Raw genomic sequence first — 55,942 nt, 5'->3', positions numbered from 1 at the left:
ATAGAGGTTCGAATCGACCTCGTAGAGATCCGCATAGACTTCGGCCTGCGGGAATGCCTCGGCAAAGCCCGGCAGGTTCTCCCAGTGGATCGCGCAGCGCTTGCCGTTCAGCAGCCCGGCCTGGGCCAGAACGTGCGCTCCGGTGCAGAGGCTCCCAACGGCAATGCCGCGGTTATAGGTTTCGCGCAGCCAGGCGTTGACCGATTTGTTGTTGAATTCCTCCACGTAGACGCCCGAGCAGACCAGAACCATGTTCGGACGGCTTTCACCGGAGAGGCTGCGACGTTCGTCGGCGAGCGAGGAGTTTACTTCAATGCCGATGCCGCTCGAGGAATAGACTTTTTCGCCGTCGGCGGAACAGAGCCGCCAGGTATAGGCCGAGTAGCCGAGCATCCGATTGGCAATTCGGAGTGTCTCCACCGCTGCAGCAAAAGGCAGCATGGTGAAATGGGGAACAAGAAAAAAGACGAGAGAGCGCTTTGCCGCCGGGTTTTTGGTCATCACATTCATGCCGTCATTCCCCTTGTTCGTGGCCGTGCATTGCGGCCCGCTTTTCTTCAAAAGCGACATTGGCACGGGGAAAGGCGGCGGAGAAGGGCTTTCGACGACAGGCTGATAACATTTTTGCGACATAGGCGGGTCGCAGGCTTAATTGCCGGAGGCAGCAGGCTCAAAGCGTGCCTCAGCCTGCATGGCCCGCTTCGCCGTTCATGCGTGCGGGCCATGGGGCGGGAGGGTTATCGGCTATGCGGTGCGGCATTGGTCGTCGGCCATCCGATGTCCTTGCGGATTTCTGCGGGCAGACCTTCCAGCATTCTTTCGGTCTGGCGACGACGCCATTGATCGCGAAGCCTCACAACCGCGTCCAGGACGGGGCGGATGGGCGAGGCGAAAGATGACGGCCGGAAACGGGAGCGATCGCTCTCCTGATAGGTGATCATAGTCATGTCGGTTCTCCTTGGGTGTCTCATGGGACAACGCTCAGTCGGGACAATGAACGCCATCAATCCATCAATCAATCGGATGCAAGTTATGCGTCTCATGAAATTCTGTTTGGTATCGACGCTCGCTTCCGATGTTTTTGAGTATGCCGCCCGTTTGACATTCAATCAAACGAAATGATATGGTGCTTAAGTTCAGAATTATTGATAGAGGCTGACATGACTGTTCCATTCCGCCCGCCGCTTCCGCTGCTCGATAATGACGTATTGCGCACGTTCGTGGCGATTGCCGAAACCGGCAATTTCTCGACCGCGGCCGATGCAGTTCTGCGTACGCCGTCTGCGGTCTCGATGCAGATCAAGAAACTGGAAGAGCAGTTGAAGACGACGCTTTTCCTGCGCGATGCCCGCTCGGTGTCGCTGACGCAACACGGCGAGATGCTGCTTTCCTATGCGCGGCGCATGCTCGCGCTCTCCAATGAGGCAGTGTCGCGTTTCGTCATGCCGGAACTCTCCGGCGTGGTCCGTCTCGGCGCGCCGGACGATATCGCCGAGCGCCTTCTGCCGAAGGTGCTCAAGGACTTCGGCGAGAGCTTTCCGGGCATCATGGTCGATGTCACGGTCGATATGAGCCTGGCGCTCAAGAAGCGCATGGATGAGCAGCGGCTGGATCTGGCGTTAATCAACTGTGCCACCCGGCCTTTCTCGACGGCCGGCGAGATGATTCACACGGAACGACTGGTCTGGGCCGGCGCCAAATGCGGCACGGCCTATCTGCGCGATCCGCTGCCGATCTCCGTCTGGGAAGACGGATGCGTGTGGAGACATGATGCCATTTCTCAGCTTGAGAAACACAAGCGGAGCTATCGCATCGCCTATGCCAGCGCCCATACGATGGCGCAGCGCGCCGCCGTGCTGTCCGATCTGGCGATCGCGCCGTTCCCGCGCTCCTACGTCACCGACGACATGCAGATACTCGGGGCGAAGGAGGGTCTGCCGGACCTGATCAACTTCGATATCCGGCTGTTGACGGCACCGCAGCTTTCGGTGCCCGGCAAGGCCGTGGCCGAAAGCATCCGCGAGGCTTTCGGCTCCCTGGTCGCCGCCGCTGCCTGATCCTACTCGCGGCTGCGGCGACGTCTGCGGCCGCCTTCTCCCGATGGCTCGGCCAGCGCCTTGCGCTCCGGCAGGGTGATGACCGCCGCCAGGTGAGGGAAGGCATCGACCTTGTTCGGCAAGGCCATGGCATAGACGAAATGCTCCTGGAATTTCGGTTCCAGAGCCGTCTCGATCTTCTCGATCCGGCTGACGGTTTCCTCGATCTCGCGGCGATAGCTGCGGTTCAGCAGGCACATCCGCGCGCCAGTCCCCGCGGCATTGCCCACCGACTTGACGCGGGCCAGGTCGCAATCCGGGATGAGACCCAGCACCATCGCATATTTCGGATCGATGAACGTGCCGAAGGCGCCGGCAAGCCCGATGCGGTCGACATGGTCGACGCCCTGCTTGTCCATCAGCAGCTTGACGCCGGCATAGAGCGCCGCCTTGGCGAGCTGAATGGCACGCACGTCGTTCTGGGTCACGGTGATGCGCTGCTCGCCGTCATGCACGAGATAGGAGAAGGTCCGGCCGTTCTGGAGGATGCGCGGGCTGCGCTCCGCCATCGTGCCGTCCACCACGCCGTCTTCAGAGATCAGTCCGGCCAGATACATTTCGGCAATCACTTCGATGATCGCCGAGCCGCAGATGCCGGTGATGCCGGTCGCAGCGGCAGCGTCGGCGAAACCATGCTCGTCCGACCAGGGCTCGATGCCGATCACCCGAAAGCGCGGCTCGAGGGTTGCGGCATCGATGCGGATCCGCTCGATGGCTCCGGGTGCTGCCCGCTGGCCCGACGAGATTTCGGCACCTTCGAAGGCAGGACCGGTCGGAGAGGAGGCCGCGACGACGCGGGTCGAATTTCCGAGCACGATTTCCGCATTGGTGCCGATATCGACCAGCAGCATCATCTCCTCCTGCCGGTGCGGACCTTCCGACAGGGTTGCCGCCGCGGCATCGGCGCCGACATGGCCGGCGATGCAGGGCAGGAGATAAGTACGGGTGCCCTCGTTCATCGGCAGGCCGATCTCGGAGGATTTAACCTGAACCGCCCCGGAAACGGCAAGCGCGAAGGGGGCTCCGCCAAGCTCCGTCGGATCGATGCCGAGGAACAGATGGTGCATGATCGGATTGCCGACGAAGACGCTGTCGAGAATGTCGGTCCGCGACACGCCGCCGTCGGCGCAGACCCTGTCGATGAGGCCGTTCAACGCCTCGCGCACGGCCAGTGTCATCGCCTCGCGGCCGGCCGGGTTCATCATCACATAGGAGACGCGGCTCATCAGATCCTCGCCGAAGCGGATCTGCGGGTTCGATGTGCCCGCCGACGCCACGGTGCGACCCGACAGCAGCGACGACAGATGCATGGCGATCGTCGTCGAACCGATGTCGCATGCAATCCCGTAGGCCTCGTTCTTCAGGCCTGGATAGAGCGCGACCAGCCGCGCCCGGTCGTCGTCCCGGTCCTTGTGAATTGCCGCCGTGACCTTCCACTCGCCCTTGCGCAGGATCTGCTGCACTTTCGGAATCAAATGGAAATCGACATCGAGATCGTCGAAATGCCAGTCGCTGGCAAGCGCCGCCTTCAGGCGGTCGAGATCGCCGAGCGGTTTTTCCATGTCGGGCTCTTCCACCTCGACATAACACATGCGGATCGCCGGATTGCGGTCGAAGACGCGCTCGTCGGCGGCCTTGCGGACCACCTGCGCATTGATCACCGTATCCTGCGGCACGTCGACGACGAGATCGCCGAGGATCTGGGTCGAGCAGGAGAGGCGGCGCCCCTCGGGAAGCCCCCGCACGCGGTCGTAGCGCTCTTCCTTCGGGCCTGGCGGCGACAGATGGTCGTTTGCCGAGGTAATGCCGTGCTTGGCGAAATGTCCCTCCTGGACCGAGACCTGGCAGCGCCCGCAGGTCGCCCGCCCGCCGCAGACGCTCTCCACGTAGACGCCGAGCTGGCGCGCGGCATCGAGCACCGGCGTGCCGACCGGAAACCGGCCGCGCTTGCCCGACGGCATGAAGAGGACGAGGGGATCTCTCTTGGAAATATCCGCCATGATACCTGTACTTACTCCGTCCGCGCTCCGGCGCCGGCCCGTGCGGCCCGGCCGCCACGTCGGCCGCTGGCAGCCGAAGGTGCAGCCGTCGCAGCAGTTCCACCGCCTTCGACCGGCTTATAGTCGCGATAGGTCATGATCCAGTTACCGCAATTCTGATCCGTGCCGTTCAGCACGTTGGCGGCGCGCACCGCTTCCATTTCCTGCGGCCGGCAGGGATTCATGATCGCCGAGGTCATGCCGGCGCCGATCACCATCGGGATGAAGCCGGCATTGATGCCATGGCGGTGCGGCAGGCCGAAGGAGATGTTGGAGAGCCCGCAGGTCGTATTGACCTTCAGCTCTTCGCGCAGGCGGCGCAGCAGCGCGAACACCTGCAGGCCCGCGGTTCCGAGCGCGCCGATCGGCATGACCAGAGGATCGACGACGATGTCGTGCGGCTTGATGCCGTAGTCGGCGGCGCGTTCGACGATCTTCTTGGCGACCGCGAAACGGACGTCCGGATCCATCGAAATGCCGGTCTCGTCGTTGGAGATCGCCACCACCGGTACGTCGTATTTCTTGCAGAGCGGCAAGATCGCCTCGAGCTTCTCCTCCTCGCCAGTCACCGAATTGACCAGCGGCCGGCCCTTGGCGACTTTCAGCGCTGCCTCGATTGCGGCTGTCACCGAACTGTCGATCGACAGCGGCACGTCGACGAGGCCCTGGACGATCTCCAGGGTCTGGACGAGCAGGCCGGGCTCGGTCTCGTTTGGATTGACCGAGGTGACCCCGGCATTGACGTCGAGCATCGTGGCACCCGCCGCCACCTGTTCCAACGCATCCCTGATGACGGTGTCGAAATTGCCCTCGATCATCTCGGCCGCGAGCTTCTTGCGGCCCGTCGGGTTAATGCGTTCGCCGATCACGCAGAAGGGCTGGTCGAAGCCGATCACGATCTCCCGGGTTGCGGATGCGACGATGGTGCGGGTCATTTCTTCCTCCAGGCGCGCGATGCGGCGCAGAAACGATGTGATTGTCTGAACGTCAGGCGGTTTCGCGACCGCCGGTCTTCACCAGCGCGACGAGTTTTTCCCTGTCATAGGCTGCTTCGAGCTCGGCTGCCGCCCGGTCGGCTTCTGCTTCCAGATCGTCGGACACGGGTATCGGATCGGCCTTGCGCCATTCCGCGAGATAGTCGTCGGTGCCGGCAGCGCCGCTGCGCATCGCGCACATGTCGATCGCCTCGGTGAAGCGCAGCGACAATTCCCGCTTGGCGGTCTGGCGGCCCTTCTTGATGATCACCTGCGCCGGAATATCCCGCCAGAAGACGACGATGCGGTCGGCCATGAATTCCTCCGTGTTGAGGCGCAGCATGCACGGGTGCGAGCCACAAGACTGCGCTTGCGACGACGTCGCACCCGGCAAAATACGACGCGGCGATGGGATTGCCTTGCCGGATGCCGGGCCGGATGACGGTTACCAGATCTTCCGGGTCAGCCCGTGATAGAGCCAGGTCCAGATCGGCGGCGGGAAACGCAGGGCGGACGGGCCTTGCGGCTGGTACGGCTTCAGCGTGCCGTCGATCGCATCCTGAAGCGCGCGGACGCTGATATCGACGGAAGAGGCGGTCAGCAGCAGCGGATAGGTAGCGAGCGAATCCGAGCGCGCTGGGGCCACGCGATTCTCGTAGAGAGTCCCTCCGGTGTCGATCCCTTTGTCGACCAGATGCACGGTTGCGCCAAAGTTCTTCTCGTCGCCTTCGACGCGCGACCAGTAGCCGCCCATCTGGCCGCGATACATCGGGTTGATGCCGGCGTGGAAGTTGATGACCGGGCAGGGGACAGCGGCAAGCGTCGCAGGCGACAGGATGCGGCAGGATATGGTGAAGATAGCGGCAGGCTTCAGGCTTGTCACCGCTGCGTGACAGGCCGGATCGTTGAGGGAGGTCACGTGCGTCACGGGGATTGCCGGGTTGGTCTCGGCGGAATGGCCGTAGTCGCGGATGATCTCCTCGGAGCGCCTTGCCGCCACGCTTTTGGTGAGCCGCGACGCGATCATCGTGGCCAGTTGGCCGAGCGCGGCGAGCCAACCGAACCGCCGGGCGCGGCGTTTCAGCAGCGTGCCCTTCGATTCCGGCTGTTCCTCGACGACATGCAGGTCGGGAAAACGTTTTGCCAATGCGTTGATCATCACCTGCGGGTTCACCCCGCCCGATGTCATCACCACGATCCGAGAATTCCCGTCCTGCATCGATCCCTCCGCAAAAGCTGAGGGCCGCACTTTTCCGCCGAAGGCCCGAAGAAACGGTTAAACCGAGCGTAACGCCTGCGTGAGGTCGCCGTAGCCGGTGAAGCGGTATTCGTATTCCAGGCCGAGATAATCGGCGGCCCCCCGCGCCTTCTCCTGAAGGACCTTGTCCTCCTCCTGGCTCAGATAGATGAGCTTTCGGTAATTGCCGAAATAGATGTCCTTCAGCTGCGGGTGGCGGTCGAGGCCGAGCGGTTCGATGACGAAGGCCTCGAACTGGCGGGCAAGGAAGTCGGTCAGGAAGAATGAGAATAGGTCTTCGTCCGCTTTTGCGGCAAAGGCGTCGTTTCCGGCGAAGAAGGAATAACAGTGCGGGCCCTCTATGCGGGCGATGCCCTCGCGTTCACAGAGCCGGTCGATGTCGCCGCCGGTTCCGCAATCGGCGTAGGCGAAGAAGATTTTTTCGAAGCCTGCGTCCCGCGCCTCGGCGACAGCTTTTTCCAGCCCCGGAACGATCTTCTGCGGATAGGCGTGCCAGATCGCCGGCAGACAGTTGAGGTCGATGTGACCAAGACCTTGCTGCCTGGAAACAGCGAGGATTTCCCTGGCGATCGCTCCGCAAGCGATCACGTGAACTTTTTCGCGAGTTGAACGTTCCTCTGCCGGAAATTCCATTTCCGCCACGATTTCATCTCTCTCCATTGGAGTATTCTAACATGACGGCCAAGACAGTCACGATGATCGCCGCTCTTCTCGCGACGATGGTTTCCCTCACTTCCTGCGGCAATACCATTCGCGGCATGGGCCAGGATACCGCCAATACCGTCAATGCCACTCAGGATGCGGGGCGCCGGGTCGATCGCGCTGCTTCCCGCTAAGGCGTCGCCGTCAGCAAGCCGTTCGGCGCCTCAGGCGCCGGCGGCAAGGCTGTTGTGCTTGCGGCGGATATACTCCTTTGCCGTTTCGACAGCGACCGCCGCATCGCGGCAATAGGCATCGGCGCCAACCGCCTTGCCGAATTCCTCGTTGAGCGGTGCGCCGCCGACCAGCACGATATAGTCGTCGCGCATGCCCTTTTCCTTCAGCGTATCGATGACGACCTTCATATAGGGCATGGTCGTGGTCAACAGTGCAGACATTCCCAGAATATCCGGCTGTTCCCGTTCGATCGCATCCAGATAGTTCTCGACCGGGTTGTTGATGCCAAGATCGACCACGTCGAAGCCCGCTCCCTCCATCATCATGCCGACGAGGTTCTTGCCGATGTCGTGGATATCGCCCTTGACGGTGCCGATCACCATCTTGCCGAGTTTCGGAGCGCCGGTCTCGACCAGAAGCGGCCTCAGGATGAACATGCCGGCCTTCATGGCATTCGCCGATAGCAGCACTTCCGGCACGAACAGGATGCCATCGCGGAAGTCGATGCCGACGATGCGCATGCCCTCGACCAGGGCCTTCGTGAGGACGTCATAGGGCGTCCAGCCGCGAGCCAGCAGGATGTTGGTCGCCTCCTCGATTTCCTCCTTCAAGCCGTCGTAAAGATCGTCGTGCATCTGCTGCACGAGTTCTTCGTCGGAGAGTTCCGCCAGGATGATTTCGTCGTCGGACATTCAATGATTCCCTTCGTTCGAGGGGCCGGGTCGAAGGCCGGCAAATCAGACGGTTACCGTCCCGACTATCTGTACCTTTAATTTGCTTGGCAATTTCTTTCGTATGCGACAGCGGCGCGTCGGAAAAACGACGGAAGATCGCCGCGCGATGTCTGTCCTGTACAAACCTGTGACGCAGAAAGGCGGGGCTGCGCTTGCGCTTGAGCCTAGCATGGCGCATCAAAAAAGCTTGAGGCGCTTTTCAAAGCGGAGGCGAGGAACATCATGGACGATTTGACCCCAGAGACGGAACCGGCAAGCAGCGGGGCCAGGCGCGGCCGCGGCGAGCGGGGAGCGGCAGGCCGCCGCGCGGCCCGCGCAGGCAACGGTCCCGGTGTCTCCTTGCCCTATATCACCCGCAAAATCGGCGTCTACGAGGTGCTGGACGAGGAGGGCCTGGCTCTCATCGAGCGCAATGCGGATCTGATCCTCGAAGAGATCGGCATCGAATTCCGCGAGGACGAGGAGGCGCTCGAGCTCTGGGCGAAGGCGGGTGCCGACGTCAGGGGCCACCGGGTGCATTTCCCCAAGGGCCTCTGCCGCGAACTCCTGAAGACCGCACCGAGCGAATTCACCTGGCACGCGCGCAACCCGGAGCGCAATGTCCAGATCGGCGGCAAGGCGACAGTGTTTGCGCCGGTCTACGGACCTCCCTTCGTGCGCGACCTCGACGGCAAGCGCCGTTACGCGACGATCGAGGATTTCCGCAATTTCGTGAAGCTCGCCTATATGGCGCCGTCGATGCATTCGTCAGGCGGCACGGTCTGCGAGCCGGTCGATGTGCCGGTCAACAAGCGGCATCTCGATATGATCTACAGCCATATCAAGTATTCCGACAAGCCGTTCATGGGATCGGTCACCGCGCCGGAACGTGCCGAGGACACCGTCGCCATGGCGAAACTGGTGTTCGGCGACGAATTCGTCGAGAACAATTGCGTCACGCTGAACCTTATCAACGCGAACTCTCCGATGGTGTTCGACGGGACCATGCTCGGTGCGCTGAAGGTCTATGCGCGGCACAACCAGGCCTCCGTCGTGTCGCCGTTCATTCTCTCCGGCGCCATGAGCCCGGTGACGGTAACCGGCACGCTGACGCAGATCCTTGCCGAAGTGCTGGCGGGTGCTGCGCTGACGCAGCTGATCCGCAAGGGCTCGCCGGTGCTGTTCGGTACGTTCGCGGCGTCGATCTCGATGCAGTCCGGCGCTCCGACCTTCGGCACGCCGGAACCGTCACTGGTCTCTTACGGCGCGGCCCAGCTCGCCCGCCGCCTCGGCCTGCCGTTCCGTACCGGCGGTTCGCTGTGCGGCTCCAAAGTGCCGGATGCCCAGGCCGCGCACGAATCGGCAAACACGCTCAATACGACGCTGCTTGCCGGCACGAATTTCGTCTTGCATGCCGCCGGCTGGCTGGAAGGCGGCCTGGTGTCGTCCTACGAGAAATTCATGATCGACCAGGACCAGCTCGGCATGATGCAGAAGATGGCGCAGGGTGTCGATCTGTCCGAAGAAGGCCAGGCCCTCGACGCTATCCGCGAAGTCGGTCCCGGCAGCCATTATCTCGGCTGCGCCCACACCCAGGCCCATTTCCAGACGGCCTTCTATCGTTCGGCGCTGATGGACAACAATTCCTTCGAACAGTGGGAGATCGAGGGCGAGAAGCGGATCGAGCAGCGCGCCAACGCGCTCTGCCGCTCCTGGCTCGACAGCTATGAAGCGCCGCCGCTCGACCCCGCGATCGACGAGGCGCTGCTCGCGTTCATCAAGGATCGCAAGGATTCGATGCCCGACGCCTTCACCTGAAGAGAGCCCGATGCCGCCAGGGAGCAAGGCGGCGCCAGACTGGTCGCCGATTTCGTCCAGGAAGGGGTTTGGCGCCCCCACTACAAATACCAGGGGCCTCGGTGAGGCCGCCTTCACCAGTTGTCGACGAGATTGCCGCGGGGCTCGAACTCCACGGCATTTTGGTCCGCGGCGTGGTGAATTTCGGAGCGGGCGAGGGGCCGTTGCTAGGTGACGGCTCCGCTGCAAGGTCCGTCGTGCTGCTTGGCAATGTCGGCGGTTCGATCTGGCCGGCGTTCACGGAATGGCGAAAAGGCCATGACGGTCCCGATCCCCTCGACACGTGGTCGAAGTCGTTGATCCGGCCGCTCGCCGAGCAGCTCGGAGCCGCTGCCTATTTTCCCTCGGACCCGCCCTGGCAGCCGTTCCAGCAATGGGCGATGAAGGCCGAAGGTCTGAAGTCGTCGCCGCTCGGCATCCTCATCCATCCGGAGTTCGGGCTCTGGCACGGCTATCGCGGCGCTCTCGGCTTTCCCTTTGCGATAGGGAAACCGCCTGATGAGGCCAAGCACCCCTGCGAGAGCTGCGCCGAAAAGCCCTGCCTGTCGGCCTGTCCCGTCGATGCGGTCGACCCGTCGGGCTTCGACACTCCCCGATGCCGCGCGTATCTTGCAAGCGATGCGGGCAAGGCGACGTGCATGGTCTCCGGCTGTGTTGCCCGCAATGTCTGTCCGGTCGGGGTGCAGCATCGCTACCCGCCGGGGCAGCTCCGGTTCCATATGGAAGCGCTGATGCGGTGAGCTCAAAATTTTTCTCGGGTATCCCAAGGAATTTCCCGAGTGAAACGTCTAAGCTCTTGGGCGACGGAAAAGCGGGCGGATAAGTGAGCGCGGAAATCCTCGATAAGGCATGCCAGGGCGACCGCAATGCGTTTTCTGCGCTCGTCGAGACGCATTACGATTTCATTCATGCCGTCGCCTGGCGCTGGTGCGGCTCGCAAAGCGATGCGGAAGACATCGCCCAGGATGTCTGCATCCGCTTGGGCAAGGCGATCCGCAGCTTCAAGGGGCAGTCGGCGTTCCGCACCTGGCTCTACACGCTGACACTGAATGCCGTGCGCGACCATCAGCGCCAGTCCTCCCGCCGGCGACGGGATCATGACCGGCTTGCAAACGACCCGATCTTCTTTTCGCATCTGGAGCCGGAGGAAGACGATCGCGGCAACTGGCTGTGGGCGGCGGTGCGCCGGCTGCCGGAAAAACAGCGGGATGCGGTCCTGCTGGTTCATGGCGAAGGGCTCTCCCATGCGGCCGCGGCGGGCATTCTCGAGTGCAGTGAAAATACGGTCTCCTGGCATCTGCACGAGGCGCGTAAACGATTGAAGGACCTTCTGAAGAAGGAGGCGGTTTGACCATGACGGACGAATTCGACCAGCTCGGCAATTTAGCCCCCGCGCCCCGCGCTTCCGATGCGGCACGCACCCGCGCGCTTGCCGCCGCCATGCAGGCGTTCGACGAGACGGAAGAAAATACCGCGCGCAGCAAAGGAAGTTCCTGGTGGCGGCGTCAAAGCTCCGTTCTCAACCGGATCTGGAGCGCCCGCATGTTCACCCAACACCGTTATCTCGCCGGCTCGGCGCTTGCGACGATGCTGATCATTCCCACAGCAGCCCTGCTGACATTCGAACTGACGCGCGGAAACCTGCCGAACTCAGGCCAGGTCACCCTGCCGCAAGTCCTGGACGCGCCGAAGCCCACGGCGGAAAGAGTTCCGGTGCCGACGGTCGCGAAGCCGCCTGAACCGCGCCAGCCGGAAGCGGGGCGGGGGAATGACGCTGCGCAAACGGCTCAACCCTCCAGGCAAAGCGATTTTGTCGAGTCGGACATTGCCCGGCTGCTGAACAAGCAGGAGGCCAGCGGTGGTGCGGCCAAACGAAGCGTGGCGCCCGCTCCCATGGCACCGCCGCCGGTCCTGGCCGAGCGTGCGGTACCTTTGGCCGCCGCTCCCCGTTATGCGCCAACCGAGCGCGAAATCCTGCCGCCGCTCGAAGAAAGCCGCGACCGTTTTGCCAATGCCGACACCAATCCGGTGAAAAGCGTTGCAACCGATCCGGTCTCGACCTTCTCGGTCGACGTCGATACCGCGTCCTATGCCTTCGTCCGACGCTCGCTGCTGGAGGGACATCTGCCCGATCCCGGCAGCGTGCGTGTCGAGGAGATGATCAATTATTTCCCCTATGACTGGCCACGGCCGCAGACGGCAGACGAACCGTTCCGTACCACCGTCACCGTCACGCCGACGCCGTGGAATAGCGGCACGCGGCTGATGCATGTGGGGATCAAGGGCTTCGAGACCGCGTCCGCCGCGCAGCCTGCCGCCAATCTCGTTTTCCTGATCGACGTCTCAGGCTCGATGAACGCGCCGGACAAGCTGCCGCTCCTGAAAAGCGCCTTCCGCCTGCTGGTCGGCAAGCTGAAGCCGGAGGACAAGGTCTCGATCGTCACCTATGCAGGCAATGCCGGGACGGTGCTCGAGCCGACGTCCGCCCGCGAACGGGACAAGATTCTCGCCGCAATCGACAATCTTCGGCCCGGCGGCTCGACGGCCGGCGCCGAAGGTATCGATGCGGCCTACCGCCTGGCCCGTCAGGCTTTCATCCAGGGCGGCGTCAACCGCGTGATGCTTGCGACCGACGGCGATTTCAACGTGGGCGTATCGAGCGACGAAGAGCTCAAGCGGATCATCGAGCAGCGCCGCAAGGACGGCATCTTCCTGTCGGTTCTTGGCTTCGGAAAGGGCAATCTCAACGACAGCCTGATGCAGACGCTCGCTCAGAACGGCAATGGCACGGCCGCCTATATCGATACGCTCGCCGAGGCGCAGAAGGCGCTTGTCGACGAGGCCGGCTCGACGCTTTTCCCGATCGCCAAGGACGTCAAGATCCAGGTGGAGTTCAATCCGCAGCAGATTTCCGAATATCGGCTGGTCGGTTACGAGACCCGGGCCCTGAAGCGCGAGGATTTCAACAACGACCGCGTGGATGCCGGCGATATCGGCTCCGGCCATGCGGTGACGGCGATTTACGAGGTGACGCCCAAAGGCAGTGCCTCGGCGCTCAACGACCCGCTTCGTTACGGCCCTGCCGCGGCGTCGGCGCCAATCCCGGTCTCCAATGAAATGGCCTTCGTCAAAATCCGCTACAAGCAGCCGGATGGCGACGCCAGCAAGCTGATCACCACTGTTGTCACGGAGATGAATGCGGTGCGCGACTTCTCGGCGGCGCCTCAGGACGTGCGTTTCGCCACGGCCGTCGCCGCCTTCGGTCAGAAACTGCGCGGCACCGATGCGCTCGATGCCTATCCCTACCGCTTGATCCTCGACATGGCGCGCAACGCCCGCGGCGAGGACGCGTTCGGGTATCGCGGCGGGTTCCTCGACCTGGTGCGGCTGGCCGAGACCCTGGACCGTCGTTAGGGTAATCAGACCTTGGGATAGGCCCGCTCCAGGCCGCCGGAGCGGGCCAGCCCATCGCGAAATGCCGAATAGGCCGGATGCTGGCTGGACTTCGCCGCTTCCATCAGCCGGATCTGCAGCCGGGCAGGGGCGGCATTGCCGATCCATTCGCCGCATTTCTGCAGCTTCAACGAATTGAGGAATTTCGCCTCCGATGCGTTATGCAGGTAGAGGTGCAACCCATCGAGCATCAGATCGTCGGACGTCGGATTGTCCATCAGCAGCGCGAGCCAGGACTGATTTTCGGCGGAGAAAGCCGAAAGGCTCTCCGCTACCGTTTCCCGACTGCCGATCGGGGATATGTTTGCCATGTCTGTGTCCTTCAGCCTCACGCGTCAGCCGCGGCGGCGACGTCTTTCCCGGGCGGAATCTCCGCCCGATTCACTGGCGGTCTTATTGCGCAGCGGGCCGATCTTGTCGACGATTTCCTCGATCGTCGGTCTCGGCCGGGGTGTATAGCTGTCGAGCGCGGCGCGCATTGCGGCCAGATGTTCGCAGGACGTGCCGCAGCATCCGCCGATGATTTTTGCTCCGGCATCGCGTGCGAGCCTTGCATATTCGGCCATCAGCGGCGGCGTACCGGAATAGAAAATCTCCGAACCGCGAAATTCCGGAATGCCGCAATTGCCCTTGACGATGGTGACGGCATCGGGATCGGCCGCCGTCATGTCGAGCAGGCTCGACAGGATATCGGATGCGCCGACACCGCAATTGGCGCCGACCGCGACCGGGCCTTCACCGATGTCCTTAGCCACGCCGTGGATCTGCTTGGGATCGAGGCCCATCATCGTCCTGCCGGCCGTGTCGAAGGAACCGGTATAGGTATAGGGAAGCCCGACCTTGACGGCCGCTTCGGCCGCCGCGCGGATTTCCTCCGGCGAGGACATGGTCTCGATCCAGGCGACATCGGCGCCCCCGGCCTTCAGGCCCTCGATCTGTTCCGCGAAGGCCGCGACCGCGTCCTCATAGGTCATGGCGCCGAGCGGCACCAGCAGTTCGCCGGTCGGCCCGACCGAACCCGCGACGATCACCTTGCGGCCGGCCCTGTCTGCCACCTTGCGGGCAATCTCGGCGGCAAGCCGGTTGAGTTCGTGCACCCGGCCTTCCGCCTTGTGCAGCTTCAGCCGTTGGCGCGTGCCGCCGAAGGAATTGGTGAGGATGATGTCTGCGCCTGCGTCGACGAAATCCTGATGCAGCTTCTCGATCTTTTCAGGCGCGGCCTCGTTCCACAGTTCCGGCGCTTCGCCGGCTTCCAGGCCCATGGCGAAGAGATTGGTGCCGGTCGCGCCATCGGCCAGCAGCACGCCCTTTTCGGCCAGAAGTTCGGTCAGTGCGTTGGCGGTCGGCATGGCGGCGCTCCTTGCGATGGAAATATCATATAAAGAAACCTTTATATGATTGCAACTCGCAGCCGCATGCCTCTTCGCGACGCCGGCGGCTTCACCAGCGGCGGTTCAAGCAATCGCGTCAGAGCGACGCCTTGATCTTGTCGGCGACGTCGGGAGCGACCCACTTGGTCCAGATGTCCGGACTGCTTTCCAGAAAATGTTTGGCGGCAGCTTCGTTGGTGCTCTTGTTCGCTTCCTGCCAGGCGAGCACGCTGTTGACCGTCGTATTGGTCCATTTGCGCCTCTTGATATAGTCCATCGCCACCTCGGCCTTCTGGGCGAATTGTCTGGTGACCAGGGTGAAGGCCTGGGACGTCGGATAGGAGTTGACCTTCGGGTTCGGGCAGTTGGGCACTGCGGTGCAGGCGTCCCAATCGGCCTTGTCGTGCGGGACGTTGAAGGAGAGCTTCACCATCTCGTATTTGCCGAGGAAAGCCGTCGGAGCCCAGTAGTATCCGAGCCACCCGGTCTTTTTCTCGAAGGCGTTGCTGATCGAACCGTCGAGGCCGGCGGCAGTGCCGGTATCGATCAGATCGAATTTCTTTTCCTCGGCCCCAAGCGCCCTGAACAGGTTGGCGGTGGAAACCTGGCAACTCCAGCCGGACGGGCAGTTATAGACGGCACCCCTTCCGGGCTTCTGCGACCCAGGGAAAAGGTCCGGATGGGTCAGTGCCTGCTGCACGGTCTTGATATCGGGATGCGCGTCGGCCAGGAATTTCGGGATCCACCAGCCTTCGACGGCTCCGTCGGAAAGGATCTCCGCGCCGACGATCATGCGGCCCTCGGCAACGGCCTTGTCGAGTGTAGTGCGCACCGAGTTGATCCAGAATTCCGGCGCGAGGTCCGGCTGGCCTCTTTCGTTCATGGACGTGAAGGTCGGAAGCGTGTCGCCCGGGACGAGCTGGACCGTGCAGCCGAAACCTTGTTCCAGGATTATCTTGTCGAGATTGCCCGCAATGCCGGCCGAAGCCCAGTTCATTTCGGCGATCGAGACAGTACCGCAGTCCGCCGAGGCTGACCCTGTGAAAGCATAAAGACCGGCGGCAAAGACCGTGGAAGCGAGGATTTTTTTCATTCAGCGACCTCCCGGTCTTTCCTTTCACTGTTCACTTCAATCGAGCGCGAGGTGGTGCACACCGCTGGATTCAGTCCAAGCAGGCTGTCGAGAGTATAGGTCTCGTTCGCATCTGCCACAGCTTTTCACGGATACTGTGCATTTATTATGTCAGTTCAAATGACGGTACGTCTTCCTCCTCAGAAATCAACATGCACATACCCACGCGATCCTGCGGCTGGGCCTTTTCCGGCAGCCGCCGCCGCTCACGGCGTCATTCCTTCGCAAAGAACAGAAAAATCGAGAAAATCGCGCGGCTTATGGAGTTCACTAACCATCCGGTAAGAATGTGGCGTTATTGCTTTTCATGCGGGCGGTTAGCTCGCGCTTGGCGCCGGATCAGGTAGTGCGTACCGGTCGCCCTTGCCGTCCGATGGCAGGCCCCGTTTTGTTGGCCCGCGGACACTTCACTTCTTCGTTGTCAAATTCGTGATGGGTCAATACGGGGCCACGGCCTCCTTTGCCCGACGTGCGGATTTGTGGCCGAAAATCGGCTGGCCGGACCCGGCCAGCCGTGGCGGCCTGTGTCGATGAAGCTGATCGACGGCAAGCGGTGTTGGTTGACACCCGGCGTATATGGCTGCACCATTCGACGGCAATGGAAATCCAGAGACATCATCACCAACAGGGCCGGACGCCTCTTGTCTACGAATCGTCCGGTCCCCTCTGGTTCAGGCCACTTTCTCCATGACACGCAATGGCCACGTTACCCTTGTCCTCGGCGGCGCCCGCTCGGGCAAATCCGGTTTTTCGGAAAGGCTTGCCAAGGAGAGCGGCCTGGAACGGCACTACATCGCCACCGGCCGTGCCTATGACGAAGAGATGCACGAGCGCATCGCCCGACATCGCGCGGATCGCGGAGGCGGCTGGACCACACATGAAGTGCCTCTCGATCTGGTGGAGCGACTAACCGAGATCGATGCGCCGGGGAGGGTCATCCTTGTCGATTGCCTGACGCTCTGGCTCACCAACCTGATGATGGACGAGCGCGATATCGACACTGCCGCCGCCACACTCGTGGGCCGGTTCGAAAGCCTCTCAACGAAACTGATCGTCGTCTCCAACGAGGTTGGCCTCGGCATCGTGCCGGACAACAAGATGGCGCGGGAGTTCAGGGATCATGCCGGAAGGCTGCATCAGCGGATCGCGGCATCTGCCGACGAGGTTTTCTTCGTGGCCGCCGGTCTGCCGCTCAGGATGAAGGGCTAGAAGCCCAACCAGACGCGGACGGGATGGGTCGGATCGGCAAGCAGCTTCAGGGCGAGCGCCAGGCAGGAGATGACGAGCAGCGGCTTGATCAGTTTGGCGCCGTTCTTCATGGCCATCCGCGAGCCGACCTGGGCGCCGAGGAACTGGCCGACGCCCATGATCAGGCCGATCTTCCAGAGCACGGACCCGGTTGCCGCAAAGACCAGGAACGATCCGAAATTGGAGCCGAGATTGATGAGCTTGGTATGGGCGGTCGCCTTCAGCATGCCAAAGCCGGCGAGCAGCACGAAACCCAGCATGTAGAATGAGCCGGCGCCGGGCCCGAATATGCCGTCATAAAGGCCGATCAACGGGACGATCGTTACTCCGAACACGAAGGGCGTCACCCGGCGGTGACTGTCGATATCGTTGAGATTGGGCTTGATGGCGAAGAACAGCGCGATGGCGATCAGCAGGAAGGGGATTGCCGCGGCAAGCCAGCCTGCCGGCACCAGAGACGCAAGCGCGGCGCCCACGGCCCCGCCGATCATCGACATCGCCGCCATCGGCAGCTGGCTTTTCAAGTTCACATGGCCACGGCGCGCATAGGCGATCGTCGCGGATGCCGATCCGAACTGCGACTGCAGCTTGTTCGTAGCAAGCGATTCGAGCGGCGGAATGCCGGCGATCAGCATCACCGGAATGGTGATGAGCCCGCCGCCGCCGGCGATCGAATCGACGAAACCGGCAAAAATGCCGGCAAGAAACAGCAGGAAGAGGAATTGGAATGCTAGGTCGGTCAAGGGGAGGAGACTCTGTCGGCGGAAGCGCATCCGGACGGGTGCGGCGCGCTTCTCGCATCGAACCGTCACGACTGCAACCGCCTCCAGCGGAACCCCAGCCATGTTGCTTCCGGGATTGCGCATCATCGGTTTGGCGTTATTGTGCGCGGCTTTCGAAGAGCCGAACGAGGAAAAGCTTATGCACAAGGTCATTTTCGATACGGATCCTGGCGTCGACGACGCGATGGCACTGCTCTTTCTGCACCGCCACCCGGAAATCGATCTTCTCGGCGTGACGACCGTTTTCGGCAATGTTCCGCTCGATCTCACCACCCGCAATGCCCAGTTCCTGCATCGGGAATGGGGAATTTCAGCCCCCATTGCCAAAGGCGCCGATAAAACCATCGATCCGCTGCGCAGTGACGATCGCGCGGCTTCCGTCGTGCACGGTCTAGACGGTCTCGGCAATATCGGCCTGCCTGAAACGATCGACTGGCCGCTCGATCCCCGTCCTGCCTATCAGTTTATCATCGATACCGTGCGCGAAAATCCGGGCGAGGTGACGCTGATTGCCGTCGGCCGCATGACCAATCTGGCGCTGGCGCTGCAGGCCGATCCGGATTTCGCCGGTCTCGTCAAGGAAGTCGTCGTCATGGGCGGCGCCTTCGATGTGAACGGCAACGTCACGCCGGCAGCGGAAGCCAATATCCATGGCGATCCCGAAGCCGCCGACATCATCTTTACCACGCCGTGGAAGGTCACCATCGTCGGTCTGGACGTCACGATGAAGACGATCATGACGGGGGAATATCTTGCCGACATGGCCAAGTCGGGCGAAAAGTCGGTGCAGCTGCTGTCCGACCTGTCGCAATATTACATCGAATTCTACAAGAGCCGGGTCGGCATTTCCGGCATGGCGGTGCATGACAGCACGGCCTGCGTCTATCTGGTAAGGCCGGATCTCTTCATCCTCCGCAGTGGGCCGGTGCGAGTCGTCTGTGGCGGCATTGCTGACGGCGAAACGATCCAGGCCCCCGACAGCAGCCGCAAGTTCGTCGGCACGGCCTGGGACGGCCAGCCGAGCCAGTGGGTGTGCACAGATGTCCGATCGGGCGAGGTTCTGGAGGTAATCCGGGCCGCGCTGGTCGATAGCCGGGCCTCCGGCGCCTAGCCGATTGCTGTTTAGGCAACAGTTCCGGTGCAAATTTTCATGCGGGAAGACGAAGCCATTGGCATTTGTGATCGATTTCCCTATGTGGAACCTTGATTTTGATATTCTGCGAAGGACATGGGCGTGACTGCTACATTCGACAAAGTTGCCGACATCATTGCTGAGACCAGCGAAATCGATCGCGAGACCATCACGCCGGAAAGCCACACGATCGATGACCTGGGCATCGACAGCCTGGATTTCCTGGATATCGTGTTCGCCATCGACAAGGAATTCGGGATCAAGATTCCGCTGGAACAGTGGACCCAGGAAGTGAACGAAGGCAAGGTTTCGACCGAAGAGTACTTCGTCCTGAAGAACCTGTGTGCCAAGATCGACGAGCTGAAGGCGGCGAAGGGCTGATCGTACCGATCATCCCGGGCCGGCAATCTCATGCTGCTCGAATATTTCCAGATGATCGACCGCGTCGTGGCGGTCGATCTCACGGCTAAAGTGCTGAAGGCGCAGTCCGTCGTGCCGTCCAAAAGCCCTGTCTTCGAGGGCCATTTTCCCGGAATGCCGCTGGTGCCGGGCGTGCTGCTGATCGAGACCATGGCGCAGGCCTCCGGTTTCCTGGTGCTTGCTGCCACCGATTTCGCCGCCATGCCGTTTCTGATGTCGGTCGACGGCGCCAAGATGCGCACTTTCGTCGAGCCAGACGCGGTTCTCGACATCGAGGCGTTTCTGGAGCATGAGGGATCGGGGTATGCGGTGACCAAAGCGAAGATCACCAGCGCCGGCAAGAAGGTCTGCGACGCCCAGCTCAAGCTGCGCACCATGCCTTTCAGCGAAATCCCGCTGGCGCCGATCGTCCGCAAGCGCGCCGAAGAAGTCGGCCTGATGGACGCGATCGCCGCAAGCGCGTAATAGCCCACCCATCGAACCCGGTGTGCAAAGAGGACATTATGAAGTCTGACAATGATGTCGTGATCACTGGTATCGGGATCGTCACCAGCCAGGGCGTTGGCAAGGAGCCGCATATCGCGCTTCTGTCGGCGGCCGAAACCGGTGCGCCGAATGTCGAGACCGATCGTTTCGCGCCGTATCCGGTGCATCCGATGCCGGAGATCGACTGGTCGGCGCAGATCGCCAAGCGCGGCGACCAGCGCCAGATGGAGAACTGGCAGCGGCTCGGTGTTTTTTCGGCCGGTCTTGCGCTCGACGATTCCGGTCTCAAGACGGATGCCGATGCATGCGCCTCCATGGACATGATCGTTGCCGCAGGCGGCGGCGAGCGCGACATCAAGGTCGATTCGCTGATCGTCGACGAGGCGCTGAAGCGCAACGACCGTGAAATGCTCTTGAACGAGAAGCTGACGACCGAGCTTCGTCCGACCCTGTTTCTGGCCCAGCTTTCCAACCTAGTCGCCGGCAATATCTCGATCGTCCACAAGGTCACCGGTTCGTCGCGCACCTTCATGGGCGAAGAAGCGGCCGGCATCTCCGCCGTCGAGACCGCCTTCCACCGCATCAAGGCCGGCCAATCGACCCACAGCCTGGTCGGCGGCGCCTTCATCGCCGAACGGGCCGACATCATCCTTCTGGTCGAAGGCATCCAGGCGCATGCAACGGGCGGCTGGCATCCGCTCTGGTCGCGCTCGGCCGACAATGGCGGCGGCATGATCATGGGTACGGTCGGGGCCTTCCTGGTGCTCGAATCGCGCGCCCATGCGCAAGCCCGCGGCGCGCATATCTACGCCGTCATCGACGCGATCGAGGGCGATCGCGGCAATCGCGACGAGGGCAGGCTCGAAAAGCGCCTCAGCCGTCTTGCCGGCCATGCCTCTGGCATTTCGAAGGCCGATACGATCGTGTTTTCCGGCGCGAGCGGCGTCGTCGATCTCGCGGCGCGGGAAAAGGCGGTGCTGGAGACGGAATTCCCCGGAGCGGCGATCCGCGGCTTTGGCGGTGTCACCGGCCACGGCATGGAAGCGCAGTTCCCGCTCGGTCTCGCACTCGCGGCACTGACCTTGGATGGCGCGGCGAAAGTTCCCACATTCGATGCCCGGAACGAAAAGCCGATGGCGGCGCCCGCGAAACATGCGGTGGTGACGACAGTCGGTTATACGCGCGGCGAGGGCCTTGCAGTCCTCTCGGCCGCGTAAAGGAGATTTTGATGAGCGACAACCGCTTCAAGGATCATCTCGGCCGCCCGATCATCGCGATCACCGGCATGGGCGTCATCACCTCGCTCGGCCAGGGTCTTGCCGACAACTGGGCGGCGCTGACGTCAGGCACCTCGGGCATCCACAAGGTGACCCGCTTCCCGACGGAGGGCCTGTCCACCCGGATCAGCGGCACGGTGGATTTCATCGCTGTCCCGGCCGAAAATTCCGTCGAACGCTCCTTTGCCTTCGCCCGCGAGACAACCACCGAAGCGCTTGCCCAGTCGGGTCTTTCCGGCGATTTCGACGGACCGCTCTTTCTTGCGGCACCGCCAGTCGAGCCGGAATGGAGCGACCGTTTCGCGCTGGCCGATCGCGCTCCGCCATCGAAGACCGAAGGCGACGCCTATGACCGTTTCCTCGCCGCCATGCGCGAGCGTCCAGATCCGGTGTTCCTCGAAGCCGTACAGTTCGGCTCGATCTCCGAACGCCTTGCCGACAAGTTCGGCACCCGCGGACTGCCCGTGACCCTCTCGACGGCCTGTGCCTCCGGCGTCACGGCCATCCAGCTCGGCGTCGAAGCGATCCGCCAGGGCCGCACCGACCGCTCGCTGGTGGTTGCGACCGACGGTTCTGTCAGCGCCGAGGCGCTGATCCGCTTCTCGCTGCTTTCAGCACTCTCCACCCAGAACGACCCGCCGGAAAAGGCTTCCAAGCCGTTCAGCAAGGATCGCGACGGGTTCGTCATCGCCGAAGGCGCGGCGACCCTGGTGCTCGAATCGCTCGAATCGGCAATCGCCCGCGGCGCCAAGGTGCTCGGCATCATGAAGGGCTGCGGCGAAAAGGCCGACCATTTCCACCGCACCCGTTCCTCGCCGGACGGCGGCCCGGCGATTGCGACGATCCGCGCGGCGCTGGCGGATGCCGGCATGGACGAAAGCGGCATCGGCTACATCAACGCGCACGGCACCTCGACGCCGGAAAACGACAAGATGGAATATGGTGCCATGCTCGCCGTCTTCGGCGATCGGCTGAAGGAAATCCCGGTTTCCTCCAACAAGTCGATGATCGGCCATACGCTGACGGCGGCCGGAGCTGTCGAAGCCGTCTTCTCCATCCAGACGATGCTGACCGGAACCCTGCCGCCGACCATCAACTATACCAACCCCGATCCGACCATCGTGCTCGACGTCGTGCCGAACAAAAAGCGGGACGGGCAGCCCACGGCGGTGCTTTCCAACTCATTCGGCTTCGGTGGACAGAACGCCAGCCTTGTCATGACGCTGGAACCGGCTTAGAGACCGTCGCCAATCACGTTTGACGAATTGGGACGCCTCCGGGCGAAGGAAGACCTATTATGCGCGCTCTGCAACTGATCGATGACCGGAAGCTCGAAGCGGTGGACATTCCCGAGCCGGAGGCCCCAGGCCCAGGCGAGGTAACGCTGCGGGTCAAGGCCGTCGCCCTCAACCATATCGACGTCTGGGGCTGGCGCGGCATGGCATTCGCCAAGCGCAAGATGCCGCTGACGATCGGAGCGGAAGCCTCCGGCGTCGTCGAGGCGATCGGGCCGGGCGTATCGAGCGTCCTTCCGGGCCAGCTCGTATCGATCTACGGCGCGCGTACCTGCGGCCTCTGCAAGCCCTGCCGTGAGAAGCGCGACAATCTTTGCGAACACGTCTCCGGCGTGCACGGCTTCCATCTGGACGGTTTTGCACAGGAGAAGGCCAACCTTCCGGCTCGCCTGCTGGTTCCGGCACCTCCGGGCGTCGATGCGGTTGCCGCAGCCCTCGCACCGGTCACCTTCGGGACCGTCGAGCACATGCTGTTCGACAATGCCAAGCTGCAGCCGGGCGAGACCATCCTCGTCCATGCCGGCGGCTCCGGCATCGGCACGGCGGCGATCCAGCTCGCCAAGAAGATCGGCTGCACGGTTATCACCACCGTCGGCTCCGACGACAAGATCGAGCGGGCCAAGGCGCTTGGGGCCGATCACGTCATCAACTACCGCACCGACCGGTTTGAAGGCGTCGTGCGCAAGCTCACCAAGAAGAAGGGCGTCGACGTCGTCTTCGAACATGTCGGCAAGGACACCTGGGCCGGTTCGATGCTTTGCATGAAGCGCGGCGGCCGCCTCGTCACCTGCGGCTCCACGTCGGGCGTCTCGACCGACATGAACCTGATGATGCTGTTCCAGCAGCAGTTGAAGCTGTTCGGCTCGTTCGGCTGCCGCATGGAGAACATGGCGAATGCCATGCAGAAGATGGCTCAGGGCATCGTTCATCCTGTGATCGACACCGAAGTCACCTTCGCCGAGATCGACAAGGCGCTCGAGCGGATGGAAACCCGCCAGGTGTTCGGCAAGATCGTCCTCCGGATGGACTGAGGCGTCCCCCGTGAAGATGTTCCTGACCCGGATCGCTCTGGCGCTCCTGCACTTCCAGCAATGGCTGGTGGCGCAGAGCGCGTTCGGGCTCCTGAATTTCCTGAAGATCTTTCCGGCGGATCCGGGCATCCGGTTCGCCGACAGGATGGCGCGTCGCATCGGGCCGAAGCTCGGTCGCCACAAGCTGATGCTCGTCAACCTGCGCAACGCCTATCCGGAAAAGACCGATGAGGAGCTGCAAGAGATAGCCATCGCGAGCTGGGGTCATATGGGCCGGCTCGCCGCCGAATACGTTTTCCTCGACCGGCTGTTCGATTTCGATCCCGAACAGGAGAAACCGGGCAGGGTGGAAGTCTCCGGCATTCCGATCTTCGCGGACCTGCGCGACAATCCGCGGCCGTTCATCGTCTTCACCGCACACACGGGCAATTTCGAACTGTTGCCGGTCGCCGGCAATGCGTTCGGGCTCGAAGTGACGGTTCTCTTCCGGCCGCCGAACAATCCTTATATCGCCGACAAGGTCTTCGCCTTCCGCAGCGCCCGCATGGGCCAGCTCGTGCCTTCGCATGCCGGCTCGTCCTTTGCGCTGGCGCGCAAGCTCGAAACGGGTGGTGGTGTCGGCGTTCTGGTGGATCAGAAATTCCGCAAGGGCCTCAAGACCAGCTTTTTCGGACAGCCCGTCCAGACGAGCCCATTGCTCGCTAAGCTGGTCCGGCAGTTCGACGCCGAAGTTTATCCGGCTCGCTGCATCCGCCTGCCGGGCAATCGATTCCGGCTCGAGATCGAACCGAAGATAGAATTGCCGCGGGACGCCAACGGCAAACTCGATCTCCAGGCGACCGGCCAGCTGCTCAACGACAAGGTGGAAAGCTGGGTCCGCGAATATCCGGAACAGTGGCTCTGGTACCACGACCGGTGGCATATCAAGCGCTATCTGTAAGCAGATTTCGAGACTTTTCGGACCGCGTTACTGCAATTTCTGTTTTATATGACCGGCTAGAAATCGCGTCTGCTTTTGAGGGATAAATTAATCTGATTCGCATTGAATAACGGAGGCGTCGATCTTGGGGAAGAATCGGCGATAATCTCCGGCACGAGGGGGAGGGCATTTTGGAAGCTTTGATCGATCTGTTCTGGTCAAAATATGCCGATCTGCGGCGGGCCGTCGAACGCAACGACGATGATGCAACCGCCTCGCTCGATCGTGACCTCGATCCGCTTCTGCTCACTGTCTTTTCGAGCCAGAGCAAGGATCCGGCCAGCATCCAGGCGCAATTCCGCTTCGCACTCGATCTCCTGAACGAGGAGGCCGACGACCGCGGCTGCGTCCGTCGCAACGGACATCTGCTGCAGATGCTTGTGGAACGCTACGTCGTTCCTGAGACCGGTCTGTCGGCCAATCGCCGTCCGGAACCGGAATCGCTCGATCATGGTGTGATCGCCGATGCGACGGCAGACGGTTTTCTCGACGACGCCCTGCTCAACCGGATTTCCGACCGCATCGTGGTGATCGCGCCGGGCTATCGGATCTTCTATTCCAACGAGACCAACGCGCGTCGTCTCGATCTGGCGCGCGACGCGCTGATCGGCCGGCATTTCGCGGAATTCGTCGGCCTTCATCGTTTCAAGAACGATTTCAAGCCGAACCTCGATCGCTGCTTTGCCGGCGAGAGCATATCATTGACTTACGCCGATCAGGCCAACGGCCAGACGGTCGTCGTCCGTTGCCGCATGTCTCCCTGCGTTTCCGGCTCGTCGCAGTTGATCGGCGCGCTTCTGGTCATGCAGGAAACTGCCGACCGACGCCGGCGCCCCGCGGCCTGACCCTTATTTGTCGGACCAGATGGCCAGCTCGTAACCCTCCGGATCGGCAAAATGGAAACGCCGTCCGCCCGGGAATGAGAAGATCGGCTTGACGATCCGACCGCCGGCTTTTTCGACCCGCTCAAGGGCGTTTTCCAGGTCATCCGCGAAGAGAATGATGAGCGGGCCGCCTCTGGCGGTTACATCCGCCGATTTCGCAAATCCTCCCGTCAGCCTTCCGTCCTGAAACTCGCAATAGTCCGGTCCGTAGTCCGTGAAAGTCCAGCCGAAGGCCGAGCCGTAAAAAGCCTTGGCGGCCTCGACGTCCTTCACGTTGAACTCGATATAGTCGATCTTGCGATCCGCTCCCCTGGTTCCCATCGGACCTTCCTATTTCTTTTCTTCCAGCAGGTTTTTCAGCGCTCTGAGATCCTTCCGCACATGGGCGGCATCTGCCTCGAAAGCCGCATCGTCGAGGCCCGGGCGCTGGAACAGCGTGAACATGACTTCCGCACCATCGCCGTTCGGCACGACGCGCAGCGGGTTCTCGACGACAAGGCCGTCTCCCATCGTCACCGTGTGGTCGAGGATGCCGAATGGATTGTCGGGAGAGAACCGCACGCGCACCAGACCGACCGGCCCGCCGTCGCCGATCCAGTCTTCACCGTCCGGGGTAAGCCCGGATGCAAGGCCGGATGCCCAGAGCGGCATGTTTTCCGGGCGGCTCGCGAAGGCATAGACGTGCTGCCAAGGTCTCTCGATGCCGATATGGATGATACGGGCGGGCAGGGTGGACATGGTGACCTCCTCGATTTTCCCTCGGTCTAACAGAAGAGAAGCAGCGGTTCTTGAACAAAGCGGACAATCAGCCGCAAAACTGCCTGCGGATCTCCTTGGGCGTCAAAGTCGTCAGTTCCTTCGCGTCGGGCGTCATATGCAGGGCGGGAAAGGCGGCGGTGCGGTGGGGGCCGATCACCAACAGTTGACCGCCGGCCCGGATCAGGTCCGCGCAGCCGTCCGGCATGACCGCAATCTGTCCCTCGAATTCCTGCGGCAGGCGATGCGACCAGACACGGGAAAACAGCCTCGAAAACGGCCCGTGCGCCGGCCGCTCTCGGTAAGTGCCGGCGCGCATTGCCAGGATCGGCGTATCTTTGGCCGTATTCATAACTCCTTGTGACATCCGATTTTGGCAGCCGCAAGACGCCGTCCGCCTCCGAGAAAACATGTCGCTGCGTCGCCGCTATGGAGACAGAGTGTCATGGAAATTTAATCGTTTAGCGTCGCCATCGCCTTGCCGTTTCCCTATATGAATGCGACAACACCCTCGAATCTCAATATGGAGGCACTTCCGTGGAACAGGCAGAAATCGGCCTTATCGGGCTCGGCGTCATGGGCTCTAACCTCTCGCTCAACATTGCCGAAAAAGGCAACAAGATTGCCGTCTTCAACCGCTCTCCGGAAGCGACCCGCAAGTTCTACGCCGAGGCCGGCGAATTGCAGGGCCAGCTTGTTCCCTGCGAGACGCTGGAAGAATTCGTCGCCTCCATCCGCCCGCCGCGGCCAATCATCATCATGATCAAGGCCGGTGATCCGGTCGACCAGCAGATGGAGCTTCTGAAGCCTTACCTTTCGGCCGGCGACATCATGATCGACGCCGGCAACGCGAATTTCCGCGACACGATGCGCCGCTTCGACAATCTGAAGGACAGCGGCCTGACCTTCATCGGCATGGGCGTTTCCGGCGGTGAAGAAGGTGCGCGCCACGGTCCGTCGATCATGGTCGGCGGTACCGAGGAGAGCTGGAAGCGCGTCGAGAAGGTGCTGACCTCGATCTCGGCAAAATTCAACGACGAGCCATGCGTCGCCTGGCTCGGCGAAAACGGCGCCGGCCATTTCGTCAAGACCATCCACAACGGCATCGAATATGCCGACATGCAGATGATCGCCGAAATCTACGGCATCCTGCGCGATGGCCTCGGCATGAGCGCGTCCGAGATCGGCGACGTGTTCGGCAAGTGGAACGAGGGCCGCCTGAACTCCTATCTGATCGAGATCAGCCAGACGGTCCTTAAGGCCGCCGATCCGATCACCGGTAAGCCGATGGTCGATCTGATCGTCGATGCCGCCGGCCAGAAGGGCACCGGCAAGTGGTCGGTCATCGAGGCCCAGAACATGGGTGTCGCCGCAACCGCCATCGAAGCCGCCGTCGCCGGACGCGTCCTGTCGTCCCAGAGAACCGAACGCCTGGCTGCCGAAAAGATCTTCGGCCTGCCGAAGGTCGCTGAGGCGCCGAAGGACAAGGCTGCCTTCATCGCCGATCTCGAAAGCGCGCTGCTCGCCGCCAAGATCGCCGCCTATGCGCAGGGCTTTGCGGTCATGTCGGCAGCATCCTCCGAATATAGCTGGAACCTGCCGATGCCGACCATCGCCAAGATCTGGCGCGCCGGCTGCATCATCCGCTCGGCCTTCCTCGATGAGATCACGTCTGCCTTCACCAAGGACCCGCATGTGGCGAACCTGATCGTCACGCCGGCCTTCGCCCAGATGGTCAAGGATACCGACGCCCCATTGCGTCGCGTCGTATCCTACGCCGCTCTCTCCGGCCTGCCGGTTCCAGCTCTTTCCTCGGCGCTTTCCTATTTCGACGCCTATCGTCGTGGGCGCGGCACGGCTAACCTCATCCAGGCACAGCGCGACTTCTTCGGCGCCCATGGCTTCGACCGCCTCGACGGCGTCGACAAGCACCATGGCCCGTGGGGCAGCGGCCTCAGCGAATTCGCCTGATCCTTGATCCAGACGACAAAAAACGCCCGCCGATCCGGCGGGCGTTCTTGTTTCAGTCCTTCGGCGCCATCTTCGACCAGACGGGCTTTGCGACGCTCTGCAGCAGTTCCGGGCCAACGCCATCGATGCGCGCCATCAGGGCCTTGGCGAGCTCACGCCCAGCCTGGCGGATGTCCTCGCTGACCGTGTAGATCTCCGGGCGGATCCAGTTGAGGAAATCAGCCGACTGCTTCGAGACCACGTCGATGTCGTGCCCGAGTTTCTTGCCCGCCGCCTCGACGCCGGCCACCAGCGCGATCGTCGCCGAACCGCTGATCGAGACGATGCCATCAGGTGGCTCGGCGACGCGCATCATCCGTTCGGCATAGGCGCGGATCTCGTCGAGCGGCGTTTCGCTGGTCACGCGACCCATAGGCACTTCGGTTGCACCGAAATCGGCAAGCCCGCGTTCGAAACCCACGCGGCTGTGGACGTAGAACGAGAAGCGGCTTCCCGGCGAGAGAAACGCGATCCTCCGGCGGCCTTTTTCTACCAGCTTCTGAACGGCCTGGTAGGCATAGGCCTCGTTGTCGTAGTCGTGATAGGGATGGACGATCCCCATGTCGCTGCGGCCATGGGTGACGAAGGGCAGGTTCCGCTCCGTCATCAGCCGTACCCGCGCGTCATCCGGCTCTATGCGCGAGATGATCACCCCGTCCGCCGAGCCGGTGTCGAGGATATAGCGCACCGGCACCATCGGGTCCTTCTGGAAGGAATGCGGCGTCACCACGAGGTGATATTGCGTACCACCCAGCACTTCCGAAATCCCGTGCACCATCTGGCTGGTGAAGCCCATCAGCTCTTCGTCGATGCTCAGCACCAGGGCGATGACATTGGTCTTGCCGGTTCTCAGGCGCACACCGGCGCGGTTCGGCTGATAGCCGAGCTGGTTGGCGACGAGGCGGACGCGTTCCTTGGTGTCTGCCCCGATATCCGGCGCATCCTTCAGCGCCCGCGAGACGGTGGTGATGCCGAGGCCCGTCATATAGGCGATCGTTTTCAAGGTAGGGCGTTCGCGGACCACCGTCTGCGTTCCGCCCGTCCGCTGTTTTCCGCTGTCATCCATGATTAGCCGTCGCTGCCCCCGAGTCAGGTGGCCACTATAAAGGGCCGAAGCTTGCCCGGAAACGTCGCGACACCTCCCTGTCCTCCGATACGAAATCAATAACTGAAACGATACAGGTAAAATGTCGAGAGGAATTTTGTCGAGTGGAAAATTCCTGTTCCCCTGAGTTGCACAACGCAGATGCGAAATGATTTTTGCGACTGCGAAAGCCAGACTTCCTGATATTGGGCGATAGTGGCCGGAAACATGGCGGATGAACTGCATATTGCGGTGAGAGAGTGAGCCGACGTTTTTTCACGAAATCCCCTCATGGTTGTATTTTCTCAGCGGCCGAATTTTTTCGGACAAAACCGGTTGCGTCATATCGGCGATTGCCTTACGTTTTTACGGCAACGTTTCAGTGAGGGAGGAGACTCATGAATATTCGTTCTATGGCGGCTGTTCTTGCCGCAACCGTGATGCTGCCGTTAGGCGCGGCTCACGCCACAGATCTCGAAGTCACCCATTGGTGGACATCCGGAGGCGAGGCCGCCGCAGTCGCGGAGCTCGCCAAGGCTTTCAACGCAACCGGCAACAAGTGGGTTGACGGCGCGATTGCAGGTTCCGGCGGCACCGCCCGTCCGATCATGATCAGCCGCATCACCGGCGGTGATCCGATGGCGGCCACCCAGTTCAACCATGGCCGCCAGGCCGAGGAGCTGGTCCAGGCAGGCCTGATGCGCGATTTCACCGATCTCGCCAAGAAAGAAGGCTGGGACAAGATCGTTCGCCCCGCGGGCCTGCTGAAATCCTGCACTTTCGAGGGCAAGATCTATTGCGTGCCGCTCAACATCCATTCCTGGCAATGGCTGTGGCTCTCGAACGACGCCTTCAAGAAGGCGGGCGTTGCGGTTCCGAAGAACTGGGACGAGTATGTCGCAGCGGCTCCGGCGCTTGAAAAGGCCGGCATCGTGCCGCTCGCCGTCGGCGGACAGGCCTGGCAGTCGACCGGTCTGTTCGCCGTGCTGACTGTCGCGATCGGCGGCAAGGACATCTACCAGAAGGTCTACGGCGACAAGGATGCAAAGGTCGCGGCCGGTCCGGAAATGGCCAAGGTCTTCAAGGCGGCCGACGATGCCCGCAAGATGGCGAAGGGCACCAATGTACAGGACTGGAACCAGGCCACCAACATGGTGATCACCGGCAAGGCCGGCGGCCAGATCATGGGTGACTGGGCGCAGGGCGAATTCCAGCTGGCCGGCAAGAAGGCCGGTGTCGATTATACCTGCCTGCCCGGCCTCGGTGTGAACGAGGTCATCTCGACGGCCGGCGACGCCTTCTACTTCCCGGTCCTCAAGGATGCGGCGAAGACGAAGGCACAGGAAGCACTCGCCTCGGCGCTTCTCGACGCTAAGACGCAGGTGGCCTTCAACCTCAAGAAGGGCTCGCTGCCGGTGCGTGGCGACGTCGATCTTGCGGCCGCCAACGACTGCATGAAGAAGGGTCTCGAGATCCTCGCCAAGGGCAATGTCGTCACCAGTACTGACCAGCTCATCACGCAGGATACGCAGAAGCAGCTCGAAGACCTGATGTCGCAGTTCTTCGCCAATACGTCGATCACTGCCGAGGAAGCCCAGAAGCGCTTCGTCGCTATTTTCTCCAAGGCCGGTTGATCCGACAGACGGCAATCCAACGGCCGGCTCCGCGTCCGAAAGGGGCGGGGCCGGTGGTGGCTTGCTTCCTGCAGCCTTTGCTATCCAGAGGAGTTGACCATGGCGGCGCACACTCAGCCCGGCCGACCCAACCAGTTATTCCGCAATCTCAATTCGAAGATTGCCTCGATCCCGATGATGCTGACGGCCGTGGTGATCTTCCTCGGCGGCACGATCTGGACCGTCGTTTATTCCTTCACCAATTCCAAGCTCCTGCCGCGCCTGTCCTTCGTGGGGCTGGAGCAGTATGAGCGGCTCTGGGATACGCCGCGATGGATCGTCTCGATCCAGAACCTGGCGACCTACGGATGCCTGTCGCTGATCTTCAGCCTGACGATCGGTTTCCTGCTGGCGGCGCTGATGGACCAGAAGATCCGTTTCGAAAACACGTTCCGGACGATCTTCCTCTATCCGTTCGCGCTATCCTTCATCGTCACCGGCCTTGTCTGGCAATGGATCCTGAACCCCGAATTCGGCGTGCAGTCGGTCGTCCGTTCGCTCGGCTGGACGAGCTTCACCTTCGATCCGCTCTACAATTCCGATATCGTCATCTACGGCATCCTGATCGCCGCACTTTGGCAGGGGACGGGGCTCGTCATGTGCCTGATGCTCGCCGGGCTTCGCGGCATCGACGAGGACATCTGGAAGGCGGCGCGCGTCGACGGCATCCCGATGTGGAAGACCTATCTCTTCATCATCATCCCGATGATGCGGCCGGTCTTCGTCACCACGCTCGTCATCATCGCCAGCGGCATCGTCAGGATCTACGACCTTGTCGTGGCGCAGACGAGCGGCGGCCCCGGCATCGCCTCCGACGTGCCCGCCAAATACGTCTACGACTACATGTTCTTCGCCCAGAACCTCGGCCAGGGCTTTGCGGCATCCACGATGATGCTGCTCGCCGTCGCCATCATCATCGTGCCCTGGGCCTATCTCGAATTCGGAGGACGCAAGCGTGGATAAATCGCTCACGATGCCCGTCTCTGGGCCTGCAATTTCCGGTCCGGCCGGTTCCCGGCTGGAAACCGGGCCGCAGGGAAAACGCCCTCGCAAGGTGCTTTCGTCGCGCAATATCATCGTCTACGGCGCGCTCGGCCTTGCGGCAATTTATTACCTTATTCCTCTCTATGTGATGGTCGTCACCTCGCTAAAGGGCATGCCGGAAATCCGTCTCGGCAACATCTTTTCGCCGCCGATGGAGATCACCTTCGAGCCTTGGGTGAAGGCCTGGGCGGAGGCCTGCACGGGCTTGAACTGCGACGGCCTTTCGCGGGGCTTCTGGAATTCGGTTCGGATCACCGTGCCGTCGGTGATCGTGTCGATCGCGATCGCCTCGGTGAACGGTTACGCGCTCGCCAATTGGCGGTTCAAGGGCTCGGAGATCTTCTTCACGATCCTGATCGTCGGCGCGTTCATCCCCTATCAGGTGATGATCTATCCGATCGTCATCGTGCTGCGCGAACTGGGCCTCTACGGCTCGCTCTACGGCCTCATCCTGGTGCATTCGATCTTCGGCATGCCGATCCAGACGCTGCTGTTCCGCAACTATTTCGTCTCGCTGCCGGAGGAACTGTTCAAGGCGGCCCGCATCGACGGGGCGGGGTTCTGGCAGATCTATTTCAGGATCATGCTGCCCATGTCGCTGCCGATATTCGTCGTCTCGATGATCTTGCAGACCACCGGTATCTGGAACGACTTCCTGTTCGGCGTGGTCTTCACCCGACCAGATACCTATCCGATGACCGTCCAGCTCAACAACATCGTCAACTCCGTCCAGGGCGTGAAGGAATACAACGTCAACATGGCGGCGACGCTGTTGACGGGTGCGGTTCCGCTGATCGTCTATTTCGTTTCCGGCCGGCTTTTCGTCCGCGGCATCGCGGCCGGCGCAGTCAAAGGGTAAGCCTGATGCTCAACAACGTTTCCGCGCGCACTCAGAGCAGCGTTTCCATCCGCGACCTGTCGCTGTCCTTCGGCTCAGTGAAGGTGCTCGAAAACCTCAACCTCGACATCCATGACGGCGAATTCCTGGTCCTGCTCGGCTCGTCCGGCTGCGGCAAGTCCACGTTGCTGAACTGCATTGCCGGACTTCTCGAGCCGACCGAAGGCCAGATCTTCATCAAGGACAAGAACGTCACCTGGGAAGAGCCCAAGGACCGCGGCATCGGCATGGTGTTCCAGTCCTACGCGCTCTATCCGCAGATGACGGTCGAGAAGAACCTCTCCTTCGGCCTGCGCGTCGCCAAGATTCCGAAGGCCGAGATCGACCGCCGCGTGGCGCGCGCCTCCGGCATCCTGCAGATCGAGCCGCTTCTCAAGCGCAAGCCATCGGAGCTCTCCGGCGGCCAGCGCCAACGCGTCGCGATCGGCCGCGCTTTGGTGCGCGACGTGGATGTCTTCCTGTTCGACGAGCCGTTGTCGAACCTCGACGCGAAACTACGCTCGGAACTGCGCGTCGAGATCAAGCGGCTGCACCAGGCGCTCAAGAACACGATGATCTACGTCACCCACGACCAGATCGAGGCGCTGACGCTTGCCGATCGCATCGCCATCATGAAAAGCGGCGTCATCCAGCAGCTCGACGATCCGGTGACGATCTACAACAAGCCGAAGAACCGTTTCGTGGCGGCCTTCATCGGTTCACCGGCGATGAATTTCCTGACCGGCGAACTGGCGGAGGAGGGCGGTCGCGCCGTCTTCAGGACCAATGGGGTCAGCTTCTCTCTCGACGGTTATGATGCTTCCGAGCCGTTGAAGCCCGGACGCAAGGTCACCCTCGGCGTCCGGCCGGAACATATCAAGGTGGACGGCGACATCACTGGCGGCGAAGTGCATGAGGCGATCGTCGATATCGAGGAGCCCATGGGCGCCGACAACCTGCTCTGGCTGAAACATGCGGGCCACGTGATGTCGGTTCGCATCGGCGGCGCAAGGCGTTACGCCGTCGGTGCCAAGGTGCGCCTCGCCTTCGACATGACCATGGCCTCGCTGTTCGACGCCGAGACGGAAGAGCGGATCTGATGTTGTGCGAGAGCGAGTCTGATGGGGGTCGATCGCCCTTGGGGCAATTGTCGTCGCGGCAGGTAATACCCCCCTCTGTCCTGCCGGACATCTCCCCCTCAAGGGGGGAGATCGACTCGTGGCAACGTCTCGCCATCTTCGACGCTCATGGTCGACGTGACCGGGGTGCGCCCAGCCAATCTCCCCCCTTGAGGGGGAGATGCCCGGCAGGGCAGAGGGGGGCTGGCCCGGTACGCCCTGAATTTTGCGGGTGGGCATCGTAGTGGAAATCAACCTATCCGGCCCCTGGCAGCTAGCGTCTGCCGACGGAACGCATCGCACCGAGATGCCGATCCCCGGCGACGTCCACACCGCGCTGAAGACGGCGGGTATCATCCCCGACCCGTATTTCGGGCGCAACGAGAACGACGTACAGTGGGTAGCAAACGCAGACTGGACGATCGAGCGGCGCTTCACGCTCGATGATCCGGCAGGCTCCTGGTATCTCGACATCACCTCTCTGGATACGGTCGCGACCGTCTTCGTCAACGACATCCCGGTGCTTCAGGCGGACAACTGCTTCCGGCGCTACCGGCCGGACGTGTCGAAGGCGCTCAGGGCCGGCGAAAATACGATCCGTGTGCTCTTCCGTTCCAGCATCGCCGAAGGGGCGGAGCGGCAGGGGCGCCAGCCGTTCTATATTCCCTATTCCACGAATAATTCGCCGATCCCGAACGGCAACATGCTGCGCAAGCCGCAATGCCATTTCGGCTGGGACTGGAATATCGCACTCGCACCGCTTGGGCTTTACGGCGAAATCGCGCTGAGGAAGCTCGAAACCGCCCGCATCGAACATGTCGTCACCAGTCAGAGACATGAGGCAGGCGCGGTCGATCTCGTTGTCACCGTGACGCTCTATGCCGAAGAGCAGGGCGTGCTGCCGGTGTTCTTCTCGCTCGGAGGCGAACGGGTCCGGCTCGATTGCGGGGTGCGCGCGGGCGAAACGACGGTGGCCCAACTATTCCATATCGACGACCCGAAACTCTGGTGGCCCTCCGGGAGCGGCGAACAGGCGCTTTACGAGCTGACCGTTGGCACACCTACCGAGGCCGTCACCCGTCAGATCGGCCTCAGAACCGTCGAACTGCTCACCGACCCGGACGAAGCCGGCAGTCGTTTCGCCTTCCGCGTCAACGGCCGCGAAATCTTCTGCCGCGGCGCCAACTGGATCCCGGCGGACGCGCTGTTTTCCCTGTCCAGTCCCGAAAAGACCGAGGACCTGCTGCGCTCCGCCGTCGATGCCCATATGAACATGATCCGCATCTGGGGCGGCGGTTTCTACGAGGCGGACTGGTTCTACGATCTTTGCGACCGGCTCGGCCTGATGGTCTGGCAGGACTTCCAGTTCGCCTGCAACCTCTATCCCTCGACCTCGGATTTCCTCGAAAACGTCGCGGCGGAAGTCGAATACCAGGCCCGCAGGCTGATCTCGCATCCCTCCATCGTGCTCTGGTGCGGCGACAACGAACTGGTCGGCGCGCTGACTTGGTTTCCGGAATCCCGTGAGAACCGCGACCGCTACCTCGTCTCCTACGACCGGTTGAACCGCGTCATCGAACAGGCGCTCGAAAGGGCCGCGCCCGACGCCATCTGGTGGCCGTCCAGCCCCGCGTCCGGCTATCTCGACTACGGCGATGCCTGGCATGCGGACGGTTCCGGCGACATGCACTATTGGTCCGTCTGGCACGAGAACAAGCCGTTCGACAGCTACCGCTCGGTGCGGCCGCGCTTCTGCTCGGAATTCGGCTTCCAGTCCTACACGTCGCTGCCGGTCATCGAGACCTATGCCTCACCGAAGGACATGAACATCGCCTCTCCGGTGATGGAGCACCACCAGAAGAATGCCGGCGGCAACGAGCGCATTGCCGGCACGATGTTCCGCAATTTCCGCTTTCCGACCGATTTCGCCAATTTCGTCTATCTGAGCCAGGTGCAACAGGGATTGGCGATCAAGACTGCCGTCGATTTCTGGCGGTCGCTGAAGCCACATTGCATGGGGACGCTTTATTGGCAGCTCAACGACACCTGGCCGGTCGCCTCCTGGTCCAGCCTCGATTACGGCGGCAGCTGGAAAGTGCTGCATTACATGGCGCGGCGCTTCTTCCAGCCGGTAGTGATCGCGGCGATCCCGTCCGACGACAGAAGCGAGATCCGCTTCTCGCTCGTCAACGATACGGCCGAGGATGTGACGGCGACGCTCAACCTGTCGCTCCTGACACTCAAGGGTGAGCGCCGTGGGCTTCGGAGTGTCGAAGCCCGCTGCACGCCGGATGCCGCAGTTACCGTACTGAGCTTGCCGGCTGTGGATGTTCCGGATGGGACGATCCTCGCCTGGACCTTCAGGGCATCGAACGGAATGGGCGGCGAGGGGCATCATGTCCCGGGCAGCTACAAGGCGCAGGAACTCGAACCGGCAGGGCTGGAGTTTTCCGTGTCTCCGTCCGGTGACGGCGCCTTCGACCTCCTGGTCAAGACTCGTGGGCTCGCCCTTTTCGTGCTGATCGAAAGCGGCACGCCCGGCCGTTATTCCGACAACGCCTTCGATCTTGCCAGCGGCGAAAGCCGCAGCATCCGCTTCACGCCCGCCGCGCCGACAGACGCGATCCCGCAATTCCGCATCTACGACCTCTATTCCTGCCAGGCGGCAGGCTGAGGTCTTTATCAAGGAGGAACACCATGACGAAACTCGGTTTTCAGCTTTATTGCGCGCGCAATTTTCCGCCACTCTCGGACGTCCTGAAGAAGGTCGCGCAGGCAGGCTATACGGAGGTCGAAGGTTATGGCGGCATCTATGCGACGCTCGACGATGCGGGCCTGAAGGCGCTCAAAGATGATCTCGACGCCAACGGGCTGACCATGCCGACCGGCCATTTCGGCATCGACCTTCTTGAAAAGGAGCCCGAACAGGCGCTACGGATCGCCAGGACGCTCGGTGTCCAGGCGATCTACTGCCCGCATCTCGTCGCCGACCAGCGCCCCACCGATGCCGCCGGGTGGTTCGCCTTCGGCCAGCGTCTGCAGACCGTCGGCAAACGCTATTGGGATGCCGGCTACACATTCGGCTGGCATAACCACGACTTCGAGTTCAAGACACTGGCCGACGGCTCGACGCCACAGGAGCAGATTCTTGCCGGCGGCCCCGATCTCGCCTGGGAGGCGGATATCGCCTGGGTCATCCGCGGCGGCGCCGATCCGTTCGCCTGGATCGAGAGCTACGCCAAGCGGATCACCGCCGTTCACGTCAAGGACATCGCGCCTGCCGGCGAAAACGCGGACGAGGACGGCTGGGCGGATGTCGGCCACGGCACCGTTCCGTGGAAGGACCTGATGGCGGCGCTGAAGAAGACGTCGGCAAAACACTACGTCCTCGAACACGACAATCCGAAGGATCTCGATCGGCTGCTGACGCGCTCGATCGCCTCCTTCAAGACCTATTGATCACAGCATTTTCCGGAGTTTTTCCATGCCCAAGGAACTTGGCGTCGGCATCATGGGATGCGGCAATATTTCCACCACCTACTTCAAGCTCTCGCCGCTCTTCAAAGGCCTCAAGGTGCTCGCCTGCGCGGACATCAACGAGCAGGCCGCCGAAATGCGCGCCGAGGAATACGGCGTCAAGGCGCAGTCGATCGAGCAGCTGCTCGCCAATGACGATCTCGACGTGATCGTCAACCTGACCATCCCGGCGGCGCATTTTGCGGTCTCCAAGGCGATCCTCGAAGCCGGCAAGCACGTCTATTCGGAAAAGCCGCTCGTCATCACGATCGAGGAAGGCAAGGCGCTGCAGGCGCTTGCCAAGGCAAAGGGTCTTTCGGTCGGCTGCGCGCCGGACACCTTCCTCGGCGGTGCCCACCAGCTTGCCCGCAAATATATCGATGAAGGCGGCGTCGGCCGCATCACCTCCGGCACCTGCCATGTGATGAGCCCCGGAATGGAAATGTGGCACCCCAATCCGGGATTCTTCTTCCTCGAAGGCGGCGGGCCGATCCTCGATCTCGGGCCGTATTACATCGCCAACCTGATCAACCTGATCGGTCCGGTGAAGCGGGTCGGCGCACTCACCTCCATGGCGAGCCCGACGCGTAATGTCACCAGTGAGGGACCATTCAAAGGACAATCGATCCCGGTCGAAACGCCGACCAACATCCACGCGCTGCTCGAATTCGTCAGCGGCGCGACGATCACGCTGTCGGCAAGCTGGGATGTCTGGTCGCATCGCCACGCCAACATGGAACTCTACGGCACCGAGGGCTCGATCTTCGTGCCCGACCCGAACTTCTTCGGCGGCATGGTCGAGGCAAGCGGCCGCAACAAGGACATCCAGCCGCTGGAGCCTTGGGACCATCCGTTCGGCATCAACAACCAGGAGCATCCGCAGGGGCCGCGCGCCAACTACCGCACGGCCGGTCTTGCGGACATGGCAATGGCGCTGATCGAAGGCCGCGATGCCCGCTGCTCGCTGGAACGTACGCTCCACGGCGTGGACGTGATGACCTCGATCCTGAAATCCGGCGAGGAAGGGCGGTTCATCGAGCTTTCGACCACCTGCACCCAGCCGGCGGCGCTCGGCATCGACGAGGCGCTGGCGCTTCTGCGCTGATCGGCTATGAATGCGGCGCGCACCGCCTGAGACATCGGCCGCGCCGCATTTCATTCGGAGGAAACGACATGACCTGGCAACCAGCGTCCAACCGCTACGAAACCATGAAATACAATCGCTGCGGCCGTTCGGGACTGAAACTCCCGGCGATCTCGCTCGGCCTCTGGCACAATTTCGGCGACGACACGCCGCATGAACGCAAGGTGGCGATCGCCCGCAAGGCCTTCGACCTCGGCATCACCCATTTCGATCTCGCCAACAACTATGGCCCGCTGCCCGGCAGCGCCGAGACGGCCTTCGGCCAGATCCTGCGCGAGGATTTCAAGGGATATCGCGACGAACTGATCATCTCTTCGAAGGCCGGCTACAACATGTGGCCGGGTCCCTATGGCGAATGGGGCAGCCGTAAGTATCTGATCTCCTCCTGCGACCAGAGCCTGAAGCGGATGGGTCTCGACTATGTCGATATCTTCTATTCGCATCGCTTCGACCCGGACACGCCGCTCGAGGAGACCTGCGGCGCGCTCGACCATATCGTTCGCTCGGGCAGGGCGCTCTACGTCGGCATCTCGTCCTACAATTCGAAGCGTACCCAGGAAGCGACGGCGATCCTGAAGGAACTCGGCACGCCGGTCCTCATCCACCAGCCCAGCTATTCGATGATCAACCGCTGGGTCGAGGAAGATGGCTTGCTCGATACGCTGGAAGATCTCGGTATCGGCTCGATCGTCTTCTCGCCGCTGGCGCAAGGCATGCTGACCTCGAAATATCTCGGCGGCATTCCGGAAGGCAGCCGCGCCGCACAGGGCAAGTCGCTGCGCCCGGCCTTCCTGAACGACCGGAACATCGCCAACCTCAAGGCGCTCAACGCCATCGCCGAAAAGCGCGGCCAGACGCTGGCGCAGATGGCGCTCGCCTGGGTCCTGCGCGGCGGCCGCGTGACCACGGCGCTGATCGGCGCCAGCCGCCCGGAACAGGTCGAGGACTGCGTCAGGTCGCTCGACAATCTTGAGTTCACGGCAGCCGAACTTGCCGAGATCGACACCTATGCCAAGGACGCCGACATCAACCTCTGGGCCAAATCGGCCGAGCGGGCAGGGCCGTCGCGGTAAGGAAAGGGCGGCTTCGATCTGCCCCTCATCCCCCCTGCCGGGACCTTCTCCCAGTTCTGACGGGGAGAAGGGAGATGTGGCACGGCCGGCGCTCCAAAGTCCTTCTCCCCGCAAGCGGGGAGAAGGTGGCGGTAGCCGGATGAGGGGCAAGGGCTCAGTTTCTATTTTGGGAGGAAAACATGATCCACAACCCCATCCTGCCGGGCTTCAATCCCGATCCGTCCATCTGCCGCGTCGGCGAGGATTATTACATCGCCACCTCGACTTTCGAATGGTATCCGGGTGTGCAGATCCATCATTCCCGCGACCTGGTGAACTGGACCTTGGTACGCCGGCCGCTGGAGCGCGCGAGCCAACTCGACATGCGCGGCAATCCCGACAGCTGCGGCATCTGGGCGCCGTGTCTCTCCTATTCCGACGGGCTGTTTTTCCTGGTCTATACGGACGTCAAGCGCTTCGACGGCAATTTCAAGGATGCCCATAACTACATCGTCACCTCGCCGACGATCGAGGGTGAATGGTCCGATCCGATCTATGTGAATTCCTCCGGGTTCGACCCCTCGCTTTTCCATGACGACGACGGCCGCAAGTGGTTCCTCAACATGCAGTGGAACCACCGCACCGAAAGTTACGGTGGGGCGCCGAGCCATCCGGCCTTCGACGGCATCCTGCTGCAGGAATGGGATTTCGAGGCGAGGGCGCTCAAGGGCCCGATCAAGAACATCTTCCCCGGCAGCCCGCTCGGTCTGGTCGAGGGACCGCATGTCTTCAAGCGCAACGGCTGGTATTACCTGACCACCGCCGAAGGCGGCACGGGTTACGACCACGCCGTCACCATGGCGCGCGCGCGCTCAATCGACGGGCCTTACGAAATGCATCCGCAGACGCATCTGATCACCTCGAAGGACCATCCGAAAGCCGTCTTGCAACGTGCCGGCCATGGCCAATATGTCGAGACGCCGGATGGCCAAGCCTACCACACCCATCTCTGCGGCCGGCCTTTGGCGCCGCAACGCCGCTGCACGCTCGGCCGCGAAACGGCGCTGCAGCGCTGCATCTGGGAAGACGACTGGCTCTATCTCGCCCAGGGCGGCGTCGTGCCGGATGTCGATGTGCCGGCGCCGGGCGATGCCAGGCGCATCGAACAGCCTGCCCGCATCGAACGCTCATTCAACGACACGGTCCTGCCGCCGGAATTCCAGTGGCTGCGCACGCCGCATCCGGAACGGTTGTTCAGCCTGACCGAGCGTTCGGGTCACCTGCGCCTTTTCGGCCGCGAAAGCATCGGTTCCTGGTTCGAGCAATCGCTGGTCGCCCGCCGGCAGGAACACCATTCCTTCCGCGCCGAGACCGTTATCGAGTTCTCACCTGACACCTATCAGCAGGTCGCGGGCCTGACCCACTACTATAATCGCCACAAGTTCCATTCGCTGGTGGTGACCCTGCACGAGAAGCTCGGCCGCGTGGTAACGATCTTCTCCTGCCCCGGCGATTTCCCGCATGGGCGCATGAGCTTTCCGGCCGGAAGCGGCGTTTCCGTGCCCGATGGGCCGGTGCATCTTGCCATGGAGATCCGCGACAACGACCTGCAATTCTTCTGGCGCGCCGGCGGCTCCAACGAGTGGCAGGAACTCGGCCCCAAACTCGATGCCGGCGTCATCTCGGACGAAGGCGGCCGCGGCGAACACGGCTCCTTCACCGGCGCATTTGTTGGCATGTTCGCCTTCGATACGTCGGGGCGAGCGAAGACGGCGGATTTCGATTACTTTGTTTATGAGGCGCTAATACAGTAAATTATAAATATCAAGAAATCAGCGGAACCATATAATTTCATTACAGAATAATGTGATAATTCAGATATGGTTCATCATTCGGGTCCTAGTTTCCGGACGTGCTCAACACGAGGAGACACCCGATGAAAACATTTTTTGCAATTCTTCTTTCCGCAACCGTGCTTGCCGCGCCGATTGCCGCGCAGGCGCAGGATCGTCATTCGCCTCCGGACCGTCACCGCACGGTGCAGCGCAACGTCGTCATCCACAAGAAGGTCGTGGTCGTCAAGCCGCGCTGGTCCAAGGGCCATCGCATGACGGCCGCCGAGCGTCGTCGCATGGCGGAGATTCGCGATTATCGCCGTTACCGCCTGTCGGCTCCGCCGCGCGGTTACCACTGGGTCAAGGTCGATAACGACTTCCTGCTGGTCGGTGTTGCAAGCGGCGTGATTTCGAGCTTCATCGCGGCTCGGTGAAAAAGATCGGCCTGCGGGGGTATTGCCTTCCCTCCCGCAGGCCTCACACATCCGCCGCTATGCGACCGGCGATCATGCTTCTCGGTGGCTGGTCTCAGGTCCCTTGCGACAGGCATTCCTTCATCGAGCGGGCAAGTCCGCGCATCAGTTCGAAGTAAAGGCTGGAACCCGATTTCAGCGTCGCTGCTTCCGGGTCGAGCGTGCCTGAGCGAGCGGGCGTGCCTTCGGTCACGACCGCCACCAGCTTCGGCTCGAACTGCGGTTCGGCGAAGACGCATGTGGCGCCTAGTTCCTTCACCTTCTTCTGGATTTGGTCCACGCGTTCGGCGCCGGGCATGGTCTCCGGGCTGACGGTGATCGAACCCGCGACGCTCACCCCATAACGATGCTCGAAATATTGGTAGGCGTCGTGGAAGACGATGAAAGGTTTGTGCCTGACGGGCGCAATCGTCGCCTTGAGCTCGGCATCGAGCGCATCGATATCCTTCATCAGAGCCGCGCCGTTTGCCTGATAGGCGGCGGCATTCGCCGGGTCGGCACTGACCAGCGTCTTTTCGATTTCCGCCGCCATCGCCTTGGCATTCATCGGATCGAGCCAGAGATGCGTATCGAAGCCGCCGTGATCGTGATGGTCGTCGTCATGACCGGCATGGTCCTCGGCTGCATGGTCGTGATCGTGCGCCTCTTCCGCTTCATCCCCGTGGTCATGGGCCTCGAAGGCGCCGCTTTCGCGGAACGGCAGCTTTTTCAGTCCGGGCGCATCCTCCAGCTCGATCACCGTCGCCGAGGCGGCCAGCGCATCCAGCGGCTTTTCGAGAAAGGCCTCGATGCCGGGCCCGATCCAGAAGATCACGTCGGCGCCTTCGATGGCGGCCGCATTGGAGGGCTTCAGCGAGAACGTGTGCGGCGAGGCCGCGCCATCGACGATCAGTTTCGGCTCGCCGACACCTTTCATGATCGAGGCGACGAGCGAATGGATCGGCTTGATCGAAACCACCACGTCCGGTGCCGCAAAGCAGGGGGCAGCGCCGATGGAGAACACTGCGGCGGAGAGGAGGGAGATCGAAGCCGGCTTCATGCTGTGTCCTTGTATTGCATCGTAATGTTATTACATCAATTGCGTTATGCTATAACGTGTGTCATAGCCACTGACAACAGGGAATCCGGAAAAACATGCTGATGTCCAATCGGGCTCGCGCCCCCAAAACCGAAAGCCAATTGGTATCTCTTTCCAATGCCGGCATTCGCCGGGATGGCCGATGGCTGGTGCGGGGCGTCGATTTCTCGATCCGCCGCGGCGAGGTCGTGACGCTGATCGGCCCGAACGGCGCAGGCAAGTCGACGACCGCAAAGCTTGCCATCGGCGTGCTGCGCGCGGATGAAGGATCGGTCGCAAGACTGTCCGGCTTGCGGGTGGGCTATGTCCCCCAGAAGCTGTCGATAGACTGGACCATGCCGCTTTCCGTGCGTCGGTTGATGCGGCTGACCGGCCCGCTTGACGACGCCGATCTGCTGGCGGCACTGGCCTCGACGGGCATTTCCCACCTCATCGATGCCGAGGTCCGGCATCTGTCCGGCGGCGAGTTCCAGCGGGCGCTGCTGGCCCGGGCGATCGCCCGCAAGCCGGACCTGATGGTGCTCGACGAACCCGTCCAGGGCGTCGACTTTGCCGGCGAGAGTGCGCTTTACGACCTGATCCGCTCGATCCGCACCACGACCGGCTGCGGCATCCTGATGATCTCGCACGACCTGCATATGGTCATGGCCGGCACCGACACCGTCATCTGCCTCAACGGCCATGTCTGCTGCCGCGGCACGCCGGAAGTGGTGAGCCAGAGCGCCGACTACCTGAAACTCTTCGGCAATTCGCGTTCGCTGGCGGTCTACAGCCATCATCATGATCACACCCATCTGCCGGATGGCCGGGTGATGCATGGCGACGGCTCGGTCACCGATCACTGCCATCCCGATGACGGGCATCATCATCATGATGCGCACGACCATGCGCATGATCACGACCACTCGCATCACCACCATCATGGCGATCATGCCGGGGTGAAGGGAGAAGGCCGTGTTTGACGACTTCTTCACCCGCGCCCTCGTCGCCGGCATCGGCGTAGCACTGACCGCCGGGCCGCTCGGCTGTTTCGTCGTCTGGCGGCGGATGGCCTATTTCGGCGATACGATGGCGCATTCGGCGCTGCTCGGCGTGGCGCTGTCGCTGTTCTTCCAGATCAACCTGCTGATCGCCGTCTTCGGCGTAGCGGTGGTCGTGTCGCTCCTGCTTCTGGCGCTGCAGCGGAGGCAGTCGCTGTCGGCGGATGCGCTGCTCGGCATTCTCTCCCATTCGGCGTTGGCGATCGGCCTCGTGCTCGTCGCCTTCATGACCTGGGTCAGGATCGACCTCATCGCCTTCCTGTTCGGCGATATCCTCGCCGTGACGCGCAGCGATATCGCGCTGATCTGGGGCGGCGGCGTGCTGGTGCTCGCAGCCCTCATCTGGCTCTGGCGGCCGCTGATCGCGTCCACCGTCAGCGAGGATGTGGCCGAAGCCGAGGGCATGAAGCCGGCGCGGACAAGGCTGCTCTTCATGCTCCTGATGGCGCTCGTCATCGCCATTGCCATGAAGATCGTCGGGATCATGCTGATCACCGCGCTTCTGATCATCCCGGCCGCGACGGCCCGGCGGTTTTCGGCAAGCCCGGAGTTGATGGCGGTGCTCGCCTCTCTGATCGGCGCGCTGGCCGTGGTCGGCGGCCTGTTTGGCTCGCTGCACTACGATACGCCGTCCGGCCCTTCCATTGTGGTCGCGGCACTCTTACTTTTCATTCTAAGCCTGCTTCCGGCAGCAGGGAAAAACACGGCCGACAGGGCCGGCAACCAAGGAGTGCGATGATGAACGCACCAATATCCACACCGACATCCGCTCCGGCGCTCACCAAGAACCAGTCGCTCGTCTTTGACGTTCTCGACCGTGCGGATGCGCCGATGAGCGCCTATACGATCCTCGACCGCCTGCGCGACCACGGTTTTCGCGCGCCTCTGCAGGTCTACCGGGCGCTCGACAAGCTGCTGGAATTCGGCATGGTGCATCGGCTTGAAAGCCTCAACGCCTTCGTCGCCTGCGCCCATCCGGAAAGCGAATGCTGCGGCAAGGGGCATGGCCACGGGCACGGCACGGTCGCCTTTGCGATCTGCGAGAGTTGCGGCCATGTATCGGAATTCCACGACCACGAAGTCGATCACCGCCTTGGCGACTGGGCGAAGGCCAAGAACTTCAAGCCCGCCAAGACGACGATCGAAATCCGCGGGCTGTGCGGCGCCTGCGCCGCCTAAAGAAGCCGAAGATCGCGGGCGAACCGCTTCCAGTTGGCGACATAGCGGACAGCCGACTGTTTCAGCTTCTCGACCGCTTCGTCATCCAGCACCCGCATGACTTTCGCCGGCGAGCCGACGATCAGGGAGTTGTCAGGAAATTCCTTGCCCTCGGTGACCAGCGCATTGGCGCCGACCAGGCAATTCCGGCCGATCTTCGCGCCGTTCAGGATCGTCGCACCCATGCCGACCAATGAATTGTCGCCGATCGTGCAGCCGTGGATGATCGCATGGTGGCCGATCGTGCAGTTCTCGCCGATCTCCACCGGATAGCGCGGATCCGTATGGATCATCACGCCTTCCTGGATGTTGGTGCCTTGGCCCACCACGATTGGCTCATTGTCGCCACGCAATACCGAACCGAACCAGATGCCGACATCCTCGCCGAGTTCCACCTTGCCGATGACGGTCGCATCCGGCGCCAGCCAGAAACGATCGGGGCCGGGCGTTTTCGGTTCGAACTCTCCGAGAGCGTAAAGCGGCATGGTTGTCCTCCCTGTCGCGGTTTCGTCAGACGATCGTCAGCGACAGCGTTCCGACGCCATCGATGCCGCAGGTGACCTTGTCGCCGCGCACCACCGCGCCGACGCCGGCGGGCGTGCCCGTCATGATCACGTCGCCGGGGGCGAGGACGAACAGTTTCGACAATTCGGCGATGATCTCAGGCAGTTTCCAGATCAGCTGATTGAGGTCGCCGGACTGTTTTCGCGCGCCGTTGACGTCGAGCCAGACGCCGCCTGCCGAGGGATGACCGATCTTCTCGGCCGGGACGAGGGCGGAGACAGGGGCCGATTTCTCGAAGGCCTTGGCGGCTTCCCAAGGACGGCTCATCTTCTTGGCGACATCCTGCAGGTCGCGGCGGGTGAAGTCGATGCCGACCGCGTAACCATAGACCTTGGACAACGCGTCCTCGACCGATATATCGGCGCCGCCGCCGGACAGTGCCATGACCAGTTCCACTTCGTGGTGGACGCTGGAGGAGAGCGGCGGGTAGGGGAAGGTCTCTCCGTTATAGATGTTGTCGGCATTCTTCTGGAAAAAGAACGGCGGCTCGCGAGTTGGATCGCCGCCCATTTCGATCGCGTGGTCGGCATAGTTGCGGCCGACGCAATAGACCCGGCGGACCGGAAAGCGCTCCGCCACTCCCTCGACCGGCAGAAGAACGGTTTCGGGCATGGGGATCACGGTCGCAAGCATGGAAGATATCCTGGAAAACTGTGGGCACGGGGGCGATAAAGACGGCGCCCTTTGTCTCCCAATTCGCGGGTTAATCCTAGTCCTTTTTCACGACCTGAGAAAAAGTGGCTGAAGGGTCTCAAGCAAAGCTCTTACCGGTCGCTTCGCAAGCAGCAACATGGAGCCCCAAAGTGTTTACCGTCTCCCCGATCACGGGGACACACGAGCAAAAGGGCCTTCATCGAGTTCAATTTCAACCCCTGATGGTTCATGCTAGGCTGTTTTGGTGATTCGTTTAATACTTTGGGTAAGCCGTTCTGTTCTTGCGACGACCTTTCTCGTCAGGAATAGTGCCATGGATCTGCGGCATAGAGGCGGCCCCCACGAACACAGTTGGATATTATAACGGCCGAGCTGCGGGCCTATTGTATCGAGTGTTAGGTTCCCAAGCCGCTGCCAGATGGGAGCTACCTGGTTGTCGACACAGCAGATACTCACCGGCGACTTTCTGGCGGGGGGTGGCGAGATGGCTGAGCTCGTCCGGACAAAGGACTGGAGCAGCACGCCGCTGGGGCCGATCGATCAATGGCCCCAAAGCCTCAGGACCACCGTTAGCCTTTGCCTCGCCTCAAATTTTCCGATCAACGTGATCTGGGGCGACGAGAACATCCAGATCTACAATGACGGGTATCGCACGGCGTGCGGGGATGCTCATCCGCGGGCGCTCGGGGAGGATTACAGCGTCACATGGTCGAGCGCCTGGCCGGCGATCGGTGAACCTTTTCGTCAGGCGCGCCAGGGCAACACGTCGTTCCTTGAAAACCAGCGGATGTTCCTGACCCGCAACGGCTATCTGGAGGAAACGTTCTTCACCTTCTCGCTGTCGCCGATACGGGACGAGACGGGCGAAATCGGCGGCCTGTTCCATCCCGTGACGGAGACGACGGCGACCATGCTGGCGGAACGGCGAACCCGCGCACTCCGGGATCTGAACGCCAGCCTGGCTTCGGCAGAAGACATGGAGGACCTGTCGCGGCGCATCCTTGAAGTCCTTGCCCAGTTCGAGTTCGATCTGCCGCTCCTTCTTCTTTATCATTTGTCGTCGGATGGGAGCAGCTATCGGCTTGCAGCGCACTATGGCCTGCCGGATCGAAGCCTTGCATCCATGGCCTCAATCGATCCGCACTCGAACGCCCCATGGCCGATGGAGAGTGCCCTGGCGACGGGCGGCCCCACGGGGGTCAACAGGCTTTCCGATCTCTTTGCGGGTGCGGGGCCTTATGATGAGCCTCCCGATCGGGCGCTCCTCCTTCCCATCGCCGTCCCCGGCCTGGACCTGCCTCCGGTCTTCGTGGTGGCCGGCGCCTCGCCACGCCTGCCTTTCGACGACGCCTATATGGGCTTCTACGAACTGCTTGCGACCGCGATCACCGCCGCCGTCGCCGCCGTGCGGGCGCGTACCGACGAGCGGCGGCGGGCCGAGGCGCTGGCGGAGATCGATCGGAGCAAGACGATGTTCTTTTCGAACGTCAGCCATGAGTTCCGTACTCCGCTGACGCTGATGCTGGGGCCGCTCGCCGACGTGCTTCAGCAGACGGACGGGCTTTCGGCTGATGACAGGCAGCGAATTCTCGTTGCCCAGCGCAACGGCCACCGGCTGTTGAAACTGGTCAACACGCTCCTCGATTTTTCGAGGATCGAGGCGCAGCGCGTGCAGGCGTCCTTCGAGCCGACCGATATCGGCAGCCTGACCGCGGAGCTGGCATCGAATTTCAGGTCCGCGATCGAAAAGGCGGGGCTGAGCCTCGTTGTCGAAATCGCAGACTTGCCGCAGCCGGTCTATCTCGACCGCGATCTCTGGGAAAAGATCGTCCTGAACCTGCTTTCCAACGCGTTCAAATTCACGTTCGAGGGCGAGATACGCATCAGCGTGAAGGCGTCGGACGACAAGGCACGCGCCGAAATCACTGTCCGCGATACCGGTACCGGCATTGCGGCCGAAGAATTGCCACGCCTGTTCGAGCGCTTTCATCGCATCGAAGGTGCGAAAGGAAGGTCGTTCGAAGGCTCCGGTATCGGGCTCGCCCTGGTGCAGGAACTGGTGCATCTTCAGGGCGGCGACATCCGTGCCGAAAGCCGGCTTGGCGAAGGCGCGGCCTTCTCGATCTCGATACCATTCGGAAAGGCGCATATCCCCCCGGAACAGATGCGAAGTTCCCAGCCGGTCGAGAGCAATGTCGGCAGGCGCCAGGCTTTCGTCGATGAAGCAATGTCCTGGCTGTCGGCAGGCGGCGCCACCATCGCTTCGATGCCGCCGGCAGCGAGCACGGAGACGGCCGAAACGCTTGCTCCGATGGGACATGTTCTCCTGGCGGACGACAATGCAGATATGCGTGCCTATGTGGAGCGGCTGCTGTCGATATCCGGCTTCACGGTCGAGACAGCGGCCGACGGCGAGGCGGCGCTTGAGGCAGCCCGCCTCAGGCGCCCGGACCTCATCGTTTCCGACGTGATGATGCCTGGCCTCGACGGATTTGGCCTGCTGTCGAGAATACGGACGGATGGCGAACTTAAGGACACGCCCTTCATCCTGCTGTCGGCCCGGGCCGGCGAAGAGGCGAGGCTGGAGGGTGTCGATGCCGGCGCGGACGACTACCTGGTGAAACCGTTTTCGGCTCGGGAACTGGTGGCGCGCATTGCGGCCTTGATCAGGCTGTCGCGGGATCGACGCGAGACGGTTTTGAGAGAAACCGCCGCCCGCCTTCGTGAGCTGAATGCGGACCTGGAGCGCCGCGTTCTGGAACATTCGCGCGAGCGGGGACGGACGTGGAAATATAGCCCTGACCTGCTCTCGGTGATCGATTTTGCGACCGGCATATTCGAAAGGACCAATCCCGCCTGGAAGAAAGCCCTCGGTTTCGACGAGACGGAACTTCTGGGCACGCCTTTGCGGGCGCTCCTGCATCCGGACGACGTCGTCGCGAGCGAGACTGCGCTCCAGGCTGCGCAAAGCGGCATCCCCGTGCTTCATTTCGAAAACCGATGTCTGACCCGCGAAGGCGACTATCGCTGGCTCTCCTGGGTGGCGGTCGTCGTCGACGGCAAGCTCTATTCCAGCGCCCGCGACGTGACCGACCACAAGATGCGCGAGGACGAGCTGAGGAAGACGCAGGAGACGCTGCGCCAGGCTCAGAAGATGGAGGTGATCGGCCAGCTGACCGGCGGGGTCGCGCATGATTTCAACAACCTCCTGATGGTCATCTCCGGCGGATTGGACGTTCTCGACAAACGCGACGATCCGGTGCGGCGGGAGCGTATCAAAAGCGGCATGCTGCAGGCGGTCAATCGCGGAGCGTCGCTCACCAGGCAATTGCTGACCTTCGCTAGGCGGCAGCCATTGAAGCCGCAGCCTGTCGATCTTCGCCAGCAGATTTTCCAGATGCGAGAACTTCTCGACCGGACGCTCGGCGGAGATATCACCGTCGATGTCGACGTCGATACGGGCGTGTGGCCGGTGCAGGCCGACCCTTCCGAACTCGAGCTCGTGCTTTTGAACCTTTGCGTCAATGCGCGCGACGCAATGCCGGCGGGCGGCACGATCGTCATTAGCGCCGCCAATTCCACCGTCGACTCATCGGGCAAAAGCGGTGACGTTGTGAAGATCACCGTCGCCGATGGCGGCATCGGAATGCAGCCCGAGGTTCTCAAGCGGGTGTTCGAGCCGTTTTTCACCACGAAGGAAGTCGGCAAGGGATCAGGATTGGGGCTCGCGCAAGTTTACGGTTTCGTCGAGGCCTCCGGAGGATCGGTCGAGATCAACAGCGAACCAGGGGTCGGAACGGCCGTGGACCTTTGGCTTCCCCGGTCGATGGAGGCGTCATTGGAGGCGAGCGGCAACCATCTGTCCCGCGCCCACGGCGAGACAGACAGGAGTGTCGCCGGAAAGATCCTCGTCGTGGAAGACGACGACAGCGTCGCCATGCTGGTCAACGACATGCTCGACCAGCTTGGCTATTCCGTAACCCGCGTCGATGGGGCGGCGGCAGCGCTCAGCGTGCTCGCGTCGGATGCCGAGCCGGACCTGATGTTTTCCGACATCATGATGCCCGGCGGCATCAATGGGGTGGATCTCGCCAAGGAGGTCAAACAGAGGCATCCAAAATTGCCAATCCTGCTCACATCGGGCTATGCGGACGTGCTCAAGAGTGCCGCGACCGCGGAAGGCGTGGAGATTTTGCCCAAGCCCTACAGTCTCCGGCAGCTCTCGGAGGCTCTTAGGGCAACGATCCCGGATGCCAGGTAGTAGACGCCCGATAACTCGAAGATCGCTGGGGGTTCCCGATCAAGGCGCCCCTAGGCGAGCTTATGTTTGGGTCGCTACGCGCGCATAGTGCGCCGGCGGCAATCCGACAAAGCGGGTGAATGCAACGCTGAACGCGCTTGCGGAACTGTATCCGACACGTTCGGCAATCTCCTTCATTCCGCCGTCGCCACGCCGCAGAAGGTTCTTCGCCAGAGCCATGCGCCACGAAAGCAGGTACTCCATGGGGGTGACGCCCATGGCGCGGCGGAAACGATCGAAGAAGGCGGAACGGGAGAGGGCGGCTTCCTGGGCCAGTTGCTCCACCGTCCAGTCCAGGGTCGGATCGGCGTGCATCCGCCGGATGGCGACCGCGAGCCGTCCATCGGCCAGTCCGCGCAGAAGCCCGGGCGGCGCTGCGGCGCCTGCCGTGGACCGCAGCGCCTCGATGAGCAGCACTTCCAACAGGCGCGCCAGGATCATGTCGCGCGCGGGCCGCTGTTCGCGAGCCTCTTCCCGCACCAGCTTTACAAGGGTCGCAAGCCGTCTCTCGCCGCGAACGTGCACCAATTGCGGCAGGAGTGAAACCAGCAGGGCGGCGTCCGGCGACCCGAAGACAAAATGGCCGACCATCAGCCGGACGTCGGGCGGCCCATCCGGATTGCCATGTCTTATTTCGTCCGCGAACCTGGTGACGGTCAACGGATCGACGCCCTCCGACGGCATAGGTTCCAGGTTCGACATGCTGAAGCCATAGGCCGAGGGGATCAGAACGAAGTCACCCTCATGCAGGTCGATTGGCTCTTGCCCCTCGACGGTCAGGCGGGACGAGCCTTCGAGGATGACGCAGTAGAAGGGCTGGCCCGATTCCAGGCGCTGGACACACCACGCCCCTGCGCCGCTGACGAGCTTCGTCGATGGGACGCTGGGTTGGAGCAATGTGACCACTTCGGCGAATGGATCGACCATATCAGGACTTTCACGAATGAGAACCGGACTTCTGATTGTAGCAAGTCCAGCCCCGGCGGTCTAGATTTCAGGTGCTGCAAAACACGATAAGGAGCCACCATGAAAACCGTTCTCATCACCGGTTGCTCGTCCGGATTCGGTCTGGAGATCGCCAAATATTTCCTCGACCGCGATTGGAAGGTTGTCGCGACGATGCGTTCGCCGCGCGAGGATATTCTCCTTCCCTCCGAGCACCTCCAGATCCTCGCCCTCGACGTCACCGATCCGGACAGCATTCGCCGGGCCGTCGATGCCGCCGGACCAATCGACGTGCTGGTCAACAATGCGGGGATCGGCTGGCTGAATGCCCTTGAAGGCACATCAATGGAGATCGCCCGCGAGATTTTCGAGACGAACACTCTCGGGACGATGGCCGTGACACAGGCGGTCCTGCCGCAATTCAGGCAACGGAGAACCGGCGTCGTGGTAAATGTGGCGTCGAGCGTGACGTTGAAGCCGCTTCCGCTGCTTTCGGTCTATACGGCGAGCAAGGCTGCGGTGGATGCTTTCACCGCGGTGCTGGCGCTGGAACTCCAGGAGTTCGATCTGCGAGTGCATCTGGTGCAGCCGGGCAGGGCGCCCGACACCCGGTTCGGAGAAAACGCGCGGTCCCGCATGCAGGCCGAGGGTGGCTTCCCCGAGCCGTATGCCGGCCTGGTCCAGAGGGTGTTCGCCAGCTGGGAGCAGGAGCAGTCGGCCGTCACCCGGCCACTCGACGTGGCCGAGGCAGTCTGGCTTGCGGCAACCGACCCGTCGTCACCGGCCCGCATTCCTGCCGGCGCCGACGCCGTGGCACTCGCTGGCTGACACTGGCGCCGACTATCTTTCATGATCGCCGCGGAGCCGACTTGCCGCCGAACCCCTCCGCGGCAAGTCGGCTCCGCGGCAAAGATTGCATTTATTGCAGCAGATCCGCCACGCTGTAGAATGCCGCTGATATCGCCGCAGTTGCCGGCATGGTCACGATCCAGGCGATCACGATGTTGCCGGCAAGACCCCAACGTACCGCCGAAACGCGCCGGGCCGCCCCGACGCCGACGATCGCTCCTGTGATCGTATGTGTTGTCGAGACGGGAATGCCGAGCCAGGTCGCTCCGAACAGTGTCAACGCTCCGCCCGTCTCGGCGCAGAAGCCTTGCATCGGGTTGAGCCTGGTGATCTTCGAGCCCATGGTATGGACGATCCGCCACCCACCGAAGAGCGTGCCGAGCGCCATGGCGGATTGGCAGGAGATCACCACCCAGAAGGGCACGTAGAAGGTCGGACCGAGATATCCCTGGCTGAACAGAAGCACCGCGATGATGCCCATCGTTTTCTGCGCGTCATTGCCGCCGTGGCCGAGGGAATAAAGCGAGGCGGAGATAAACTGCATCACGCGAAATGTCCGATCGACCGCGAACGGCGTCTGCCGGACGAAGAGCCAGGAAACCAGGAGCACGAGCGCGAGGGCCAGCAGGAAGCCGATGGCCGGCGAGAGGAAAATCGCCCCTACCGTCTTCCCGAGACCGCTCCAGACGATCGAGCTGAAGCCGACCTTTGCCAGGCCGGCACCCACCAGGCCGCCGACGAGCGCGTGCGAGGAACTGGACGGAATTCCGAAGATCCAGGTGAGGATATTCCAGATGATTGCCCCCATGAGGGCGGCAAAGATCACCTGGGGCGAAACAATCCCTGGATCGATGATGCCTGTGCCCAGCGTTTCCGCCACGTGCAGGCCGAAGAAAAGGAAGGCGATGAAATTGAAGAACGCCGCCCAGGCGACCGCATATTGCGGCCGCAGGACGCGGGTCGACACGATCGTCGCTATGGAATTGGCCGCATCATGAAGACCGTTAAGGAAATCGAAGAACAGAGCGAGTGCGATCAGCCCGAAGAGAAGTGGCAAGGCGAGAGACATATCCATCAAACGTTCTCGATAACGATGCCGCTGATCTCGTTGGCAACATCCTCGAAACGGTCGACAACCTTCTCCAACTCGCCATAGATCTCGCTGCCGATCATGTAGGCCATCGCATCGCCGCTCGCGCCGTGACGCCGGTACAGGTCTTTCAGACCCTGATCATGAAGGTCGTCCGACCGGCCTTCCACGCGGGTGATCTCCTCGGCGATCGCCGCAAGGCGGTGCGCATTGGTGCCCACCTTGTTGAGGAGGGGAATTGCTTCCGACATGAGATTCGCCGCCTTGACGATTTCGCCACCCATCTCCTGCATGAGCGGATCGAAGCCGGATTGCTCGAACAGCCTGATCGTCTTGACCGTTTTATGCATCATGTCGATCGCGTCATCCATCGACTGGATGAGGTCCTTGATGTCGCCGCGGTCGAAGGGCGTGATGAAGCTCCGCCGTACGGCGAGAAGAACGTCCCGCGTGATGTCGTCGGCGTCATTCTCCAATGCGACGATCAGCTCGCAGTTCTTCTCGACCTCGTTGCCCTTGAGGAGTTGGTCAAGCGCGTGGGCGGCCGCAACCACAGCTTTCGAGTGCTGGGAAAACATTTCGAAGAATTTGTCTTCGCGCGGCATCAGCTTCCGAAAAATACTCATCATACCGTGCGACCTTCCATGCGGCTGACTGTCATAAATGTGTCATAAACATGCTCGGGCAATTGAAGCAACACGCAAAATCGACAGTTTGATCCGCATGAAATCCACAAAAAAACGCAGCAAGCCGCGACCGGACAGGTCCCAGACGCTGCTCAAGCAACTTGCGGCAGTTCCGGGAAGGCTGTTCGCCGGAACGTTTCACCAACAATATGGCGCCTTATGCTTTCGATACCGGGGGGATGGCCCTCACGTTGAAATCCTGGTGATCACCTCGCGCGAGGCCGGGCGGTGGGTCATCCCGAAAGGCTGGCCGATGAAGGGAAAAAAGCCGTTCGAGGCGGCGGCGACGGAAGCCTGGGAAGAAGCAGGCGTAAGCGGGACGGTGAAGAAGAAGCCGGTCGGCCGCTATACCTACCTTAAAGAACTCGACGACGGCGATGTGGTCCCCTGTATCGTCGACGTGTTCCAGATCGAAGTCACGGAGGTCGCGGGTGGCTTCAAGGAACAGGGGCAGCGTATTCTCGAATGGGTCAGCCCTGATGAAGCGGCACGACGCGTTCGCGAGATCGAGCTCAAGTCGCTGCTCGTCGAATTTGAGCCGCGGGGTCGCAAGAGGCGCAATCGAGGCTAACTTTGAACCTGGTCGCCGACGCTTTGGTGGGTGGTTCTGCTTTGCAGCAGCTCGCCTTGCCGTTCCAGAACCGGATAGGCCGTGGCCGCGACGAGATGGGAATTGATCTGCTTGAAATCCCGCAACAGGTCCAGGTGCAGAGAACTGGTTTCCGCCGTATCGAAATCGCCTTGGCGCAGCCGGTCGAAATGGGCGTTGGTTCCGTCCCGCTCGGCCCGACGGAAGACGATCTTTTCGTCGGCGAGCATGCGTGCGACGCGTTCGTCCTGCGACATGAAAAGTGCAGCGGCGGTGCGCAGATTGTTGGAGAGACGGTCCAGCAGGCCGCTCAGCTCATGCTGGCCTTCCTTCGAAAAGGTCATGCCTCGGCGCAGTCTCTTGACGAGATGGGGAAGCACGTTTTGGTCGATGACGTCGCCCGCGTGTTCCAGGCCGGTCGAGAACAGCAGGATCTCGTCAAGGCGTCTCCGGTCGATATCGCTGAGTTCTTCCGGGTCGATGGACGTGAGGTATCGTTTGACTGCCGTATTCAACCGGTCGAGGACGTTGTCCTTCCGCCGCAGTTCCGCCAGGGCGCGGCGATCGGTGCTCGTCAAGGCAGCCTTCGTTCCCGCCAGCATTTCCTCAAGCACGTCCACCAGCCGCAGGACTTCCCGCGCCGCTCCCTGCAACGCAACGACCGGCGTTTCCTTGGCAGACGGATCGAGATATCGCGGATGGCCGGGATCGCTCTCGTCGATCCGCCGCGGCAGCAGCCTGGTGAGGGCGTTTGCGAACGGCGAGAGGAACGGCATGAAGACGACCGCGACCACGAGATTGAACGCCGTGTGGAAATTCGCGACCAGCCGGGCACCATCGCCCTCGATCTGGATCATCAGCGCCGTAATCGGCGAGAGCAGCGCGAACGCTGCCAGAACGCCGAGGATCCTGGTGATCAGGTTGCCGATCGGAAGCCGTCTGGCCGCAAGATCGTTCCCGGACTGCCCCTCGACAACCGGATTGATCGCCGTTCCCAGGTTGGCGCCGAGGGTCAGTGCGAAGGCCTGGTAGGGATCGATCAGCC

55 protein-coding genes (2 of these 55 running past the window's edge) are annotated in these 55,942 nt (G+C 62.1%); 32 read left to right on the top strand and 23 right to left on the bottom strand.

All coding sequences use genetic code 11. The features are described from left to right. On the bottom strand, positions 1–501 hold the 5' end (the start) of the coding sequence (locus ACZ9EJ_RS07995; protein WP_046640375.1) for a GlxA family transcriptional regulator. It extends 519 nt beyond the left edge of the window; the window shows 501 of its 1,020 coding nt (coding positions 1–501); the start codon lies at positions 499–501; its stop codon lies beyond the left edge, outside the window. Positions 502–737: 236 nt separating this feature from the next. After that, entirely contained in the window at positions 738–947 is a 210-nt protein-coding gene (locus ACZ9EJ_RS07990) for a hypothetical protein (protein ID WP_251089727.1), read from the bottom strand. A 213-nt stretch (positions 948–1,160) separates the two neighbouring features. On the opposite strand from ACZ9EJ_RS07990, the gene ACZ9EJ_RS07985 reads away from it, so the two are divergent. After that, entirely contained in the window at positions 1,161–2,057 is an 897-nt protein-coding gene (locus ACZ9EJ_RS07985; RefSeq protein WP_046626439.1) for a LysR family transcriptional regulator, read from the top strand. A 2-nt stretch (positions 2,058–2,059) separates the two neighbouring features. Here the strand turns inward: ACZ9EJ_RS07985 and ACZ9EJ_RS07980 are convergent, their stop codons facing one another. From ACZ9EJ_RS07980 to ACZ9EJ_RS07960, 5 genes are all read right to left on the bottom strand, one after another. Next, entirely contained in the window at positions 2,060–4,096 is a 2,037-nt protein-coding gene (locus ACZ9EJ_RS07980; protein WP_046640293.1) for an ASKHA domain-containing protein, read from the bottom strand. Between the two features lie 11 nt (positions 4,097–4,107). Further along, complete coding sequence (locus tag ACZ9EJ_RS07975) at positions 4,108–5,070, bottom strand: methyltetrahydrofolate cobalamin methyltransferase (RefSeq protein ID WP_046626434.1); 963 nt, start codon at positions 5,068–5,070, stop codon at positions 4,108–4,110. A gap of 52 nt (positions 5,071–5,122) precedes the next feature. After that, a complete protein-coding gene (locus ACZ9EJ_RS07970) occupies positions 5,123–5,425 on the bottom strand; it encodes a virulence factor (protein ID WP_046640374.1) in 303 nt (100 codons plus the stop codon). A 129-nt stretch (positions 5,426–5,554) separates the two neighbouring features. Beyond that, positions 5,555–6,328 carry a formyl transferase gene (locus ACZ9EJ_RS07965; RefSeq protein ID WP_046640292.1) on the bottom strand — a complete coding sequence of 258 codons (774 nt, stop codon included), beginning with the start codon at positions 6,326–6,328 and terminating at the stop codon, positions 5,555–5,557. A 57-nt stretch (positions 6,329–6,385) separates the two neighbouring features. After that, positions 6,386–7,027 carry a DUF1638 domain-containing protein gene (locus ACZ9EJ_RS07960; RefSeq protein WP_251089728.1) on the bottom strand — a complete coding sequence of 214 codons (642 nt, stop codon included), beginning with the start codon at positions 7,025–7,027 and terminating at the stop codon, positions 6,386–6,388. Between the two features lie 14 nt (positions 7,028–7,041). On the opposite strand from ACZ9EJ_RS07960, the gene ACZ9EJ_RS07955 reads away from it, so the two are divergent. After that, positions 7,042–7,203, top strand: coding sequence for an entericidin domain-containing protein (locus ACZ9EJ_RS07955; protein WP_046626428.1), 162 nt, complete (start codon positions 7,042–7,044; stop codon positions 7,201–7,203). Between the two features lie 30 nt (positions 7,204–7,233). On the opposite strand, the gene ACZ9EJ_RS07950 is transcribed toward ACZ9EJ_RS07955, so the two are convergent. Further along, on the bottom strand, positions 7,234–7,935 hold the full coding sequence (locus ACZ9EJ_RS07950; protein ID WP_046626427.1) for a corrinoid protein: 702 nt from the start codon (positions 7,933–7,935) through the stop codon (positions 7,234–7,236). Between the two features lie 264 nt (positions 7,936–8,199). On the opposite strand from ACZ9EJ_RS07950, the gene ACZ9EJ_RS07945 reads away from it, so the two are divergent. The 4 genes from ACZ9EJ_RS07945 to ACZ9EJ_RS07930 all read left to right on the top strand — a co-directional run bounded on the left by ACZ9EJ_RS07945 (position 8,200) and on the right by ACZ9EJ_RS07930 (position 13,227). Then, positions 8,200–9,774, top strand: coding sequence for a trimethylamine methyltransferase family protein (locus tag ACZ9EJ_RS07945; protein WP_046640290.1), 1,575 nt, complete (start codon positions 8,200–8,202; stop codon positions 9,772–9,774). A gap of 101 nt (positions 9,775–9,875) precedes the next feature. Continuing rightward, positions 9,876–10,553 carry a 4Fe-4S dicluster domain-containing protein gene (locus ACZ9EJ_RS07940; protein ID WP_046640289.1) on the top strand — a complete coding sequence of 226 codons (678 nt, stop codon included), beginning with the start codon at positions 9,876–9,878 and terminating at the stop codon, positions 10,551–10,553. 83 nt (positions 10,554–10,636) lie between these two features. Continuing rightward, a complete protein-coding gene (locus ACZ9EJ_RS07935) occupies positions 10,637–11,164 on the top strand; it encodes an RNA polymerase sigma factor (protein WP_046626423.1) in 528 nt (175 codons plus the stop codon). A 2-nt stretch (positions 11,165–11,166) separates the two neighbouring features. Beyond that, positions 11,167–13,227 (top strand): vWA domain-containing protein, encoded by a 2,061-nt coding sequence (locus ACZ9EJ_RS07930; protein ID WP_370649716.1) that lies wholly within the window; start codon positions 11,167–11,169, stop codon positions 13,225–13,227. Positions 13,228–13,232: 5 nt separating this feature from the next. Here the strand turns inward: ACZ9EJ_RS07930 and ACZ9EJ_RS07925 are convergent, their stop codons facing one another. The 3 genes from ACZ9EJ_RS07925 to ACZ9EJ_RS07915 form a co-directional block, all read right to left on the bottom strand. Further along, positions 13,233–13,577: a hypothetical protein gene (locus ACZ9EJ_RS07925; protein ID WP_046626419.1), complete on the bottom strand. Its 345-nt coding sequence runs from the start codon at positions 13,575–13,577 to the stop codon at positions 13,233–13,235. A 24-nt stretch (positions 13,578–13,601) separates the two neighbouring features. Further along, entirely contained in the window at positions 13,602–14,615 is a 1,014-nt protein-coding gene (gene bmt / locus ACZ9EJ_RS07920) for a betaine--homocysteine S-methyltransferase (RefSeq protein ID WP_046640287.1), read from the bottom strand. Between the two features lie 118 nt (positions 14,616–14,733). Then, the gene (locus ACZ9EJ_RS07915) at positions 14,734–15,729 is read right to left on the bottom strand and encodes an ABC transporter substrate-binding protein (protein ID WP_046640286.1); all 996 of its coding nucleotides are present in this window, start codon (positions 15,727–15,729) and stop codon (positions 14,734–14,736) included. Between the two features lie 726 nt (positions 15,730–16,455). On the opposite strand from ACZ9EJ_RS07915, the gene cobU reads away from it, so the two are divergent. Next, a complete protein-coding gene (gene cobU / locus ACZ9EJ_RS07910; RefSeq protein ID WP_046640285.1) occupies positions 16,456–16,977 on the top strand; it encodes a bifunctional adenosylcobinamide kinase/adenosylcobinamide-phosphate guanylyltransferase in 522 nt (173 codons plus the stop codon). Here the strand turns inward: cobU and ACZ9EJ_RS07905 are convergent. Beyond that, on the bottom strand, positions 16,974–17,759 hold the full coding sequence (locus ACZ9EJ_RS07905; RefSeq protein ID WP_255737164.1) for a TSUP family transporter: 786 nt from the start codon (positions 17,757–17,759) through the stop codon (positions 16,974–16,976). The two genes, cobU and ACZ9EJ_RS07905, sit on opposite strands and share 4 nt — an antisense overlap. Positions 17,760–17,937: 178 nt before the next feature. Between ACZ9EJ_RS07905 and ACZ9EJ_RS07900 the strand changes: the two genes are divergently transcribed. From ACZ9EJ_RS07900 to ACZ9EJ_RS07865, 8 genes are all read left to right on the top strand, one after another. Beyond that, positions 17,938–18,909 carry a nucleoside hydrolase gene (locus ACZ9EJ_RS07900; protein WP_046640284.1) on the top strand — a complete coding sequence of 324 codons (972 nt, stop codon included), beginning with the start codon at positions 17,938–17,940 and terminating at the stop codon, positions 18,907–18,909. Between the two features lie 117 nt (positions 18,910–19,026). After that, on the top strand, positions 19,027–19,311 hold the full coding sequence (locus ACZ9EJ_RS07895; protein WP_092662234.1) for an acyl carrier protein: 285 nt from the start codon (positions 19,027–19,029) through the stop codon (positions 19,309–19,311). 30 nt (positions 19,312–19,341) lie between these two features. After that, positions 19,342–19,815 carry a 3-hydroxyacyl-ACP dehydratase FabZ family protein gene (locus ACZ9EJ_RS07890; RefSeq protein WP_046626409.1) on the top strand — a complete coding sequence of 158 codons (474 nt, stop codon included), beginning with the start codon at positions 19,342–19,344 and terminating at the stop codon, positions 19,813–19,815. Between the two features lie 38 nt (positions 19,816–19,853). After that, positions 19,854–21,053, top strand: coding sequence for a beta-ketoacyl-ACP synthase (locus ACZ9EJ_RS07885; RefSeq protein ID WP_080955724.1), 1,200 nt, complete (start codon positions 19,854–19,856; stop codon positions 21,051–21,053). 11 nt (positions 21,054–21,064) lie between these two features. Then, positions 21,065–22,351, top strand: coding sequence for a beta-ketoacyl-ACP synthase (locus ACZ9EJ_RS07880; protein WP_046640283.1), 1,287 nt, complete (start codon positions 21,065–21,067; stop codon positions 22,349–22,351). 59 nt (positions 22,352–22,410) lie between these two features. Continuing rightward, on the top strand, positions 22,411–23,439 hold the full coding sequence (locus tag ACZ9EJ_RS07875; protein ID WP_037082207.1) for a zinc-binding dehydrogenase: 1,029 nt from the start codon (positions 22,411–22,413) through the stop codon (positions 23,437–23,439). Positions 23,440–23,449: 10 nt separating this feature from the next. Further along, positions 23,450–24,379 carry a lipid A biosynthesis lauroyl acyltransferase gene (locus ACZ9EJ_RS07870; protein ID WP_046640282.1) on the top strand — a complete coding sequence of 310 codons (930 nt, stop codon included), beginning with the start codon at positions 23,450–23,452 and terminating at the stop codon, positions 24,377–24,379. Between the two features lie 170 nt (positions 24,380–24,549). Next, entirely contained in the window at positions 24,550–25,263 is a 714-nt protein-coding gene (locus ACZ9EJ_RS07865; protein ID WP_046640281.1) for a PAS domain-containing protein, read from the top strand. 3 nt (positions 25,264–25,266) lie between these two features. Here ACZ9EJ_RS07865 and ACZ9EJ_RS07860 read toward each other — a convergent pair whose 3' ends face one another. From ACZ9EJ_RS07860 to ACZ9EJ_RS07850, 3 genes are all read right to left on the bottom strand, one after another. Beyond that, positions 25,267–25,623 carry a VOC family protein gene (locus ACZ9EJ_RS07860; RefSeq protein ID WP_046640280.1) on the bottom strand — a complete coding sequence of 119 codons (357 nt, stop codon included), beginning with the start codon at positions 25,621–25,623 and terminating at the stop codon, positions 25,267–25,269. 9 nt (positions 25,624–25,632) lie between these two features. Then, positions 25,633–26,040 carry a polyketide cyclase gene (locus ACZ9EJ_RS07855; protein ID WP_046640279.1) on the bottom strand — a complete coding sequence of 136 codons (408 nt, stop codon included), beginning with the start codon at positions 26,038–26,040 and terminating at the stop codon, positions 25,633–25,635. A 67-nt stretch (positions 26,041–26,107) separates the two neighbouring features. Next, positions 26,108–26,410, bottom strand: coding sequence for a hypothetical protein (locus ACZ9EJ_RS07850; RefSeq protein WP_046640278.1), 303 nt, complete (start codon positions 26,408–26,410; stop codon positions 26,108–26,110). Between the two features lie 185 nt (positions 26,411–26,595). Here ACZ9EJ_RS07850 and gndA point away from each other — a divergent pair, with 185 nt between their 5' ends. Beyond that, the gene (gndA, locus tag ACZ9EJ_RS07845) at positions 26,596–28,029 is read left to right on the top strand and encodes an NADP-dependent phosphogluconate dehydrogenase (protein WP_046640277.1); all 1,434 of its coding nucleotides are present in this window, start codon (positions 26,596–26,598) and stop codon (positions 28,027–28,029) included. Between the two features lie 52 nt (positions 28,030–28,081). Here the strand turns inward: gndA and ACZ9EJ_RS07840 are convergent, their stop codons facing one another. Continuing rightward, the gene (locus tag ACZ9EJ_RS07840) at positions 28,082–29,134 is read right to left on the bottom strand and encodes a LacI family transcriptional regulator (RefSeq protein ID WP_046640276.1); all 1,053 of its coding nucleotides are present in this window, start codon (positions 29,132–29,134) and stop codon (positions 28,082–28,084) included. 416 nt (positions 29,135–29,550) lie between these two features. Here ACZ9EJ_RS07840 and ACZ9EJ_RS07835 point away from each other — a divergent pair, with 416 nt between their 5' ends. From ACZ9EJ_RS07835 to ACZ9EJ_RS07790, 10 genes are all read left to right on the top strand, one after another. After that, positions 29,551–30,786, top strand: coding sequence for an ABC transporter substrate-binding protein (locus ACZ9EJ_RS07835; RefSeq protein WP_046640275.1), 1,236 nt, complete (start codon positions 29,551–29,553; stop codon positions 30,784–30,786). Positions 30,787–30,885: 99 nt separating this feature from the next. Continuing rightward, positions 30,886–31,788: a carbohydrate ABC transporter permease gene (locus tag ACZ9EJ_RS07830; RefSeq protein ID WP_007760323.1), complete on the top strand. Its 903-nt coding sequence runs from the start codon at positions 30,886–30,888 to the stop codon at positions 31,786–31,788. Positions 31,789–31,798: 10 nt separating this feature from the next. Next, a complete protein-coding gene (locus tag ACZ9EJ_RS07825) occupies positions 31,799–32,728 on the top strand; it encodes a carbohydrate ABC transporter permease (protein ID WP_046640371.1) in 930 nt (309 codons plus the stop codon). Between the two features lie 5 nt (positions 32,729–32,733). Beyond that, complete coding sequence (locus ACZ9EJ_RS07820) at positions 32,734–33,846, top strand: ABC transporter ATP-binding protein (protein WP_046626388.1); 1,113 nt, start codon at positions 32,734–32,736, stop codon at positions 33,844–33,846. A 262-nt stretch (positions 33,847–34,108) separates the two neighbouring features. Beyond that, a complete protein-coding gene (locus ACZ9EJ_RS07815) occupies positions 34,109–36,538 on the top strand; it encodes a beta-mannosidase (RefSeq protein WP_251090989.1) in 2,430 nt (809 codons plus the stop codon). Positions 36,539–36,561: 23 nt separating this feature from the next. Further along, the gene (locus ACZ9EJ_RS07810) at positions 36,562–37,323 is read left to right on the top strand and encodes a sugar phosphate isomerase/epimerase family protein (RefSeq protein ID WP_046626386.1); all 762 of its coding nucleotides are present in this window, start codon (positions 36,562–36,564) and stop codon (positions 37,321–37,323) included. Between the two features lie 25 nt (positions 37,324–37,348). Further along, positions 37,349–38,485, top strand: a complete 1,137-nt coding sequence (locus ACZ9EJ_RS07805; protein ID WP_046626385.1) for a Gfo/Idh/MocA family protein — start codon at positions 37,349–37,351, stop codon at positions 38,483–38,485. Between the two features lie 68 nt (positions 38,486–38,553). Next, positions 38,554–39,597: an L-glyceraldehyde 3-phosphate reductase gene (mgrA, locus tag ACZ9EJ_RS07800; protein ID WP_046626383.1), complete on the top strand. Its 1,044-nt coding sequence runs from the start codon at positions 38,554–38,556 to the stop codon at positions 39,595–39,597. A 179-nt stretch (positions 39,598–39,776) separates the two neighbouring features. Further along, the gene (locus tag ACZ9EJ_RS07795; RefSeq protein WP_046640273.1) at positions 39,777–41,390 is read left to right on the top strand and encodes a glycoside hydrolase family 43 protein; all 1,614 of its coding nucleotides are present in this window, start codon (positions 39,777–39,779) and stop codon (positions 41,388–41,390) included. A gap of 122 nt (positions 41,391–41,512) precedes the next feature. Beyond that, positions 41,513–41,845, top strand: coding sequence for an RcnB family protein (locus ACZ9EJ_RS07790; RefSeq protein WP_046640272.1), 333 nt, complete (start codon positions 41,513–41,515; stop codon positions 41,843–41,845). A gap of 94 nt (positions 41,846–41,939) precedes the next feature. On the opposite strand, the gene znuA is transcribed toward ACZ9EJ_RS07790, so the two are convergent. Further along, positions 41,940–42,923 carry a zinc ABC transporter substrate-binding protein ZnuA gene (gene znuA / locus ACZ9EJ_RS07785; RefSeq protein WP_046640271.1) on the bottom strand — a complete coding sequence of 328 codons (984 nt, stop codon included), beginning with the start codon at positions 42,921–42,923 and terminating at the stop codon, positions 41,940–41,942. 95 nt (positions 42,924–43,018) lie between these two features. Between znuA and ACZ9EJ_RS07780 the strand changes: the two genes are divergently transcribed. Genes ACZ9EJ_RS07780 through ACZ9EJ_RS07770 form a run of 3 tightly spaced genes read left to right on the top strand, consistent with a single transcriptional unit; the run spans position 43,019 to position 45,181 of the window. Beyond that, on the top strand, positions 43,019–43,924 hold the full coding sequence (locus ACZ9EJ_RS07780) for an ATP-binding cassette domain-containing protein (RefSeq protein ID WP_046640270.1): 906 nt from the start codon (positions 43,019–43,021) through the stop codon (positions 43,922–43,924). Further along, complete coding sequence (znuB, locus tag ACZ9EJ_RS07775) at positions 43,917–44,741, top strand: zinc ABC transporter permease subunit ZnuB (RefSeq protein WP_046640269.1); 825 nt, start codon at positions 43,917–43,919, stop codon at positions 44,739–44,741. The genes ACZ9EJ_RS07780 and znuB overlap by 8 nt, the downstream gene beginning before the upstream one ends. Next, a complete protein-coding gene (locus ACZ9EJ_RS07770; RefSeq protein WP_046626813.1) occupies positions 44,741–45,181 on the top strand; it encodes a Fur family transcriptional regulator in 441 nt (146 codons plus the stop codon). The genes znuB and ACZ9EJ_RS07770 overlap by 1 nt, the downstream gene beginning before the upstream one ends. On the opposite strand, the gene ACZ9EJ_RS07765 is transcribed toward ACZ9EJ_RS07770, so the two are convergent. Together ACZ9EJ_RS07765 and ACZ9EJ_RS07760 are read right to left on the bottom strand one after the other, a co-directional pair. After that, positions 45,178–45,705, bottom strand: coding sequence for a gamma carbonic anhydrase family protein (locus tag ACZ9EJ_RS07765; RefSeq protein ID WP_046640268.1), 528 nt, complete (start codon positions 45,703–45,705; stop codon positions 45,178–45,180). The genes ACZ9EJ_RS07770 and ACZ9EJ_RS07765 overlap by 4 nt on opposite strands. Positions 45,706–45,730: 25 nt before the next feature. Then, on the bottom strand, positions 45,731–46,417 hold the full coding sequence (locus ACZ9EJ_RS07760; protein WP_046640267.1) for a fumarylacetoacetate hydrolase family protein: 687 nt from the start codon (positions 46,415–46,417) through the stop codon (positions 45,731–45,733). Positions 46,418–46,922: 505 nt separating this feature from the next. Between ACZ9EJ_RS07760 and ACZ9EJ_RS07755 the strand changes: the two genes are divergently transcribed. After that, a complete protein-coding gene (locus ACZ9EJ_RS07755; protein ID WP_255742950.1) occupies positions 46,923–50,699 on the top strand; it encodes an ATP-binding protein in 3,777 nt (1,258 codons plus the stop codon). Positions 50,700–50,759: 60 nt separating this feature from the next. On the opposite strand, the gene ACZ9EJ_RS07750 is transcribed toward ACZ9EJ_RS07755, so the two are convergent. After that, complete coding sequence (locus ACZ9EJ_RS07750) at positions 50,760–51,665, bottom strand: AraC family transcriptional regulator (RefSeq protein ID WP_046640266.1); 906 nt, start codon at positions 51,663–51,665, stop codon at positions 50,760–50,762. Between the two features lie 99 nt (positions 51,666–51,764). Between ACZ9EJ_RS07750 and ACZ9EJ_RS07745 the strand changes: the two genes are divergently transcribed. Then, entirely contained in the window at positions 51,765–52,511 is a 747-nt protein-coding gene (locus ACZ9EJ_RS07745) for an SDR family oxidoreductase (RefSeq protein ID WP_046640265.1), read from the top strand. A gap of 91 nt (positions 52,512–52,602) precedes the next feature. Here the strand turns inward: ACZ9EJ_RS07745 and ACZ9EJ_RS07740 are convergent, their stop codons facing one another. Then, positions 52,603–53,607 carry an inorganic phosphate transporter gene (locus ACZ9EJ_RS07740; protein ID WP_046626357.1) on the bottom strand — a complete coding sequence of 335 codons (1,005 nt, stop codon included), beginning with the start codon at positions 53,605–53,607 and terminating at the stop codon, positions 52,603–52,605. Next, on the bottom strand, positions 53,607–54,251 hold the full coding sequence (locus ACZ9EJ_RS07735) for a DUF47 domain-containing protein (RefSeq protein ID WP_046640264.1): 645 nt from the start codon (positions 54,249–54,251) through the stop codon (positions 53,607–53,609). Before ACZ9EJ_RS07735 ends, ACZ9EJ_RS07740 begins: the two co-directional genes overlap by 1 nt. Before the next feature lie 94 nt (positions 54,252–54,345). Between ACZ9EJ_RS07735 and ACZ9EJ_RS07730 the strand changes: the two genes are divergently transcribed. Beyond that, positions 54,346–54,879 carry an NUDIX hydrolase gene (locus tag ACZ9EJ_RS07730; RefSeq protein WP_046640369.1) on the top strand — a complete coding sequence of 178 codons (534 nt, stop codon included), beginning with the start codon at positions 54,346–54,348 and terminating at the stop codon, positions 54,877–54,879. Here ACZ9EJ_RS07730 and ACZ9EJ_RS07725 read toward each other — a convergent pair. Beyond that, positions 54,876–55,942 carry the 3' portion of a Na/Pi cotransporter family protein gene (locus ACZ9EJ_RS07725; protein WP_046640263.1) on the bottom strand. 613 nt of this gene lie beyond the right edge of the window, so only the last 1,067 of its 1,680 coding nucleotides appear in the window; its start codon lies off the right edge, out of view — the gene reads right to left on this strand; it ends in the stop codon at positions 54,876–54,878. The two genes, ACZ9EJ_RS07730 and ACZ9EJ_RS07725, sit on opposite strands and share 4 nt — an antisense overlap.

Source organism: Neorhizobium sp. USDA 3394 (genome assembly GCF_056280385.1).
The sequence above is the reverse complement of the archived record's forward strand: the minus strand, read 5'-3'. Positions and strand labels throughout refer to the sequence as shown.

Coding starts and splice junctions, on each gene's coding strand:
- ACZ9EJ_RS07985 (WP_046626439.1), top strand. CDS start 1,161: ATGACTGTTCCATTCCGCCCGCCGCTTCCGCTGCTCGATAATGACGTA.
- ACZ9EJ_RS07850 (WP_046640278.1), bottom strand. CDS start 26,410: ATGAATACGGCCAAAGATACGCCGATCCTGGCAATGCGCGCCGGCACT.
- ACZ9EJ_RS07835 (WP_046640275.1), top strand. CDS start 29,551: ATGAATATTCGTTCTATGGCGGCTGTTCTTGCCGCAACCGTGATGCTG.
- ACZ9EJ_RS07740 (WP_046626357.1), bottom strand. CDS start 53,607: ATGGATATGTCTCTCGCCTTGCCACTTCTCTTCGGGCTGATCGCACTC.
- ACZ9EJ_RS07880 (WP_046640283.1), top strand. CDS start 21,065: ATGAGCGACAACCGCTTCAAGGATCATCTCGGCCGCCCGATCATCGCG.
- ACZ9EJ_RS07975 (WP_046626434.1), bottom strand. CDS start 5,070: ATGACCCGCACCATCGTCGCATCCGCAACCCGGGAGATCGTGATCGGC.
- ACZ9EJ_RS07900 (WP_046640284.1), top strand. CDS start 17,938: ATGCACAAGGTCATTTTCGATACGGATCCTGGCGTCGACGACGCGATG.
- ACZ9EJ_RS07755 (WP_255742950.1), top strand. CDS start 46,923: ATGGCTGAGCTCGTCCGGACAAAGGACTGGAGCAGCACGCCGCTGGGG.
- ACZ9EJ_RS07760 (WP_046640267.1), bottom strand. CDS start 46,417: ATGCTTGCGACCGTGATCCCCATGCCCGAAACCGTTCTTCTGCCGGTC.
- cobU (WP_046640285.1), top strand. CDS start 16,456: ATGACACGCAATGGCCACGTTACCCTTGTCCTCGGCGGCGCCCGCTCG.
- ACZ9EJ_RS07765 (WP_046640268.1), bottom strand. CDS start 45,705: ATGCCGCTTTACGCTCTCGGAGAGTTCGAACCGAAAACGCCCGGCCCC.
- ACZ9EJ_RS07895 (WP_092662234.1), top strand. CDS start 19,027: ATGGGCGTGACTGCTACATTCGACAAAGTTGCCGACATCATTGCTGAG.
- ACZ9EJ_RS07980 (WP_046640293.1), bottom strand. CDS start 4,096: ATGGCGGATATTTCCAAGAGAGATCCCCTCGTCCTCTTCATGCCGTCG.
- ACZ9EJ_RS07825 (WP_046640371.1), top strand. CDS start 31,799: ATGCCCGTCTCTGGGCCTGCAATTTCCGGTCCGGCCGGTTCCCGGCTG.
- ACZ9EJ_RS07930 (WP_370649716.1), top strand. CDS start 11,167: ATGACGGACGAATTCGACCAGCTCGGCAATTTAGCCCCCGCGCCCCGC.
- ACZ9EJ_RS07960 (WP_251089728.1), bottom strand. CDS start 7,027: ATGGAGAGAGATGAAATCGTGGCGGAAATGGAATTTCCGGCAGAGGAA.
- ACZ9EJ_RS07855 (WP_046640279.1), bottom strand. CDS start 26,040: ATGTCCACCCTGCCCGCCCGTATCATCCATATCGGCATCGAGAGACCT.
- znuA (WP_046640271.1), bottom strand. CDS start 42,923: ATGAAGCCGGCTTCGATCTCCCTCCTCTCCGCCGCAGTGTTCTCCATC.
- ACZ9EJ_RS07730 (WP_046640369.1), top strand. CDS start 54,346: ATGAAATCCACAAAAAAACGCAGCAAGCCGCGACCGGACAGGTCCCAG.
- ACZ9EJ_RS07805 (WP_046626385.1), top strand. CDS start 37,349: ATGCCCAAGGAACTTGGCGTCGGCATCATGGGATGCGGCAATATTTCC.
- ACZ9EJ_RS07970 (WP_046640374.1), bottom strand. CDS start 5,425: ATGGCCGACCGCATCGTCGTCTTCTGGCGGGATATTCCGGCGCAGGTG.
- ACZ9EJ_RS07925 (WP_046626419.1), bottom strand. CDS start 13,577: ATGGCAAACATATCCCCGATCGGCAGTCGGGAAACGGTAGCGGAGAGC.
- ACZ9EJ_RS07860 (WP_046640280.1), bottom strand. CDS start 25,623: ATGGGAACCAGGGGAGCGGATCGCAAGATCGACTATATCGAGTTCAAC.
- bmt (WP_046640287.1), bottom strand. CDS start 14,615: ATGCCGACCGCCAACGCACTGACCGAACTTCTGGCCGAAAAGGGCGTG.
- ACZ9EJ_RS07735 (WP_046640264.1), bottom strand. CDS start 54,251: ATGATGAGTATTTTTCGGAAGCTGATGCCGCGCGAAGACAAATTCTTC.
- ACZ9EJ_RS07820 (WP_046626388.1), top strand. CDS start 32,734: ATGCTCAACAACGTTTCCGCGCGCACTCAGAGCAGCGTTTCCATCCGC.
- mgrA (WP_046626383.1), top strand. CDS start 38,554: ATGACCTGGCAACCAGCGTCCAACCGCTACGAAACCATGAAATACAAT.
- ACZ9EJ_RS07840 (WP_046640276.1), bottom strand. CDS start 29,134: ATGGATGACAGCGGAAAACAGCGGACGGGCGGAACGCAGACGGTGGTC.
- ACZ9EJ_RS07810 (WP_046626386.1), top strand. CDS start 36,562: ATGACGAAACTCGGTTTTCAGCTTTATTGCGCGCGCAATTTTCCGCCA.
- ACZ9EJ_RS07890 (WP_046626409.1), top strand. CDS start 19,342: ATGCTGCTCGAATATTTCCAGATGATCGACCGCGTCGTGGCGGTCGAT.
- ACZ9EJ_RS07795 (WP_046640273.1), top strand. CDS start 39,777: ATGATCCACAACCCCATCCTGCCGGGCTTCAATCCCGATCCGTCCATC.
- ACZ9EJ_RS07875 (WP_037082207.1), top strand. CDS start 22,411: ATGCGCGCTCTGCAACTGATCGATGACCGGAAGCTCGAAGCGGTGGAC.
- ACZ9EJ_RS07915 (WP_046640286.1), bottom strand. CDS start 15,729: ATGAAAAAAATCCTCGCTTCCACGGTCTTTGCCGCCGGTCTTTATGCT.
- ACZ9EJ_RS07830 (WP_007760323.1), top strand. CDS start 30,886: ATGGCGGCGCACACTCAGCCCGGCCGACCCAACCAGTTATTCCGCAAT.
- ACZ9EJ_RS07955 (WP_046626428.1), top strand. CDS start 7,042: ATGACGGCCAAGACAGTCACGATGATCGCCGCTCTTCTCGCGACGATG.
- ACZ9EJ_RS07750 (WP_046640266.1), bottom strand. CDS start 51,665: ATGGTCGATCCATTCGCCGAAGTGGTCACATTGCTCCAACCCAGCGTC.
- ACZ9EJ_RS07745 (WP_046640265.1), top strand. CDS start 51,765: ATGAAAACCGTTCTCATCACCGGTTGCTCGTCCGGATTCGGTCTGGAG.
- ACZ9EJ_RS07780 (WP_046640270.1), top strand. CDS start 43,019: ATGCTGATGTCCAATCGGGCTCGCGCCCCCAAAACCGAAAGCCAATTG.
- ACZ9EJ_RS07965 (WP_046640292.1), bottom strand. CDS start 6,328: ATGCAGGACGGGAATTCTCGGATCGTGGTGATGACATCGGGCGGGGTG.
- ACZ9EJ_RS07945 (WP_046640290.1), top strand. CDS start 8,200: ATGGACGATTTGACCCCAGAGACGGAACCGGCAAGCAGCGGGGCCAGG.
- ACZ9EJ_RS07770 (WP_046626813.1), top strand. CDS start 44,741: ATGAACGCACCAATATCCACACCGACATCCGCTCCGGCGCTCACCAAG.
- ACZ9EJ_RS07885 (WP_080955724.1), top strand. CDS start 19,854: ATGAAGTCTGACAATGATGTCGTGATCACTGGTATCGGGATCGTCACC.
- ACZ9EJ_RS07790 (WP_046640272.1), top strand. CDS start 41,513: ATGAAAACATTTTTTGCAATTCTTCTTTCCGCAACCGTGCTTGCCGCG.
- ACZ9EJ_RS07990 (WP_251089727.1), bottom strand. CDS start 947: ATGACTATGATCACCTATCAGGAGAGCGATCGCTCCCGTTTCCGGCCG.
- ACZ9EJ_RS07950 (WP_046626427.1), bottom strand. CDS start 7,935: ATGTCCGACGACGAAATCATCCTGGCGGAACTCTCCGACGAAGAACTC.